At 68.8% G+C, this 56,438-nt stretch carries 55 protein-coding genes and 4 tRNA genes (1 of these 59 running past the window's edge); 16 read left to right on the forward strand and 43 right to left on the reverse strand.

The window, feature by feature from the left end; genetic code table 11:
• From secF to NB3_RS29390, 4 genes are all read right to left on the reverse strand, one after another.
• The coding region (gene secF, locus NB3_RS29375; RefSeq protein WP_067809801.1) for a protein translocase subunit SecF at positions 1-1,099 on the reverse strand (1,099 nt) is incomplete at its 3' end.
• Positions 1,100-1,104: 5 nt separating this feature from the next.
• The gene (gene secD / locus NB3_RS29380; RefSeq protein ID WP_067809803.1) at positions 1,105-2,778 is read right to left on the reverse strand and encodes a protein translocase subunit SecD; all 1,674 of its coding nucleotides are present in this window, start codon (positions 2,776-2,778) and stop codon (positions 1,105-1,107) included.
• 119 nt (positions 2,779-2,897) lie between these two features.
• On the reverse strand, positions 2,898-3,257 hold the full coding sequence (yajC, locus tag NB3_RS29385; protein ID WP_067809804.1) for a preprotein translocase subunit YajC: 360 nt from the start codon (positions 3,255-3,257) through the stop codon (positions 2,898-2,900).
• 168 nt (positions 3,258-3,425) lie between these two features.
• Positions 3,426-4,916 (reverse strand): flavin-containing monooxygenase, encoded by a 1,491-nt coding sequence (locus tag NB3_RS29390; protein ID WP_067809807.1) that lies wholly within the window; start codon positions 4,914-4,916, stop codon positions 3,426-3,428.
• A gap of 36 nt (positions 4,917-4,952) precedes the next feature.
• On the opposite strand from NB3_RS29390, the gene NB3_RS29395 reads away from it, so the two are divergent.
• Positions 4,953-5,618, forward strand: a complete 666-nt coding sequence (locus NB3_RS29395) for a TetR/AcrR family transcriptional regulator (RefSeq protein ID WP_067809809.1) — start codon at positions 4,953-4,955, stop codon at positions 5,616-5,618.
• A gap of 151 nt (positions 5,619-5,769) precedes the next feature.
• Positions 5,770-6,333, forward strand: a complete 564-nt coding sequence (locus tag NB3_RS36635; protein WP_067809811.1) for a DivIVA domain-containing protein — start codon at positions 5,770-5,772, stop codon at positions 6,331-6,333.
• A gap of 29 nt (positions 6,334-6,362) precedes the next feature.
• Here the strand turns inward: NB3_RS36635 and ruvB are convergent, their stop codons facing one another.
• From ruvB to NB3_RS29420, 4 genes are all read right to left on the reverse strand, one after another.
• Entirely contained in the window at positions 6,363-7,445 is a 1,083-nt protein-coding gene (gene ruvB, locus NB3_RS29405) for a Holliday junction branch migration DNA helicase RuvB (protein WP_067809813.1), read from the reverse strand.
• Between the two features lie 6 nt (positions 7,446-7,451).
• Positions 7,452-8,057 carry a Holliday junction branch migration protein RuvA gene (gene ruvA, locus NB3_RS29410; protein ID WP_067809815.1) on the reverse strand — a complete coding sequence of 202 codons (606 nt, stop codon included), beginning with the start codon at positions 8,055-8,057 and terminating at the stop codon, positions 7,452-7,454.
• On the reverse strand, positions 8,054-8,623 hold the full coding sequence (gene ruvC / locus NB3_RS29415) for a crossover junction endodeoxyribonuclease RuvC (RefSeq protein WP_067809816.1): 570 nt from the start codon (positions 8,621-8,623) through the stop codon (positions 8,054-8,056). The genes ruvA and ruvC overlap by 4 nt, the downstream gene beginning before the upstream one ends.
• Before the next feature lie 225 nt (positions 8,624-8,848).
• On the reverse strand, positions 8,849-9,364 hold the full coding sequence (locus tag NB3_RS29420) for an O-acetyl-ADP-ribose deacetylase (RefSeq protein WP_067809819.1): 516 nt from the start codon (positions 9,362-9,364) through the stop codon (positions 8,849-8,851).
• Positions 9,365-9,465: 101 nt separating this feature from the next.
• Here NB3_RS29420 and NB3_RS29425 point away from each other — a divergent pair, with 101 nt between their 5' ends.
• Complete coding sequence (locus NB3_RS29425; RefSeq protein ID WP_371855948.1) at positions 9,466-10,902, forward strand: alpha/beta hydrolase; 1,437 nt, start codon at positions 9,466-9,468, stop codon at positions 10,900-10,902.
• A gap of 24 nt (positions 10,903-10,926) precedes the next feature.
• On the opposite strand, the gene NB3_RS29430 is transcribed toward NB3_RS29425, so the two are convergent.
• Positions 10,927-11,898: a GlxA family transcriptional regulator gene (locus tag NB3_RS29430; RefSeq protein WP_067809820.1), complete on the reverse strand. Its 972-nt coding sequence runs from the start codon at positions 11,896-11,898 to the stop codon at positions 10,927-10,929.
• A gap of 97 nt (positions 11,899-11,995) precedes the next feature.
• Between NB3_RS29430 and NB3_RS29435 the strand changes: the two genes are divergently transcribed.
• Entirely contained in the window at positions 11,996-12,931 is a 936-nt protein-coding gene (locus NB3_RS29435) for an NADP-dependent oxidoreductase (RefSeq protein ID WP_218020663.1), read from the forward strand.
• Positions 12,932-12,973: 42 nt separating this feature from the next.
• Positions 12,974-13,180 carry a DUF5988 family protein gene (locus NB3_RS29440; RefSeq protein WP_067809822.1) on the forward strand — a complete coding sequence of 69 codons (207 nt, stop codon included), beginning with the start codon at positions 12,974-12,976 and terminating at the stop codon, positions 13,178-13,180.
• Positions 13,181-13,325: 145 nt separating this feature from the next.
• Here the strand turns inward: NB3_RS29440 and NB3_RS29445 are convergent, their stop codons facing one another.
• The 3 genes from NB3_RS29445 to NB3_RS29455 form a co-directional block, all read right to left on the reverse strand.
• Entirely contained in the window at positions 13,326-14,078 is a 753-nt protein-coding gene (locus tag NB3_RS29445) for a YebC/PmpR family DNA-binding transcriptional regulator (protein ID WP_067809823.1), read from the reverse strand.
• 118 nt (positions 14,079-14,196) lie between these two features.
• Positions 14,197-14,853 (reverse strand): pyridoxal 5'-phosphate synthase glutaminase subunit PdxT, encoded by a 657-nt coding sequence (pdxT, locus tag NB3_RS29450; protein WP_067809825.1) that lies wholly within the window; start codon positions 14,851-14,853, stop codon positions 14,197-14,199.
• Between the two features lie 55 nt (positions 14,854-14,908).
• Entirely contained in the window at positions 14,909-15,730 is an 822-nt protein-coding gene (locus NB3_RS29455) for an acyl-CoA thioesterase (protein WP_067809826.1), read from the reverse strand.
• A gap of 106 nt (positions 15,731-15,836) precedes the next feature.
• Here NB3_RS29455 and NB3_RS29460 point away from each other — a divergent pair, with 106 nt between their 5' ends.
• Entirely contained in the window at positions 15,837-16,463 is a 627-nt protein-coding gene (locus tag NB3_RS29460) for a nucleoside/nucleotide kinase family protein (protein WP_067809828.1), read from the forward strand.
• Between the two features lie 129 nt (positions 16,464-16,592).
• Here the strand turns inward: NB3_RS29460 and NB3_RS29465 are convergent, their stop codons facing one another.
• From NB3_RS29465 to NB3_RS29560, 20 genes are all read right to left on the reverse strand, one after another.
• Positions 16,593-17,327 (reverse strand): SDR family oxidoreductase, encoded by a 735-nt coding sequence (locus tag NB3_RS29465; RefSeq protein WP_067809830.1) that lies wholly within the window; start codon positions 17,325-17,327, stop codon positions 16,593-16,595.
• Between the two features lie 141 nt (positions 17,328-17,468).
• Positions 17,469-17,966, reverse strand: coding sequence for a WKL family lipoprotein (locus NB3_RS29470; protein ID WP_067809832.1), 498 nt, complete (start codon positions 17,964-17,966; stop codon positions 17,469-17,471).
• A gap of 162 nt (positions 17,967-18,128) precedes the next feature.
• Positions 18,129-19,013 (reverse strand): LysR family transcriptional regulator, encoded by an 885-nt coding sequence (locus tag NB3_RS29475; RefSeq protein ID WP_067809833.1) that lies wholly within the window; start codon positions 19,011-19,013, stop codon positions 18,129-18,131.
• Positions 19,014-19,037: 24 nt separating this feature from the next.
• Positions 19,038-19,940, reverse strand: a complete 903-nt coding sequence (pdxS, locus tag NB3_RS29480; protein WP_067809835.1) for a pyridoxal 5'-phosphate synthase lyase subunit PdxS — start codon at positions 19,938-19,940, stop codon at positions 19,038-19,040.
• Between the two features lie 435 nt (positions 19,941-20,375).
• The gene (locus tag NB3_RS29485) at positions 20,376-21,419 is read right to left on the reverse strand and encodes an NUDIX hydrolase (RefSeq protein WP_067809905.1); all 1,044 of its coding nucleotides are present in this window, start codon (positions 21,417-21,419) and stop codon (positions 20,376-20,378) included.
• A complete protein-coding gene (locus NB3_RS29490) occupies positions 21,419-22,543 on the reverse strand; it encodes a glycosyltransferase family 4 protein (RefSeq protein ID WP_067809836.1) in 1,125 nt (374 codons plus the stop codon). The genes NB3_RS29485 and NB3_RS29490 overlap by 1 nt, the downstream gene beginning before the upstream one ends.
• Complete coding sequence (locus NB3_RS29495) at positions 22,540-23,508, reverse strand: phosphatidylinositol mannoside acyltransferase (RefSeq protein WP_067809838.1); 969 nt, start codon at positions 23,506-23,508, stop codon at positions 22,540-22,542. Before NB3_RS29495 ends, NB3_RS29490 begins: the two co-directional genes overlap by 4 nt.
• 88 nt (positions 23,509-23,596) lie before the next feature.
• On the reverse strand, positions 23,597-24,292 hold the full coding sequence (gene pgsA / locus NB3_RS29500; protein WP_067809840.1) for a phosphatidylinositol phosphate synthase: 696 nt from the start codon (positions 24,290-24,292) through the stop codon (positions 23,597-23,599).
• A 23-nt stretch (positions 24,293-24,315) separates the two neighbouring features.
• Entirely contained in the window at positions 24,316-24,915 is a 600-nt protein-coding gene (locus NB3_RS29505) for an ATP adenylyltransferase (protein ID WP_067809841.1), read from the reverse strand.
• The gene (gene thrS, locus NB3_RS29510) at positions 24,912-26,975 is read right to left on the reverse strand and encodes a threonine--tRNA ligase (RefSeq protein ID WP_067809842.1); all 2,064 of its coding nucleotides are present in this window, start codon (positions 26,973-26,975) and stop codon (positions 24,912-24,914) included. The genes NB3_RS29505 and thrS overlap by 4 nt, the downstream gene beginning before the upstream one ends.
• Before the next feature lie 187 nt (positions 26,976-27,162).
• A complete protein-coding gene (locus NB3_RS29515) occupies positions 27,163-27,777 on the reverse strand; it encodes a (2Fe-2S)-binding protein (RefSeq protein ID WP_244892136.1) in 615 nt (204 codons plus the stop codon).
• 2 nt (positions 27,778-27,779) lie between these two features.
• Positions 27,780-28,205 carry a TIGR02611 family protein gene (locus tag NB3_RS29520; RefSeq protein ID WP_067809844.1) on the reverse strand — a complete coding sequence of 142 codons (426 nt, stop codon included), beginning with the start codon at positions 28,203-28,205 and terminating at the stop codon, positions 27,780-27,782.
• Between the two features lie 107 nt (positions 28,206-28,312).
• Entirely contained in the window at positions 28,313-30,562 is a 2,250-nt protein-coding gene (locus NB3_RS29525) for a SulP family inorganic anion transporter (protein WP_067809846.1), read from the reverse strand.
• Positions 30,563-30,806: 244 nt separating this feature from the next.
• Positions 30,807-33,035, reverse strand: coding sequence for a SulP family inorganic anion transporter (locus NB3_RS29530; RefSeq protein WP_067809848.1), 2,229 nt, complete (start codon positions 33,033-33,035; stop codon positions 30,807-30,809).
• Between the two features lie 268 nt (positions 33,036-33,303).
• Positions 33,304-34,473 carry a type III polyketide synthase gene (locus NB3_RS29535; RefSeq protein WP_067809849.1) on the reverse strand — a complete coding sequence of 390 codons (1,170 nt, stop codon included), beginning with the start codon at positions 34,471-34,473 and terminating at the stop codon, positions 33,304-33,306.
• A 328-nt stretch (positions 34,474-34,801) separates the two neighbouring features.
• Positions 34,802-35,923, reverse strand: a complete 1,122-nt coding sequence (locus tag NB3_RS29540; protein ID WP_084823781.1) for a site-specific integrase — start codon at positions 35,921-35,923, stop codon at positions 34,802-34,804.
• Positions 35,923-36,141 (reverse strand): helix-turn-helix domain-containing protein, encoded by a 219-nt coding sequence (locus tag NB3_RS29545; protein ID WP_218020661.1) that lies wholly within the window; start codon positions 36,139-36,141, stop codon positions 35,923-35,925. Before NB3_RS29545 ends, NB3_RS29540 begins: the two co-directional genes overlap by 1 nt.
• A gap of 15 nt (positions 36,142-36,156) precedes the next feature.
• On the reverse strand, positions 36,157-37,893 hold the full coding sequence (locus NB3_RS29550; protein ID WP_218020662.1) for a replication initiator: 1,737 nt from the start codon (positions 37,891-37,893) through the stop codon (positions 36,157-36,159).
• A complete protein-coding gene (locus NB3_RS29555; protein ID WP_067809853.1) occupies positions 37,890-38,309 on the reverse strand; it encodes a helix-turn-helix transcriptional regulator in 420 nt (139 codons plus the stop codon). The genes NB3_RS29550 and NB3_RS29555 overlap by 4 nt, the downstream gene beginning before the upstream one ends.
• Positions 38,309-38,701: a hypothetical protein gene (locus tag NB3_RS29560; RefSeq protein WP_067809855.1), complete on the reverse strand. Its 393-nt coding sequence runs from the start codon at positions 38,699-38,701 to the stop codon at positions 38,309-38,311. The genes NB3_RS29555 and NB3_RS29560 overlap by 1 nt, the downstream gene beginning before the upstream one ends.
• 117 nt (positions 38,702-38,818) lie before the next feature.
• On the opposite strand from NB3_RS29560, the gene NB3_RS29565 reads away from it, so the two are divergent.
• The 3 genes from NB3_RS29565 to NB3_RS29580 all read left to right on the forward strand — a co-directional run bounded on the left by NB3_RS29565 (position 38,819) and on the right by NB3_RS29580 (position 40,942).
• Positions 38,819-39,172, forward strand: a complete 354-nt coding sequence (locus tag NB3_RS29565; protein WP_067809857.1) for a GntR family transcriptional regulator — start codon at positions 38,819-38,821, stop codon at positions 39,170-39,172.
• Between the two features lie 176 nt (positions 39,173-39,348).
• Entirely contained in the window at positions 39,349-40,464 is a 1,116-nt protein-coding gene (locus NB3_RS35840) for a hypothetical protein (protein WP_174553259.1), read from the forward strand.
• Positions 40,454-40,942, forward strand: a complete 489-nt coding sequence (locus tag NB3_RS29580) for a gamma-glutamylcyclotransferase family protein (protein WP_157112077.1) — start codon at positions 40,454-40,456, stop codon at positions 40,940-40,942. The genes NB3_RS35840 and NB3_RS29580 overlap by 11 nt, the downstream gene beginning before the upstream one ends.
• Positions 40,943-41,454: 512 nt before the next feature.
• Here the strand turns inward: NB3_RS29580 and NB3_RS29585 are convergent.
• From NB3_RS29585 to NB3_RS29600, 4 genes are all read right to left on the reverse strand, one after another.
• On the reverse strand, positions 41,455-41,673 hold the full coding sequence (locus NB3_RS29585; protein WP_157112078.1) for a hypothetical protein: 219 nt from the start codon (positions 41,671-41,673) through the stop codon (positions 41,455-41,457).
• A 312-nt stretch (positions 41,674-41,985) separates the two neighbouring features.
• The gene (locus NB3_RS29590) at positions 41,986-42,408 is read right to left on the reverse strand and encodes a hypothetical protein (protein ID WP_157112079.1); all 423 of its coding nucleotides are present in this window, start codon (positions 42,406-42,408) and stop codon (positions 41,986-41,988) included.
• Positions 42,401-42,904 carry a hypothetical protein gene (locus NB3_RS29595; protein WP_067809866.1) on the reverse strand — a complete coding sequence of 168 codons (504 nt, stop codon included), beginning with the start codon at positions 42,902-42,904 and terminating at the stop codon, positions 42,401-42,403. The genes NB3_RS29590 and NB3_RS29595 overlap by 8 nt, the downstream gene beginning before the upstream one ends.
• 169 nt (positions 42,905-43,073) lie before the next feature.
• Positions 43,074-43,145: transfer RNA gene (locus NB3_RS29600), tRNA-Val, on the reverse strand.
• A 398-nt stretch (positions 43,146-43,543) separates the two neighbouring features.
• Here NB3_RS29600 and NB3_RS29605 point away from each other — a divergent pair.
• The 4 genes from NB3_RS29605 to NB3_RS29620 all read left to right on the forward strand — a co-directional run bounded on the left by NB3_RS29605 (position 43,544) and on the right by NB3_RS29620 (position 45,180).
• A tRNA-Gly gene (locus NB3_RS29605) sits at positions 43,544-43,616 on the forward strand.
• Positions 43,617-43,659: 43 nt separating this feature from the next.
• Positions 43,660-43,730: transfer RNA gene (locus tag NB3_RS29610), tRNA-Cys, on the forward strand.
• 1 nt (position 43,731) lies between these two features.
• Positions 43,732-43,806, forward strand: a tRNA-Val gene (locus NB3_RS29615).
• A 144-nt stretch (positions 43,807-43,950) separates the two neighbouring features.
• The gene (locus NB3_RS29620) at positions 43,951-45,180 is read left to right on the forward strand and encodes a sigma factor-like helix-turn-helix DNA-binding protein (protein WP_084823783.1); all 1,230 of its coding nucleotides are present in this window, start codon (positions 43,951-43,953) and stop codon (positions 45,178-45,180) included.
• On the opposite strand, the gene NB3_RS29625 is transcribed toward NB3_RS29620, so the two are convergent.
• Positions 45,146-46,090 (reverse strand): hypothetical protein, encoded by a 945-nt coding sequence (locus NB3_RS29625; protein WP_244892137.1) that lies wholly within the window; start codon positions 46,088-46,090, stop codon positions 45,146-45,148. The genes NB3_RS29620 and NB3_RS29625 overlap by 35 nt on opposite strands.
• Positions 46,091-46,621: 531 nt before the next feature.
• On the opposite strand from NB3_RS29625, the gene NB3_RS29630 reads away from it, so the two are divergent.
• Positions 46,622-47,644, forward strand: a complete 1,023-nt coding sequence (locus tag NB3_RS29630; RefSeq protein ID WP_067809868.1) for a hypothetical protein — start codon at positions 46,622-46,624, stop codon at positions 47,642-47,644.
• Here NB3_RS29630 and NB3_RS29635 read toward each other — a convergent pair.
• The 3 genes from NB3_RS29635 to NB3_RS29645 form a co-directional block, all read right to left on the reverse strand.
• A complete protein-coding gene (locus NB3_RS29635; protein ID WP_084823792.1) occupies positions 47,611-48,573 on the reverse strand; it encodes a LysR family transcriptional regulator in 963 nt (320 codons plus the stop codon). The two genes, NB3_RS29630 and NB3_RS29635, sit on opposite strands and share 34 nt — an antisense overlap.
• 517 nt (positions 48,574-49,090) lie before the next feature.
• Complete coding sequence (locus NB3_RS29640; protein ID WP_084823784.1) at positions 49,091-50,650, reverse strand: flavin-containing monooxygenase; 1,560 nt, start codon at positions 50,648-50,650, stop codon at positions 49,091-49,093.
• Positions 50,651-50,708: 58 nt separating this feature from the next.
• A complete protein-coding gene (locus NB3_RS29645) occupies positions 50,709-51,941 on the reverse strand; it encodes a cytochrome P450 family protein (protein WP_067809872.1) in 1,233 nt (410 codons plus the stop codon).
• A 168-nt stretch (positions 51,942-52,109) separates the two neighbouring features.
• Here NB3_RS29645 and NB3_RS29650 point away from each other — a divergent pair, with 168 nt between their 5' ends.
• Together NB3_RS29650 and NB3_RS29655 are read left to right on the forward strand one after the other, a co-directional pair.
• Positions 52,110-53,333 carry an MFS transporter gene (locus NB3_RS29650; RefSeq protein ID WP_067809873.1) on the forward strand — a complete coding sequence of 408 codons (1,224 nt, stop codon included), beginning with the start codon at positions 52,110-52,112 and terminating at the stop codon, positions 53,331-53,333.
• A gap of 135 nt (positions 53,334-53,468) precedes the next feature.
• A complete protein-coding gene (locus NB3_RS29655; protein WP_067809875.1) occupies positions 53,469-53,993 on the forward strand; it encodes a GNAT family N-acetyltransferase in 525 nt (174 codons plus the stop codon).
• Here the strand turns inward: NB3_RS29655 and NB3_RS29660 are convergent.
• The 3 genes from NB3_RS29660 to zapE form a co-directional block, all read right to left on the reverse strand.
• Positions 53,990-54,742, reverse strand: coding sequence for an alpha/beta fold hydrolase (locus NB3_RS29660; protein WP_067809915.1), 753 nt, complete (start codon positions 54,740-54,742; stop codon positions 53,990-53,992). The genes NB3_RS29655 and NB3_RS29660 overlap by 4 nt on opposite strands.
• Before the next feature lie 66 nt (positions 54,743-54,808).
• Entirely contained in the window at positions 54,809-55,591 is a 783-nt protein-coding gene (locus NB3_RS29665; RefSeq protein ID WP_067809877.1) for a tyrosine-protein phosphatase, read from the reverse strand.
• 62 nt (positions 55,592-55,653) lie between these two features.
• Positions 55,654-56,438 carry the 3' portion of a cell division protein ZapE gene (gene zapE / locus NB3_RS29670; RefSeq protein ID WP_067809879.1) on the reverse strand. 232 nt of this gene lie beyond the right edge of the window, so 785 of the gene's 1,017 nt are visible here — the last part of the coding sequence; its start codon lies beyond the right edge, outside the window; the stop codon is at positions 55,654-55,656.

Consider the following 56,438-nt stretch of genomic DNA (forward strand, 5'->3'; position numbering starts at 1 on the left):
CGGCGCGGGCGCCCGCCGCGCCTGCCCGCTTGGCCATGACCTTCTTCGTGTGCGCCGCGACGGGCCCCCAGCGTTCCTTGATCGAGACCAGCAGCGGAGTCGCGAAGAAGATCGAGGAGTACGTGCCGACCAGCAGACCCACCAGCTGCACCAGCGCCAAGTCCTTGAGGGTGCCGACGCCCAGCATCCACACCGCGATCACCATCAGCCCGACGATCGGCAGGATGCCGATCAAGGCGGTGTTGATCGAGCGCATGAGCGTCTGGTTCACCGCGAGGTTGGCCTGTTCGCCGTAGGTTCGCCGAGTCAGGTGCAGGATACCGTGGGTGTTCTCCTCGACCTTGTCGAACACGACGACCGAGTCGTAGAGCGAGAAGCCGAGGATGGTCAGGATGCCGATCACGGTCGCCGGAGTGACCTCGAACCCGACCAGCGAGTACACGCCCGCGGTGACGGTGACGTCGAAGGCCAGCGCCGCCAGCGCCGCGATCGCCATGTGCGTCTCGAAGCGGACCGCGATGTAGACCGCGACCAGCACGAGGAACACCGCGAGCGCGATGACCGCCTTGCGCGTGATCTGGCTGCCCCAGGTCTCGCTGACGTCGGAGGTGCTGATCGCGGCACGGCTCGGGTTGCCGGACTTGTCCTTCGGCTGGAACTGGGTGAACAGCGCGCTGTTGAGCGCCTCCACCTGCCTCTGGTCCAGCGCCTCGGATCGGATCAGCATGGTGGCCGAGCCGCCGGTGCCGACGGTCTGCACCGAGACCGGATCGGTGCCGATCGCGCCGCGGTAGACGTCCTCCACCGCGCTGGTGGTCGCGTTCCCCGCCGGGAACTGGATGCGCGAACCGCCCTCGAAATCGATGCCGAAGTTGAAGCCGCGGAAGATGATGCTGCCCAGCGAGACGAGCACGATCGCGGCGGTGATGAGATACCACATCCTGCGCTTGCCGATCACATCGATCGCGCCGGTGCCGGTGTAGAGGCGGTTGAAGAAACCGTGCTTGGGCGTCTGCGGCTCGCCCACCGCGGCGAACACGTCGGTGATCTCGGTGGCGCTCGTCTTGTCGAGCGAGGGGGTGGTGTGGCTGTTGGTCATGGTCCTCACGCCTTCCCGAGTGCGGCTTCGGCCGCCTTGCGCTCGCGGGCGATCTGCTGGATAGCGCCGAGGCCGTTCACCGAGGGCTTGGACCAGAACGCCGAGCGGGAGGCGAGCAGCACCAGCGGCGAGGTGACCAGGAACACCACGACCACGTCGAGGATCGTGGTGAGACCGAGGGTGAACGCGAAGCCCTTCACCTGGCCGACCGCCAGGATGTAGAGCACGGCCGCGGCGATGAAGCTGACGGCGTTGCCGGACAGGATGGTCCTGCGGGCGCGTTGCCAGCCGCGCGGAGCTGCCGAGCGGAAGCTGCGTCCCTCACGCATCTCGTCCTTGATGCGTTCGAAGAACACGACGAACGAGTCGGCGGTCATACCGATACCGATGATCAGACCCGCGATACCGGCGAGGTCGAGGGTGAATCCGATCCAGCGTCCGAGCAGCACCATGATGCCGTACACCGCGAATCCCGACGCCACCAGCGACAAGCCGGTGACGAAACCGAGCATCCGGTAGTAGGTGAGGCAGTACAGCAGCACCACCAGCAAGCCGACCGCTCCGGCGAGCAGGCCCGCCTTCAGCGAGGACAGGCCGAGCGTCGCGGACACGGTCTCGGCTTCCGAGGTCTGGAACGACAGCGGCAGCGAGCCGTACTTCAGCGTGTTCGCCAGTTCCTTCGCCGAGGTCGCGGTGAAGTTGCCGGAGATCTGGGTGCGGCCGCCCTGCTGCGGGCCCTGCTGCACGACGGGGGCGCTGACCACCTTCGAGTCGAGCACGAACGCGACGCGCTTGTAGACGTACTCGCCGGTCAGCGACGCCCATGCGTCGCTGCCGCCGGACTTGAAGTCCAAGTAGACCTCGTGCCTGGCCTGCTGCTGGTTCAGGCCCGAGCTGGCGTCCTTGATCTCCTGGCCGTCGATGCGGCTCTTGTCCAGCAGGAAGACCTCGTTGCCGTCGGTCGAGCAGGTCACCAGCGGCAGGGCCGGGTCGTCGTTGCCGGCGAGCGGATCGGCCTTGGTGCAGTCCAAGGCGGCCAGCGCGGCCTGCTGCACGGACGGGTCGGTGCTCTGTCGCACCGCTTTGGCCGCCTGGATCTCCTTGCTCGCCTCTTCTGTCGGCTCCAGGCCGGGAGCGGCGGGCGGCTGCGTCGGCTGCTGCGCGGGGAACACGCGCTGCTGCGGAGCGGGCTGGGTCGTCTCCGGGGCGGCGGGCTGCGTCGTCTCCGGCGCGGGCGGCTGCGCGGCGGGCGCGGGCTCGGTGCCCGGCGCCGTTTGCGGAGTCGCGCCGCGTCCCGCCGCCGGCACGGCCTGCAGCACCGGGCGGATGTAGAGCTTGGCGGTGGTCGCCAGCGCGCGCGCCTGCTGCCCGTCGTCGCCGGGCACGGTGATCACGATGTTGTCGCCGTCGATGACGACCTCGGAGCCACCGACGCCGAGGCCGTTGACCCGGTTCTCGATGATGTCCTGCGCCTTCTTCAGGCTGTCCTGGCTGGGCTTGCTGCCGTCGGGCGTGCGCGCCGACAGCGTGACACGGGTGCCGCCTTGCAGGTCGATACCGAGCTTGGGCGTCGGGGACTTGTCACCGGTGAAGAACACCAGCGCATAGATCACGGCCAGCAGCGCGGCATAGACACCGAGCAGCCGCAGCGGGTGCGCCGATCCCTGGGAAGGTGGCACAGTACGTCATCTCCTAGGCGGGAAGTCGAGGATGGAACATGCGGACGTGCACCAGCGACGCCGGGTGCGCGGACGGACGGCCGCGGCGACATCCGGCGAGCCGGGGCACAACCGCGCGATCAGTCCTTGGTCAGGCGGGTCTCGGTCTGCTCGGCGGATTCCTCGACGGCGTCGGTGGTGTCCGAGCCGGGGGTCTCCGAGCCGGTCTCCTCGGTGCTCACCTGGTCGTCGGCGCGCACCTCACGGATGGCCTGGCGCAGCCACGTGGTGACCACGTCCTCGGCAATCTCGAGGTCGACCGTGGTGTCGTCGAGTTCGACCACGGTGCCGTACAGACCCGACGTGGTGACGACCTGATCGCCGACCTTCAGGCTGTCCTGCATCTGGGCGACCTTCTCGGCTTCCCGCTTCTGACGGCGGACACCGAGGAACATCGGCACGAGCAGGGCTACCAGTAGCAGCGGAAACAGCAGTTCCATCGTCGAAGTCAGTCCCTAGTTTCGTGGGTGGGATGGGCAAGTACCCCCACAGTCTGCCAGTTCGCCGCGCGGACGCCACACCCGCACGCCGCTGGACAGCCGCAACTCCCGGATCGCACACCGGCTCGCCCGCCGGACACGCTCCGGCGGGCGAGCCGCGCGAGGGCCTCAGGCGGTCTTGCCGTAGACGTAGTCCTCCAGCGGGAAGCTCACCGCTTCGCGATGCGCGTTCAGGGTGCTGGTCGGCCGCAGCAGAGCGGCCTCGCCGTGCTGGTTGAAGTAGTAGCTGCGCGCGGTGGCGCAGTCGCCGCCGTAGAACACCGAGGAGCCCAGCTTGTCGGTGACCCGGTCCAGGAACTCGGCGTTGGCCTGCTCGGTGACCTCGAAGGTGGTCTCGCCCCTGCGGCGCAACTCGCCGAACAGTCTGCCCATGTGCTTCATCTGGGCTTCGATGGTGGTGAAGTAGGACAGACCGCTGTAGGAATACGGGCTGTTGAGGCTGAGGAAGTTGGGGAACTTCGGCACCGTGATGCCCTCATAGGCTTGGAACCGGTTGTCTCGCCAGAACTTTCCGAGATCCACCCCGTCCCGGCCGATGATCTCGATGGCCGGGAAGTTCACGTCCCACAGATTGAAGCCGGTGGCCAGGATCAGGGTATCGATCTCGGTCTTGTGCCCGTCGGCGGTGACGATGCCGTCCGGCTCGATGTGATCGATCGAGTTCGTCTCGAGGCGCACGTGCGGCTGGTTGAACGTGGTGAAGTAGTGGTTGGAGAAGGTCGGCCGCTTGCACCCGAAGTCGTAGTGCGGTGTCAGCTGCCTGCGCGTCTGCTTGTCGCGCACCGAGGCCCGCAGGTGCGCCTTGGCCAGCGCGCCCGCGCCTTTGTTCAGCAGCCGGGCCTGCTTGAAGTGCAGCACCCCGACCACCATCAGCGCCTCGAGTAGGCTGGTGTTGACCAGTCGCGCGGCCTTCTGCGTGGCGGGAACCCGTTCGAACAGCTTGCGCACCGGCGCGGGAATCGCGGTGTCGATCTTCGGGACCACCCAGATGGGGGTGCGCTGGAACACCGTGAGCGCCGCCGCCTTCTTGGCCACCTCGGGCACCAGCTGCACGGCGGTGGCGCCGGTGCCGATGATCGCGGCCTTGCGGCCGGTGAGGTCGAAGTCGTCCTCCCACGCGGTGGTGTGGATGATCTTGCCCGCGAACGAGTCGATGCCGGGGAACGGCGGGGTGTAGGGCTGAGACAGGAATCCGGTCGCCGTGAGCAGGTACCGGCCGGTGACGGTTTCGCCGCCCGCGATCGAGACCACCCAGTGTTGCCGCTCGTCGTCCCAGCGCGCGCCGTCGACGACGGTGCCGAAGCGCATGCGGCGGCGCAGTCCGTATTTGTCGGCGACGTGCGCGGCGTACTTCTTCAGCTCCTCGCCCGGCGCGAACAGCCGTGACCAGTGCGGATTCGGTTCGAACGAGTAGGAGTAGGTGACCGAGGCGATGTCGACCGCCAGACCGGGATAGTGGTTGACGTGCCAGGTGCCGCCGAGATCGTCCTCCCGTTCCAGGATGACGTAATTGCTCAGGCCGAGCCGATCGAGCTGAATACCAGCTCCCATACCCCCGAACCCCGCACCGACCACGACCGCGTCGTATTGAGGCGCCACACCGAACCTCCTGCTAGCTGAACCACATATCACGGAATGACACATCATTCCGTTTGTGATGACTGTATCATCGGGCAGGTGACGAAGCCATCCACGCGTGCCGAGCGACGCAAAGCCGAACTGCGCCAGGAGATCATCGACACCGCGTTCGTCTGTTTCGCGGAGAAGGGCTATCACGCCACCGCCATCGCCGACATCGCGGGACAGCTCGGCATCGGTCACGGCACCTTCTACCGCTACTTCAGCAACAAGCGCGACATCATCGACCACGTCATCGATGATCTGGCCGCGCGCATCATCGCCGCCCTCGGCACCGAGAACGCCCCGGACGCCGCCGCCTCCCTCGACGAATACCGCGCCCAGATCGACCGCATCGGCGTGGCCCTCACCGAGATCCTGCTCGCCGATCGCCGGGTGGCCCAGCTGCTGCTGTTCCATGCCACCGGCATCGACGACGAGCTCACCCAGCGGCTGTACGGACTGCTCGACACCGCCGACGCGCTCACCGCGGGCTATCTCGACCACGGCGTCGAGCAGGGCTACCTGCGCGCCGACCTGGACACGCTGAACACCGCGCGCGCGGTGACCGGCATGCTGATCGGGGGCATCGTCTACTCGTTGCGCGAACCCGACGAGGCCGCCATCGCCGGGCTCAACCAGGCCATCCGCCGCCTGCTCGTGGACGGCGTGCGCAAGGACTGAGCGACTCGGCAATCCCCCTGACACCGCCACCGGCGCTAGGGTGAGGCGCACTGATCCGACGCTTTCGCCAGGGGGACGGCCCTTGTTCGCAAAAGGCCATGCAATCGCGAAGTTCTCCTTCCGAGCGGCCCGGGACGCCGAGCCTGACAGAATGTCGCTCGTGACTCCGGAGGACGTGCGCAGCACCCGCTTCGCGACCCCGACGCTCGGGCATCGCGGCTACCACGCGGACGAGGTGGACGCCTTCCTGGAACTCGTCGCCGCGACGCTGGCCGGGCACGGCGAAGTCGCCGCCGACGATCTGCGGCAGGTCCGTTTCGACGCGCCGCGGCTCGGCCAGCGCGGCTACCGCGCCGACCAGGTAGACGAGTATCTCGATCAGCTGCGCGCCGAACTGGAGTTCCGGCAACGCGGCATCCGCCCGGTGCCCGCCGCGAACGGCAACGGCCGGGCCATGCTCACGTTCGACGACGTGCGGCGCATGCGATTCAGCCAGGCCCCGGTGGGCAGGCGCGGATACAACGAGGAAGAGGTCGGCGCGTTCCTCGATCTGGTCGCCGCGACCCTCGCGCACGGCGGGCCGGGCAGTCTCACCCTCGAGGACGTCGAGGCCGTTCGATTCACCGAGGCTCGCCGCGGCACTCGCGGGTATCAGCGCGACGAAGTCGACGCCTTCCGCGACTTGGTCGCCGCCGCCCTGCGCCATCGCCGCTGACCGCCGTCGCGATCACTCCGGCGCGCGGCTCATTCAAAGAGGTCGAGCGTGGGATGCGGCTCGCGACCGCGCACTTCGATGGAGCCGAACACCAGGTCGGGCGGCGGGACGAGACCGAGGTGCTCCCACGCCGCGGCGGTGGCGACCCGGCCGCGGGGCGTGCGCGCGACCATGCCCGCACGGACCAGGAACGGTTCACAGACCTCTTCCACGGTCGCGGCCTCCTCCCCGACCGCCACGGCCAAGGTGGACACACCGACCGGGCCACCGCCGAAACTACGGACCAGCGCGCCGAGGACCGCGCGGTCGAGCCGGTCGAGGCCGAGCACGTCCACGTCGTAGACCTCGAGCGCGGCCTGGGCGATGGGGCGGGTGATCCGGCCGTCGGCACGGACCTCCGCGTAGTCGCGGACGCGGCGCAACAGGCGATTGGCGATCCGGGGCGTACCGCGCGAGCGGCCCGCGATCTCGGCCGCCGCGTCCTCCTCGATGACGACGCCGAGGATGTGCGCCGAGCGTTGCAGGATGCGCAGCAGCTCGCCGGGTTCGTAGAAGTCCATGTGCCCGGTGAAACCGAAACGGTCGCGGAGCGGGCCGGTCAGCGCTCCCGACCGCGTAGTGGCTCCGACCAGCGTGAACGGGGCGATATCCAAGGGAATGGACGTAGCCCCCGGCCCCTTGCCGACCACCACGTCCACCCGGAAGTCCTCCATCGCCAGGTAGAGCATCTCCTCGGCGGGCCGCGCCATCCGGTGGATCTCGTCGATGAACAGCACGTCGCCCTCGACCAGGTTGCTGAGCATGGCGGCGAGGTCGCCGGCTCGCTCCAGCGCGGGACCCGACGTGATCCGCAGGGCGGTGCCGAGTTCGGCCGCGATGATCATCGCCATGCTGGTCTTGCCGAGACCGGGCGGGCCGGACAGCAGGACGTGATCCGGTGTGCCGCCGCGCTGTTTGGCGCCGCGCAACACCAGCGCGAGCTGTTCGCGCACGCGGGGCTGACCGATGAAATCGTCCAGCGACTTCGGGCGCAGACTCGCCTCGATCTCGCCGTCGGACTTCAGATAGTTTGCGTCGACCTGCGATTCGGCGAATTCTCCTGGCTGATCCATGACGCCTTACCGGTTCTTGCCGAGCAGGCCGAGCGCGGCACGGAGGGCGGAGGAGGTGTCGGCGGCGGGCTGCTCGGCCAGCACCGCGTCGATCGCCTGTTCGGCTTGTCTCGCGGCGAAGCCAAGGCCGACGAGCGCTTCGGTGACCTGCTCGCGCACGGGCGTGGCCACCGCCGCGGACGCGGATCCGGGCGGACCGGACGGGACGGGAACGAGATTCACCTTGTCGCGCAGTTCCACCACCATGCGCTCGGCGCCGCGCTTGCCGATGCCGGGGACCCGGGTCAGCGCCGCCACGTTGCTCTCGGCCAGCGCTTTGCGCAGCGCCTCCGGCTCGAGCACGGCCAGCACCGCCATGGCCAGGCGGGGTCCGACACCCGATACGGTCTGCAACAGGCCGAACAGGTCGCGGGCCTCGGTGTCGGCGAAACCGTAGAGGGTCATCGAGTCCTCGCGGACGATCATCGCGGTGTAGAGCCGGGTTTCCTCGCCCCGGGTGAGCCCGGCCAGGGTGGACGGGGTGGCGTTGAGCCGGTAGCCGACGCCTGCCGCCTCGATCACCGCGTGGTCGAGGGCGATTTCCAGCACTTCACCGCGTACCGACGCGATCACCCGTGCACCGCCTTCCGTTGTTCGGCCAGCCGTTCCCTGTATCGGCGCTGCGCCGCGGCCGCCTTGGCCTCCGCCGCCGCCATCCGCTCCAGCAGCGGCGCCCGCCAACAATGGCAGATCGCCAGCGCCAGCGCATCCGCCGCGTCGGCCGGTTTCGGCGCCGACGCCAGGCCGAGGATCCGGCTGACCATCGCGGTCACCTGCTTCTTGTCCGCGGCGCCGTTGCCGGTGACCGCGGCTTTCACCTCGCTGGGTGTGTGGAACGCGACCGGAATCCCCCGGCGCGCCGCGGCCAGCGCGATCACGCCGCCCGCCTGCGCGGTGCCCATGGCGGTACGGACATTGTGCTGGGCGAAGACACGTTCGATGGCGACGGCCCCCGGCTGGTGGGCGTCCATCCAGCGTTCCGCGGCGTCGGCGACCGCGAGCAAGCGCTGCGCCAGCTCCATATCGCCGGGCGTGCGGACCACGTCGACGGCGACGGCGGTGACCTTCCGCCCCGATCCCCCGTCGACGATGCTGAGGCCGCATCGGGTGAGTCCGGGGTCGACGCCCATCACCCGCACGGCAACCCCTCTCGCAGACACGAACAACTGTTCGAGAGTCTAGCGGAGGCTTCCTCTTTCGCCGTCCAGCGACACAGCCGGAGGCTATGCGCCGACCACCTCCGCTCGGTGCGCGGCGTCAGGCAGCCCCAGCAACTCCGGACAGTTCGCGCGCGCCGCCCAGTGCCGCGCGGGATCGGCCACCAGGCGTCGCGCCGAAAGAATCAGCAGGCCGCTGACATTGGTTCAGATCCCGGAGACCTGCCGCGCGAACGCAATGTGCGCCCGCTCGTCGAAAAGGACGAATCGCGCCTCCGAGACCGCCGTCTCGGTCGCACGAACCGTCTCGACGGCGATCCGCGCCCCGTCGTCCATCGGCCAGCCGAAGATTCCGGTCGAGATCGCCGGGAACGCGACCGTTCGCGCCCCCAATTCGTCCGCGAGACGCAAGGATTCGCGATAACAGGAGGCCAGCAACGCCGAGCGGTCCTCCGTGTCCGACCACACCGGCCCGACGGTGTGGATCACCCATCGCGCGGGAAGCCTGCCCGCCGTGGTCGCCACCGCCGCTCCGGTGGGCAGTCCCCTGCCGTAGTGCGACGCCCGCAATCGCCTGCAATCCGCCAGGATCTCCGGGCCACCGCGCCGGTGGATCGCTCCGTCGACTCCCCCGCCGCCGAGCAGCGACGAGTTGGCCGCGTTGACCACCGCGTCCACCTGCTGTTCGGTGATGTCACCGCGCACCAGCACCAGTTCGACCATGATCGCATTCTGCCCCGCACACCACGACGCACCGACGGCACCCAGGAGGGCCGAAGCCGATTCACAGCCTGTCTCGAGGAACGGCCCGCACAATGCCGGACGTGCCGATACTCGCCGCGCCGACGTCTCCGGCTCCACCACAGGTTTCCCCGGCGAGTCCGGCGGCGGACCAGCAGCACGCCTTCCATCACGGGATCTCCCTGCTGCACGGCTGGCTGCCGGTGACCGTCGCACTCCTGGCCGCGCTGATCGTGCTGGTCGCCGTCGCTCGGCGGGGCAGACGGTGGTGGCTGATCCGGCTGCCGCTGTGCGTGGCGGTCGGCGTCGCGGCGGCGCTGGCAGCCGAGTGGTACGTGGCCGACGAAGGATTGGCCTCCGACCCGGCGCCCGTCACGCTGTGGGCGTGGGTCGGCGTGACCGCCGCGGCGGTGGCGGTCGCGCTCGCCGGCTGGCCGGGCGCGCGGTGGTGGCGGCGCGGGGCCGCGGTCCTCGCCATCCCGCTCACCCTGGTAAGCACCGGAATCGTGCTGAACCAGTGGGTCGGCTACTACCCCACCGTGCAGGCCGCGTGGGGCGCGGTCACCGCTGGCCCGCTGCCGCACCAAACCGACCTCTCGGCGTTGCCCGGCTTCAGGAACACCACCGTCACCGACGGCAAACTGGTGCCGGTGCGCATTCCCGACGCAGGCAGCGGATTCCCGCATCGCACCGAATACGTCTACCTGCCACCCGCCTGGTTCGCCGGGCCGACCCCGCCCGCTCTGCCGGTGGTGATGATGATCGGCGGCGAGTTCAACACGCCGGCGGACTGGATCCGCAGCGGCCGGATCATGCCCGCCCTCGACCGCTTCACCGAAGCCGACGGCGGCCGGGCCCCGATCCTCGTCTTCGTGGACGCCAGCGGCAGCTTCAACAACGACACCGAATGCGTCGACGGACCACGCGGCAACGCTGCCGGGCATCTGACCGAAGACGTGCCCGCCTACGTCGAATCGCGGTTCGGCGCCTCGGCCGATCCGGCGAACTGGGCGGTGGTCGGCTGGTCCATGGGCGGCACCTGCGCGGTGGACCTCGCGGTCATGCACCCGGAGCTGGTGCACACCTTCGTCGACATCGCCGGTGATCTCGGGCCGTCGTCCGGCACGAAGGAGCAGACCATCGCCCGCCTCTTCGGCGGTGACGCCGCCGCATGGGCCGCGTTCGACCCGCTGACCGTCATGGCCGCGCACGGGCCGTACACCGGCGTCGCCGGACTGTTCGACGATTTGGTCCCCGCACAGCCCTCCGGCCGTGCGACGACGCACCCGCCCGTTCCCGACGACGACCGCGCCGGCCTCGGCGGCCGCGACGGGGTGCCCGATTCCGGTGAGGTCGGCGCCGCAGGCAAGCTCTGCGCCGCGGGACGCGCGGCCGGCATCGACTGCACCGTGTACACCACCGAGGGCGGCCACACCTGGCAGTTCGCTTCGGCCGCGTTCACCTCGTCCTTACCATGGCTCGCAGGCCGCGTCGGCCTGCTCGTCGCGGCCGCGGGCTGACTCCGGCCCGGCGATCGCACGCGTTCAGTTCACCGTCGGATCGGCTCGCGCGCGGAACGTGCGCCGATAGGCCTGCGGTGACACGCCGATCGCCTCGGCCAGATGTTGACGCAACGAGGTCCCGGTGGCGAAGCCGACCTCGCCCGCGATGCGGTCGACGGTCAGGTCGGTGGTTTCCAGCAGATGCCTGGCGCGGAAGACGCGCTGCTGGATCAGCCAGCGTCCGGGGCTCATGCCGACTTCGTCGCGGAAGCGCCTGGCGAAGGTGCGCTTGCTCATCCGGGCCCGGACGGCCAGTTCGTCGACGGTCAGCGGATGGTGCAGGTTCTCCAGTGCCCATTGCCTGGCCGCGGCGGTTCCGGCCGAGGTCTCCGGCGGCACCGGTTGCTCGATGTACTGCGCTTGGCCGCCATCACGCCACGGCGGGACGACACAGCGGCGCGCGACCGCGTTCGCGACGGCACTGCCGTGATCGCGCCGCACCAGGTGCAGGCACACATCGAGTCCCGCCGCCGCACCCGCCGAGGTGAGGACGTCGCCGTCGTCCACATAGAGCACGTCCGGGTCGAGACGCACCCGAGGAAAGGCGCGCCGGAACAAACCGGCCTGATTCCAATGCGTGGTGGCAGGTCGCCCGTCGAGCAAGCCCGCGGCCGCGGCGATGAAGGCGCCGGTGCAGATCGCGACGATCCGGGCCCGCCGCGGAATCCGCGCCAAGGCGTCGAGCACCGGCTGCGGCAGCGTGCCGGTGACCGCCGTCGTGGTGTCGCAGGCGGGCAGCACCACGGTGTCGGCGTCGCACAAGGCGCGGCTGTCGTGGGCCACCGCGATGTCGAAATCGGCGGCGCTGCGCACCGGACGACCATCCACCGTGCAGGTGATTACCTCGTATCGGCCCGCCGCACTGCCGAATACGCGATTCGGGATACCGAGCTCGAAGGGATACACCCCCTCCAGCGCCAGCACGACCACCCGATGGGGCACGGTCGGATTCATGGCGCGATCATATCGAAGAATGGCAATCGTGCCATTTTCTTCAGGGCCGAGTCCCGGCAGGCTGGCAGCCGTGACCGACATCGACAGCACCGCGACCATGCGCGCGATCAGCCAGCAGACCCTCGGCGGACCCGAGGTGCTCACCGAAGTGAAACTGCCGCAACCGGTGGCGGGCCCCGGCCAGATCCTCGTCCGGGTCCGCGCCGCCGGGCTCAACCCCACCGACTGGCGCCACCGAGCCACCGCGGGACTGTTCCTCCCCGAACCGCCCTTCGTCCTCGGCTGGGACGTCTCCGGCGAGGTCGCGGCCACCGGCATCGGCGTCACCCTCTTCCGCCCCGGCGACGAGGTGTTCGGCATGCTCCCGTATCCGTACGGCCACGGCGCCTGCGCCGAATACGTCGTCGGCCCCGCGCGCGCCTTCGCCCCCAAACCGGCCACACTCGACCACACCCAGGCGGCGGCGATCCCGCTCGCCGCGCTCACCGCGTGGCAGGCGCTGGTCGACACCGCCGGGCTCGGCGCGGGACAGCGCGTCCTGATCCACGCGGCGGCGGGCGGCGTCGGCCACTTCGCGGTCCAGATCGCCAAAGCGCGGGGGGCGTACGTCATCGGCACCGCCAGCGCGCCGAACCACGCTTTCCTGCGCGGGATCGGCGCCGACGAGGTGATCGACTATCGCGACACCGACGTCGCCGAGGCGGTGCGCGACGTGGACGTGGTGCTGGACTCGATCGACGACGACAACAGCATCCGGTCACTGCGCACCCTGCGCCCCGGCGGGCTGCTGGTCACGCTACGGGCCTTCGGCGCGGTCGACTTGGCCGGCGAGGCGGAGGCGCTCGGCGTGCGCGCGATCCGGATGCTGGTGGAACACGATCACTCCGGCATGCTCGCCCTCGCCGATCTGGTCGAATCCGGCGCGCTGCGCCCGACGATCGCCCGGTCGTTCCCGCTGTCGGCGGCCGCCGAGGCGCACGCGCTGGGCGACACCGGGCGAACCGTCGGCAAATTGGTACTCACCGTGCCATGAAATGTGCCACGATCAGGGCGTTCGCGCTTCTACCATCCGAGGATGAGCAAAGGCGCAAAAGCAGTCCTCGAAGGCGGGCCGCAAGATCTGCCCGCGCGCATCGTCCCGATCACCCCGCCGGGGGTGGAATTGAAGGTGCCGTTCCGCGGTGGATACGAGCACTTCAAGGTCACCCAGCGGGAACAGGACACGCCCGAAGGGCGGCTGCGGGTATACGAATGGTGCGATCGCACCATGATCGCGGAGTGAATCCGGCCCCACCTTCCCGGCGGCGGTGAAGCGCCGACCGGACGGTGGCGGCGCGATCGCCGAGCTACTCGGGGCGGCCCGTGCATTGACCGGCCGCCCCGATTCCGCGCACCACCACCCCGCGGGGCCGAGCGCGATTGATCGCTCAGTCCTCGAGCTCGGCGAGCACGTCGTCCGGGATGTCGACGTTGGTGTAGACGTTCTGCACGTCGTCGCTGTCCTCGAGCGCGTCGACGAGCTTGATCACCTTGCGGGCGCCGTCGACGTCCACCGCGACCGACACCGACGGCTGGAAGCCGGACTCGGCGGAGTCGTAGTCGATGCCCGCGCTCTGCAGCGCGGTGCGCACCGCGATCAGATCGCCCGGCTCGCTGATGATCTCGAACGACTCACCGAGATCGTTGACCTCCTCGGCGCCGGCGTCGAGCACGGCGAGCAACACGTCGTCCTCGGACAGGCCGTTCTTCTCCAGGGTGACGATGCCCTTGCGATGGAACAGGTAGGCCACCGAGCCCGGGTCGGCCATGTTGCCGCCGTTGCGCGTCATCGCGACCCTGACCTCGCCCGCGGCCCGGTTACGATTGTCGGTGAGGCACTCGATCAGCACCGCGACACCGTTGGGGCCGTAACCCTCGTACATGATCGTCTGCCAGTCGGCGCCGCCGGCTTCCTCGCCGCCGCCGCGCTTGCGGGCGCGTTCGATGTTGTCGTTGGGTACCGACGACTTCTTCGCCTTCTGGATGGCGTCGTACAAGGTCGGGTTGCCATCCGGGTCACCGCCACCGGTCCGGGCCGCCACCTCGATGTTCTTGATCAACTTCGCGAACAGCTTGCCGCGCTTCGCGTCGATCGCAGCCTTCTTGTGCTTGGTGGTGGCCCATTTGGAGTGGCCGCTCATTCCCTACTTCCTTCAGGTCGGTGGCACGTCTGGTCGTGTGTACGGTACCGGCACGGCCGGGCGGACAACTTCCCCAGCCTACTCGGGCCGTCACCGCGGCCGTGCAGAGCGGCCCCGACTACGCGGCGGCCGAGCGGACCATCTCCACGAACATGTCGTGCACCCGCAGATCACCGGTGACCTCGGGATGGAACGACGTCGCCAGCACGTTCCCCTGCCGCACCGCGACGATCCGGCCCGCGGCGGGACCGTCCGGCACGGTGGCCAGCACGTCGACGCCCTCGCCTGCCCGCTCGACCCACGGCGCGCGAATGAACACCGCGCGCACCGGGCCGCCGGTCAGCCCGGCGAACGGCAGGTCGGTTTCGAAGGAGTCGACCTGGCGGCCGAACGCGTTGCGCCGCACCGTCATATCGATGCCGGACAGATGCTCGGCGTCCGGGCGGGTGTCGAGCACCTCCGAGGCGAGCAGGATCATGCCCGCACAGGAACCGAACGCGGGCATGCCGTCGCGCAGCCGCGCGCGCAGCGGCTCCAGCAATTCGAAGACCTGCAGCAGCTTGCTGATCGCGGTCGACTCGCCGCCGGGCAGCACGAGCGCGTCCACGGTCGCCAGCTCCGCCTCGCGCCGGACCAGCACCGGCTCGGCGCCGCAGCGCGCGAGCGCGGCGACGTGCTCCCGGACGTCGCCTTGCAACGCGAGCACGCCGATCGTGGGACGGGACTGCTTCTGTCCGGCGTCCGCGGCGGGTGCGGCGACCGAGGTAGCGTTCACGCCGGAAAGTTTACGAGCCCTGCCGATGTGGGCCCGCTCACGGTCGCCCGCCGGATCAGTCTTCCCGCAGTGTACGAATGAGGCCTTCTTGCACCACGGCCGCGACGAGCGTGCCGTCGCGGGTGAAGATCTTGCCGCCGGTCAGTCCACGGCCGAAAGCGGCCGACGGCGAAGACTGGTCGTAGAGCAGCCATTCGTCGGCGCGGAAGGGACGCAGAAACCACATCGCGTGGTCGAGCGAGGCGTTCTGGGTCGGCTCGTCGGGATGGATGACCTTCGAGGAACCGAGCAGCGTCATATCGCTCATGTAGGCGAGGGTGCACACGTGCACCAGGGGGTCGTCGGGCAGCAGGTGCCGGTAGCGGAACCACACCTGCTGCTGGGAGACCACGCCGTCGCGGCGGGAGACGTTCTCCTGCGGGACCATGCGGATGTCCCAGTGCTCCCACTCCCGCATCGCCCACAGGCGTTCGGGGGACATCGTGGTGCTGGCGTCGGGCAGGTCGTCGGGCATCGGGACGTCGGGCATGACGTCCTGGTGCTCGGGGCCCTCGTCGCCGACGTGGAACGACGCCGACATGGTGAAGATCGCGGCGCCGTCCTGGATGCCGGTCACCCGCCTGGTGCAGAACGATCGCCCGTCCCGGATGCGTTCTACCTGGTAGACCGTCGGCTCCTGCGGATTGCCCGGACGCAGGAAGTACCCGTGCAGCGAGTGCACCTGGAATCGCGGTTCCACCGTCCGGACCGCGGACACGAGCGCCTGGCCGGCAACCTGGCCGCCGAACGTGCGCTGCAGCTGGGTCTTGGTGGACGCGCCACGGAAGATGTCCCGCTCCAGCCGCTCTATCTCCAGCGCCTCTTCGATTGTCGCCATGCGCTGAGATTATCCCGGCCGCTCCCCGCGGCGCCGCTCGGCCGCCGGTGAACACCCCGCAACGCCCATGCCGCACCGGCAGGCCCGCTTTTGCTGAGATGGACGGGTGCCGCGCTTCCAGCCCATCACGCCCGACGCTCTCGTCGAGCGGGTGATCCAGCCCGTGCTGACCACGACTTCGCACATGGTGATCGCCGTCGACGGGGCGGATGCCGCCCAGCCGGTGGCGTTCGCGGAGCGGATCGCGGAGGCGCTGCGCGACGCGGGCCGCTCGGCCGGCGTGGTCTCCCTGCACGACTATGTGCGGCCCGCCTCGCTGCGCATGGAGTTCGGGCGCACCGACGAGATGTCCTATCGCACCGCGTGGTTCGACTACGCCGCGCTGCGCCGGGAAGTGGTGGACGCGCTGCGCGAGCACGGCCGCTGGCTGCCCGCGCTGTGGGACGAAGCGGCCGACCGCTCCGCGCGCGCCTTGATCCGCACGGCGCCACCCGCGACCACCATCGTGGTGGCGGGTCCCATGCTCGCGGGCCGCCACATCGACGCCGACCTGAGCCTCCGGCTGGACCTCTCCGAGGCCGCGCTCCGCCGCCGCACCCCCACCGACGCGCAGTGGACCATTCCCGCCCTGTTGCGCCACGATGGCGAGAATCCCGCTACACCAACATTCTTCGTGCGTTGGGACCACCCGGACCGCCCGGCGCTCCGGGTCGGCGAGGAGCGGGCGAACTGAGTTCCGCCCGTCCTTGCTGATTTTCCGGCCGCCAGTTGCCGGACGCTCTCGCTTTCTCATGTTTTGATGCGCATGGTCGCGTACCCATATGTGATCGCCGCGGCCCCGCTCCGCGCCGCTGCCCGGCGATCAGACCAGCCGATGCCCGCCGTCCACGTGCAGGACCGTGCCGGTGATGAAGGGATTGCGCATCACGCCCAGCATCGCCTGCGCGATGTCCGAAGGGCGCCCGATGCGGCCGACGGGCAGTCGTGCGGCGAGCTGCTGATGACGTTCGGTTTTGGCGGGCCCCGCGATGGTGTCCCAGATCGGCGTATCGACCCACCCCGGCGAGACCACGTTGACGCGGACCGGGCCGAGTTCGATGGCCAGCGCGTAGGCCAGCGAGGCGAGGGCGCCGTTGACCGCCGCCACCACGGCGCCACCCGGGGCGGGCCGATAAGCCGCGACGCCGGAAGTGAACGTCAGCGAGCCGCCGGGGACCACCTGGGCGTGTTTGGCGAGCAGCAGGGGGCCGATCAGTTTGGCGGAGACGAGGTTTTGAGCGATATCGGCGTCGAACCGGTCCAGCTGCTGATAGGCGCCGGTGACGTCGGCGGCGGTGGTGACGACATGATCGACCGGTTCGGATCCGGCGAACAAGCGCTCGAGGTCGGCTTCGCGGGTGATGTCCGCGACGACCGAGCGCACCGTGCCCGGCCCCTCGGACAAGGTGCGCTCCGCCGCGGCGAGCCGTTCGGCGGAACGGCCCGCGATGGTCACCTGTGCACCTGTTGCGATCAGCGACTCCGCCAGCGCCAGCCCCATGCCGGAGCTGCCGCCCACGATGACGACGCGTTCGGGTGTTGTGCTGCTTGCTGTCATGACTCCACCCGACCATCGCGATGGCCGGGTGTCCATGTCGCACTGCCGAATACGCCTTAGGCTCGGGCTAACACCGCAGGCCGGCTGCCGCTTCGGCCGCACGGCCCGCGGAGCCTTCGCCGGTCACGACCAAGCGACCGTTCAGGCGGCGCAGGCCGGGGATTGCTGGTTCAGGTTGGCCAGCGCCTGGCAGGCCCAGGCCTTCTGGACCTTCCACTTGCCGTCTTCGAGGACGAACGGAACGTCGACCTGGTTCGGCTGCCCGTTGATGGTGAACGTGGCCTGGGCGGTGACAGTGTCACCGAAGGCCGTCACACCCGTGACCACCGCCGTGGCGTTGGCCTGCTGAAACGCCTGGGCCAAGCGGTTGGGCAGGCTCGGATCGGCCTGGATGCCCTGTACGAGGTCGAGCTTCTCCTCGTTCGGCACCGAGGGGTCGAGCGCGCGCTGCAAGTTGGCGTTGAGCTCTTCTTTGGTGGGCGGGGCTGGTACGTTCGCGGTCGCCGACGCGGCGGCGGTGGTGGTGTGGCTGGAACTGTGCGAATCGCTCTTGTCGTCGCTGCCGCATGCGGCCAAGCTCAGGGCGGCCACCAGGGCCAGGCCCGCCGCTGCGATACGTCCGGTCTCGAGAAGCTTCAACTGTTCGTCCTTTGCACTCGGATCGATCCGACTGTGGTGGGGCACGATGTGGCCGGTCGGCCATCGAATGGCGAAGCTACTGAGCGTGATTGTGAGAACCATGAGACGACCTTCTGGCCGCCGTAAGAAGTGAACCTAGCATCGGAAGCGACCCCGGCGGGCTCATTCCGGCGACAGTTCGGCCGTCAGTGCCGCCAGCAGCGCCGCGACGGCCGGTTCGCGTACCGTCGCGCGCCATGCGATCGCATAGGTCACCAGCAAGGGCGCGTCGATTAACGGCCGCCAAACCAGACCGGGCAGTCCGTTCGCGCGCGACGAACTGAGCCCGATCGCGTCGGGACGGGACGGCAATACCGCCAGCATCTGGGCATGCCCCATGGCGCTGTCGCTGAGCCGTACCGCGGCGCCGTGGTCCGCGAGTGTGCGCAACAGCGATTCGTGCAGTCCCGCCGCTGATTCCCGCGCGAACAAGATCAATTCTTGCCCGCTCAGCTCGGTGGGGTCCAGCGGCCCGGCGCCGGCGAGCGGGTGCCGCTGCGACATCACGACGCCGAGCTCCTCGCGGGCCACCGGACGTTGCGCGAAGCGGTTGGGCAGGTCCACCGGGGCGCGGACCAACGCGAGATCGACTTCGTCGTCATCGAGAAAACGCACCTGATCGGCGGTGGTCCCGCCGGTGAGCACCATCCGCGCGCCCGGCAGCGCCTCGGCGAGCAGGCTGCCGATGCGGACGGGCAGCCAGGGCGGGACGCCGTTCAACAGCCCGAGGCGCAACACCGGGGCGCCAGCGGCGGCAGCGCGCCTGGTCTCGCGCATCGCCTCGTCCATCGCGCGCAGCACGTTCCGGCCGGAACGCAGCAGTACCGCGCCCGCGGCCGTCAGCTCCACCTGCGGCTCCCGCACCAGCAGGGGACCGCCGAGCTCCCGTTCCAGCACCTTGATCTGCTGACTGAGCGTCGGCGTCGAGATGAACAATCGCTCCGCGGCCCGGCGGAAGTGCAATTCCTCCGCCAGAACCACGAAGTACCGCAGCTGCCGCAACTCCACGCGGCAGACGCTACCGGCCGGAGATCACCACCCGCGCTCGGCCAGGCGATGCGGCTGGGCGATCTCCTCGACGTTGATGCCCACCATGGCCTCACCCAGACCGCGCGACACCTTCGCCAGCACATCCGGGTCGTCGTAGAAGGTGGTGGCCTTGACGATGGCGGCGGCGCGCTGCGCCGGGTTGCCGGACTTGAAGATGCCCGACCCCACGAACACGCCCTCGGCCCCGAGCTGCATCATCATCGCGGCGTCGGCCGGAGTGGCGATGCCGCCCGCGGTGAACAGCACCACAGGCAACTTGCCGGTCTCGGCGATCTCACGGACCAGCTCGTAGGGCGCCTGCAGCTCCTTGGCCGCGACGAACAGCTCGTCCTCCGGCAGCGACGACAACCGGCGGATCTCCTGGCGGATCTGGCGCATGTGCGTGGTCGCGTTGGACACGTCACCGGTGCCCGCCTCGCCCTTGGACCGGATCATGGCAGCGCCCTCGGTGATCCGGCGCAGCGCCTCGCCGAGGTTGGTCGCGCCGCAGACGAACGGCACCGTGAAGTTCCACTTGTCGATGTGGTTGGCGTAATCGGCGGGCGTGAGCACCTCGGACTCATCGATGTAGTCGACACCGAGGCTCTGCAGGATCTGCGCCTCCACGAAGTGGCCGATGCGGGCCTTCGCCATGACCGGGATGGAGACCGCGTTGATGATGCCGTCGATCATGTCCGGGTCGCTCATCCGGGAGACACCGCCCTGGGCACGAATGTCGGCGGGGACGCGCTCCAGCGCCATCACCGCGACCGCACCGGCGTCCTCGGCGATCTTGGCCTGCTCGGGCGTGACGACGTCCATGATCACCCCACCCTTGAGCATCTCGGCCATGCCGCGCTTCACGCGGGCGGTACCGACGGTCTGGGTGGTCTCGGGGGTGGTCACAGCAAACTCCTCCAGGCATCGCGCCAATCGATCACTCACACTCGAACGCCACGATTCTAAGGGGCCACAAAAGGCCACTTGATAGCCAGTTGGAGTGCACTGGCCTGGTGCGATCTCGGCGATGATGCCCTACGCCGCGAAGGCTCGACCGCCCTGCCGTTCCAGCGCCGCGCCGGGCGCCCGGTCACAGCGGGCCGACCACCAGCAATTGCGCCCAGTACTCCGCGGCCGCGGGACCGATCAGCGGCAACAGGAAATCGAACAGCAGGTACGACATGAACCAACTACCTCCACGACCGAACACCGAACAGCACCGCCGACGGCGGGACCGCGACACCGGAATACATGCGTCCCTGTCCGCAGTACCCTCCGGCGCCCTGGATCATCGCGACGGTAGCACGATCGTGAAGCACATCACACTCGTTCCGTGGCCGGTCAGCGGATGGAGCGGACCTCAGGATCGCCGGTCCCCGATGCCGCCGCTGCCGCTTCGGCCAGCAGCTCGTCCAGGTGATACGGGTAGACGGTCTCGCCGGAACGGTCCAGTGCGACGATGTCGGCCGCGGTACACCATTTGTGTCCGGTGATGGAGCGGCGTTCGATCACCGTCCGGTTCGCCGCGTGCGGTTCGAATTCCCGCGCTCGCAGCGCGAAGAACAGTTCCTCGGAACGGATCAGCTCACCGTCGAACGGGAACACCGCGACCCGCCGCCAGATCGGACCACGCAGGTCGGCCGGGTCCGCGCGGTATCCCGTCTCTTCGTACAGTTCCCTGACCGCCGCCGCCCGCAGGCTCTCCCCCGGCTCGACGCCGCCGCCGACGGTGAACCAGAACGACACCTCGGGCGTCTTCGGATCGTTGCCACGCATCAGCAGGGTCCGGTCGTTCTCGTCGAACAGCACGACCCGTGCGGTGGTGCGGATGGTGTCCACCGCGAGGCCGGTGGACGCGGCGGGGGTCGCGCGCTCGGTGATCTCGAAGTAGGACGGCAAGGGAGCGGTACCCCCGAGATGCAGCAGGCGGACCGGGCGGCGTGTGCGCAACGCCAGCGTGTCGCGCACGGCGTCGTTGTGGAAGCGGCGGGCGATCAGCACCCTGGCCTCGGCGTCGGCCAGCTCGGCGACGAGCTGCGGGCGCAGCGTGCCGATGTCGACCGCCGACAGCGCCGTGGACAACCGGTTCTCCACCGTCTCCCGCTCGGCGCGGCCCGCGCGCTCGGCCCGGTCCGCCAGCGCCGCCAGTTGTGCGGCCTGCTCCGCCATGGCCGGATCGGACACCGGACCCGCGATCGCCATGGCGACCGACCTGGCCACCACCGCGCGCCGCGCCAGCGCCGCGTCGAGCGCCTGCCAGGACTGGTCGGAGCGCACGTGCAGCCGGTCGAGCCGGTTGGCGGTGGAATACGCCCACAAGCCGATCGCGACGACCACCGCGGCGATCAGCGCGAGGACGAGAACCGTGGTCGCGGAGAAGGTGATCATCCGGCCGCCCGCACTCTCGTGTCGCCCACGGTCACCGTCTCGTAGACGCGCAGGATCTGTTCGGCCACCACCGGCCAGTCGTACTCCCCCACGACCTGCGTCGCGGTCCGCACCAGAGCCTCTCTGCGCACGTCGTCGGTGAGCACGGTGTGCAGCGCGGCGGCCAGGGCCGCGGAGTCGCCGACCGGGACCAGCATGCCCGCCGAGCCGTCCCGCAGCACCCGGCGGAAGGCGTCCAGTTCACTGGCCACGACCGCGGTGCCCGCCGCCATCGCCTCGATCAGGATGATGCCGAAGCTCTCGCCGCCCAGGTTGGGCGCGACATACACGTCCGCGCTCCGCATCGCCGAGGCCTTCTCCTCGTCGGACACCTGCCCGAGGAAGCGCAGATGCCCGGCCAGCTCGCCGGCTTCCCGGCGCAACCGGTCCTCCTCGCCACGGCCGACGATCAGGATCTCGACGCCGGGATGCTTGCGCACCAACTCGGGCAGCGCGCCCAGCAGCACCTGCATGCCCTTGCGCGGCTCGTCGTAGCGACCGAGGAACAGCACCGTCCCGCCGGGCCGCGGATAGCCGGGCAGCATCGGGGCGCGGGCGAACGCGGGGACGTCCACGCCGTTGGGAATCTCGACCGCGTCCGAGCCGAGCGCCTCGACCTGCCAGCGGCGCGCGAGCTCCGACACCGCGATACGACCGAGGATCTTCTCGTGATAGGGCCGCAGCACTCCCTGAAATGTACTGAGCACCAGCGATTTCGTCGTGGAGGTGTGGAAGGTCGCCACGATCGCGCCCTCGGCGATCTTCAGCGCGAGCATGGACAGGCTCGGCGCGTTCGGCTCGTGGATGTGCAGCACGTCGAAGTCGTTGCCTTCGATCCACCGGCGAATCCTGGTGTAGGCCATGGGCCCGAACGACAGTCGCGCCACCGACCCGTTGTACGGGATGGCCACGGCGCGCCCCGCCGACACCACGAATTCCGGCAGCGGGGTGCCCTCCGAGGCGGGCGCAAGGACGCTCACCTTGTGCCCGCGTTCGATGAACACCCGCGCCAGTTCGACCACATGGGCCTGCACCCCACCGGGGACATCGAACGAATAGGGGCAGACCATGCCGATCTTCATGGCGATACGTCTCCCTGTTCGGCCTTGATGCTCGCCTGCGCGGCGCCGATTCTGGCACGCCGCTGCGGCGAGAGATCGCTCTCCCACAATGGTTGCAGCATGTGCCAATCCGCGGGGTGCTCGGCGATATTCGCCGCGAAACGGTCGGCGAGTGCTTGGGTGGCCGCGGCCACGCCACCGGAAACGTCCAGCGGCGCCTCGGTTTTCAGTCCCCAGTTCTCGCGGCCGTCGGCGTCGGCCTCGAACCACGCGTGCACCGGCAGCAACGCCGCGCCGGTCTCGATGGCGAGTTTCGCCGCGCCCGCCGGCATCCAGGTGCGCTCACCGAAGAAGTCCACGGGCACACCCTTGCCGGTGAGGTCGCGTTCGCCCATCAGGCACACGATCTTGTTCTGCCGCAGGCGCTCCGCCAACCGGCCGAACGGCGGCTGCTCGCCGCCGGTCAACGGGAACACCTCGAAGCCGAGGCTCTCCCGGTAGGCGACGAACCGCTCGAACAACGATTCCGGCTTCAGCCGCTCGGCGACGGTGGTGAAGCCGCCGTAGTGCTGCACCAGCCAGACGCCCGCCATGTCCCAGTTGCCGGAGTGCGGCAGCACCAAGATCACGCCCCGGCCGTCCGCGAGCGCGGCATCCAGGTGCTCGAGCCCGCCGACGTAATAGTCGATCGCGGTGTGGTCCATCGCGGGCAGCCGGAACGCCTCCCGCCAGTACCGCGCGTACGAGCGCATGCTGGCCGTGATCAGTTCGTCGGGCACGTCGGCGGGGAGGACGCCGAGCACGCGCGCCAGATTGCGCCGCAACTGGTCCGGCGCGCCGCCCGCGTGGAATTCCCGGTTGGCACGGCGGGCGATCCGGTCGGCGCCCCATTCGAACAGCCGCCGTGCCGTCAGCTCCGGCAGCGCGCGCACCACCCGCCAGCCCGCCGCGTACCCGGCGGCGCCGAGTTGTTCCCCGATCGTCATTCCCGCCCCCGAGCCGCTGGTCCGCCGGTGATCGTCGCGAATACCCGGGCGCCACCGTCGATCGGTTCGCGCCCGGCACCGAGTGAGGTCACGACGGAAGTCCCGAGGTGTCGGCGCTGCCGGCGCCGGGTCGCCGCACCTGTCCGGCCGGCATCACGGTGCGCGCCCCGGGCGAGTTGCGCACGGCCAGTACCCGCTGCACCACCGTGACGATGCTGAGCACGGCGAGAATCCACATGGCCACGTGCACGGCGTAGGTGAGCCAGTCGATGCCCCAGTAGCCGCCGATGCCGGTGAATCCGGCTCCGACCAGCACGATGATCAGCCGGTCCGGTCGCTCGATGATGCCGCCGTCCGCGGAAAGGCCGCTGGCCTCGGCGCGCGCCTTGGCATAGGAGATCACCTGCGAGGTCACCAGGACGACGAGCGTCGCGGCGAATAACGGCCTGTGCTGCTCGTGGAACACCGCCCACCAGGCCAGCCCGCCGAAGATGGCGCCGTCGGCCAGCCGGTCACAGGTGGCGTCCAGCACCGCGCCGTATTTCGTGCCGCCGCCGCGCGCCCTCGCCATCGCCCCGTCGAGCATGTCGAACATGACGAACAACCAGATCACCATGGTTCCCCAGAACAGGTGTCCGGTCGGGAACAGCGTGACCGCGGCGAGGATCGAGGCGGTGGTGCCGATCAGCGTCATGCTGTCCGGCGTCAGTCCGGTGGCCACGAGCGCGCGGCCGAGCGGAGCCGTCGCCTTGGCGAACGTCTCGCGGCCGAAGAAACTCAGCACGTCCGATCCGCCCGGTCGCTCATCTACGCCTCCTTCCAGGCCGCCGACAGCAGCGCCCTGGTCTCCCGCAGCAGTTGCGGCATCACCTTCGCCCCGCCGATGACCGTGATGAAGTTCGCGTCGCCACCCCAGCGCGGGACGATGTGCTGGTGCAGGTGGTCGGCCAGCGAGCCGCCGGCCACCCCGCCGAGATTCAGCCCCACGTTGAAGCCGTGCGGCCGGGACACCTTCTTCATCACCCGGATCGCCTGCTGCGTGAACGCCATCAGCTCGGCGCTCTCCGCCTCGGTGAGATCCTCCAGGTTGGCCACCTTGCGGTACGGCACCACCATCATGTGGCCCGGGTTGTACGGGTACAGGTTCAGCACCGCGTACACCAACTCGCCCCTGGCGACGACCAATCCGTCCTCATCCGACATCTTCGGGATGTCGGTGAAGGGGTGGCCCGTCGAATCCTTGGGTCCCGTGGCCGCCTCGGCGATGTAGGACATGCGGTACGGCGTCCACAGGCGCAGCAGCCGATCCGGTTCCCCTGCGCCGGTGTCCACGATGCTGCCCGGATCGGCCGAGGCCGCGGTCCCGTCCAGATCCGCGAGCCCCTCCGGCACCGTCCGCTCGGTCATGCCCCACCCTTGTTCGCTGCTCGGATCTCGAAACCATCGGCCGTCGGCGAAGCGTTCTCCCGACGGGCGATCCACTCCACGACGGTGGCCACCGCGTCGTCGACCGGCACGCCGTTGACCTGGGTGCCGTCGCGGAAGCGGAAGCTCACGGCGGTCGCGTTCACGTCGCGCTCACCGGCCAGCAGCATGAACGGCACCTTCTGGGCGGTGTTGTTGAAGATCTTCTTCTGCATCCGGTCGTCGCTGCGGTCCACCTGCGCGCGGACGCCCTCGTCGCGCAACCGCTCGATCACCCGGTCCAGATGCGGCGCGAACGCCTCCGCGACCGGGATGCCGACGACCTGCACCGGCGACAACCAGGCCGGGAACGCGCCCGCGTAGTGCTCGGTGAGCACACCGAAGAAGCGCTCGATCGAGCCGAACAGCGCGCGGTGGATCATGACCGGGCGCTTCTTGGTCCCGTCGGAGGCGGTGTACTCCAGTTCGAACAGTTCGGGCTCGAAGAAGTCGAGCTGAATGGTCGACATCTGCCAGTTGCGGCCAAGCGCGTCCTTGGCCTGCACCGAGATCTTGGGGCCGTAGAAGGCGGCCCCGCCCGGATCCGGGACCAGCTGCAAGCCGGAGGCCTCCGCCACCCGAGCCAGGGTCGCGGTGGCCTCATCCCAGACCTCGTCCGAGCCGACGTACTTCTTCGGGTCCTTGGTGGACAGCTCGAGGTAGAAGTCGTCCAGGCCGTAGTCCTTCAGCAGGTCGAGCACGAACCGCAGGATGCTGGTCAGCTCCTCGGTCACCTGCTCCTGGGTGCAGTAGATGTGCGAATCGTCCTGGGTCATGCCGCGCACCCTGGTCAGACCGTGCACCACACCGGACTTCTCGTAGCGGTAGACGGAGCCGAATTCGAACAGCCGCAGCGGCAGCTCCCGGTACGACCGGCCACGGGACCGGAAGATCAGGTTGTGCATCGGGCAGTTCATCGGCTTGACGTAGTAGTCCTGGCCGGGCTTGCGGACGGTCCCGTCCTCGTTGAGCTCCGCGTCCAGGTGCATGGGCGGGAACATGCCGTCGGCGTACCAGTCGAGGTGCTTGGAGACCTCGAACAGGTGTCCCTTGGTGATGTGCGGAGTGTTGACGAACTCGTAGCCCGCGTCGACGTGCCGCTGCCGGGAGTAGTCCTCCAGTTCCTTGCGGATGATGCCGCCCTTGGGGTGGAACACCGGAAGACCGGAACCGAGCTCGTCGGGGAAGCTGAACAGGTCCAGCTCCAGGCCGAGCTTGCGGTGGTCGCGCCGCTCCGCTTCGGCGAGCAGGTGCAGGTGCTCGTCGAGCGCCTCCTGCGACTCCCACGCGGTGCCGTAGATGCGCTGCAGGTCCTCGCGGCTCTGATCACCGCGCCAGTAGGCCGCCGAGCTGCGGGTCAGTTTGAACGCCGGGATGAACTTGGTGGTCGGGATGTGCGGGCCGCGGCACAGATCGCCCCAGATCTTCTCGCCGGTGCGCGGATCCAGGTTGTCGTAGATGGTCAGCTCTTTGCCGCCGACTTCCATGACCTCCGGGTCATCGATGCCGGACTTGTCGCTGATCAGCTCCAGTTTGAACGGCTCACCGGCCAGTTCGACCCTGGCCTCGTCGACCTCGACCACCCGGCGGGAGAACCGCTGCGCGCCCTTGACGATCTTCTTCATCCGGGACTCCAGCTTGGCCAGGTCCTCCGGGGTGAACGGCCGCTCGACACGGAAGTCGTAGTAGAACCCGTCCTTGATGTAGGGGCCGATGCCCAGCTTGGCCCCGGGGAATTCCTGCTGCACCGCCTGGGCGAGCACATGCGCGGCGGAGTGCCGGATGACGTTGCGGCCGTCGGGGGTGTTCGCCGCGACCGGCTCCACCTCGACGTCCTCGTCCGGGGTCCAGGACAGGTCCTTGAGCTCGCCGTCCACCCGGACGACGACGACGGTGTCCGGCCCCTTCGTCGGCAGTCCCGCCTCGCGCACCGCGGCGCCCGCCGTCGTCCCGGCCGGCACCCGGACGAGGGCGACTGGGCTGATGGCGGCTGAGGTGGTCACGGCTGCGCTCTCCTTGGCGTTTCGTGTGCGGGCGGGCCCCGCTGGATGGTGGCCGATCGCGATGTTGGTCCGGCGCGACCATGCTACTGTCCCGCCGCTTCGGCCCGTCCCTCCGGGTTTTGCGCCGTAGCGGCCGGGTGGCGTCCGGGTTCCCGGCGTACCCGTCGAGGTACCGCGCGGCGGGGGGTCAGCCTTCGGCGGCCAGGTCGGCGAGCAGGGCGATGCGTTCGGCGGCCGGGCGTTTCGGGCAGCTGGTGCACATCTCGCAGCCGGGAACCTCGAACACCAGGCAGCAAGAGATGCGGCGCACGAAAGTACGTCCGCCGATCTCGACGAAACGCGGAACGGGAAGTTTGCCACCGATCTCGGCGGCCAGCCGCGCGCCCGCGTCCGGCGACCCGGCGTCCAGCGCGCGGTTGCCGATCGCGTCGGCCACGATCGCCCACAACGCGGGGACGCCGGCGCTCGACACCCGGGCCACCGGCGGGATGACGGTCGTCAGCGTCTCGCCCAGCGCCGCCGCGCTTCCGGCGGCCTGGCCGCCGTCCGCCGGGAGGCGTACCCGTTCGATGCCGCCGTCGGGGCGCACTTCGCACTCCAGCCGCTCCAGCACGGCCTCCGGGGCGGCCTCGTCGTGCGCGTACGCCCGCGCGATCTGCTCCACCAGCGCGGACGCGACCATGCACCACCACAGCGTGCCCGCGATACGCAACGACGTGGTCCCCCAGGAATGGCCCATCTCCGCGATCCGCGCGGCCAGCCATTCCGGTTGGGTGAGCATGCGCCCGGGAACGGTGGTCACCGTTACAGGGGGCTGCGCAGCCATTCCCATTCGACTCCGATCCAACTACCCACAAGCCCGAACGTTCCCAATACCCACAGCGTCGCCACCACCAGCGCGGCGGTGCCGACGGCCCCGGCCACCTGCACGACGCGGCCCTGACGGGAGTACCAGTCCATCAATTGCCGGTACCGGTCCCGCAGCCACGCCAATACCGCGCGCGCCCAAGCGAATTCGGTGGCGAGGATACCCAGCCCTGCGAACACGATCGCCCAGCCGGGACCGGGATAGGGGATCGCGAGCACACCTGCCGCGAGCACGGCTATACCGGCCACCGCGACCACGATCCGGTAGCCGAGATACAGCGTAGGTCGTCGCTCGAGCCCGGCACGGAAGGCGCGCCAGCGGGTCGGCCGATCGGTCGAGGTCGTTTCCGGATCTGCGGTCACGTCCCCAGGGTACGAGCGTCCGGCCGGTCGAATCCGCTCCCACGTGCCCGGATGCGATGATCCCGCCCAGGGCGGTCGCCCCGGGCGGGATCATCCATCCCCGTCGATCAGACGAGTTCGCGAGCGGGCCGATGGGCTGCGTCATCGATGTGCGCGATCCCGTTCTCGGTCACCTCGACCACGCGAGCGGAGGCGATGTCGAAGAACAGGCCCGACACCTTGACGCCGCGTTCGGCGACCGCCTTGCGCACCGCAGGGTGCCGGTGCAGCAACTCGAGCTGCACCGCCACGTTCACCATGCTCAGCTGATCCACCTCGCCGAAACCGGCCTCCCGCGCCGCGCCTGCCACCGGATGCCCCGCGCGGAAGCGCTCCAGGCTGGGCCGGGCGTGGGAAAGCCAGGCGTCCACGCCGGGAACCTCGGCTCCGGCGTGTAACGCCTTCATCGCGCCGCAGGAGGAATGTCCGCAGACCACGATCGAGCGGACGTTCAGCTGCTCCAACGCGAACACCAGGGCGGCCTCCACCGAGGCGTCGCCCTCGGCGGGCGCGAGGTTGCCCACGTTGCGCACCGTGAACAGGTCTCCAGGGCCGCTGTTGGTGATGATGTTCGGCACGATCCGCGAGTCCGAGCAGGTCAGGAAGAACGAATCCGGGTCCTGCGTGTCGCGCAGCTCGTCCAGGTGCGGCCGGACGACGTGGGCGTGGCTGCGGTGGTAGGCCGCCACACCCGCCGCGACCGGGTTCTCGTGCCGCTCGTCGCGTCGCCACGGGCCGAGGATCTCGTCCCAAACCGAGCGCGCGAAGCTGCGCGCGGGCGGCTGGGCCCCTGCGTGGGCCATCCTGGCGCCGCCGATCTCCACGAAATCGACGCTGCCGCCGTTGTTCACCTGCTGGCGGGCGAATTCCTCGATCGCCTCGAACGCCGCGTGATCGAGGAAGTCGACGGTCATCTCCACCGTGACGTCGACACCGGCAGGGATCTTCGCGAACTGCGCCGACAGTTTCGGCAACGCGAGGAAGGTGGCCGAGCCGTCGATGGTGACCAACCAGCGCTGGGTGCCAGGAATCTGTTCGGCCTTCACCGCGACGCGGACCACCCGCCACAGCAGCAGGCCGAAGGCGAGGGCCAGGCCGATCAGCACACCCTCGAGCAGGTTCGCGAACACCACGCCGAGCACCGTCACCGCGTAGACCAGCAGGTCGCCGGTGCGCCGCGCCAGTTTGATGTGGGCCAGCTTCACCAGCTGGATGCCGATGACGATGAGCAGACCGGCCAGCGCGGCCTTCGGGATCTGCTCCACCACCGAGACCAGCGCCACCGAGAACACCAGCACCCACACGCCGTGCAGGATCGCGGAGGCGCGGCTGTGCGCGCCCGCCTGCACGTTGGTGGCGCTGCGCACGATCACGCCGGTGACCGGCAGGCCGCCGAGCAGCCCCGACAGCACGTTCGCCGAGCCCTGGCCGATCAGCTCCCGGTCGAAGTCGGTGCGCTTGCGCGAGTGCATCTTGTCCACGGCCACCGCCGACAGCAGGCTCTCCACGCTGGCGATCAGCGCGATGGTGAGGATGGCCAGCACCAGACCCGACCAGTCGCCGCTCGGCAGAGCGGGCAGGCCGATGGCGTCGAACAGCGAGCCGTTGAGCACGATGCGCTCGGCGTTCAGCGGCAACACCAGCGACAACACCGTGCCGACCAGCACCGCGACCAGCGGACCCGGCACGACCCTGACTTTCGCGGGCAGGTACTTCCAGCCGAGCATGATCGCGATCACGACCGTGCCGATCAGCGTGCCGCCGCCCTCCAGCGACAGCAGCTGTCCGGGCAGCTCGATGATGTTGCGCCAGGCCGAGCTGTGCGAGGAGCCGCCGAGCAGCACATGGATCTGCTGCAGGGCGATGGTGATGCCGATGCCGGCGAGCATCGCGTGCACCACCACGGGCGCGACGGCGAGCGCCGCCCTGGCCACGCGGCTGAGGCCGAGCAGGATTTGCAGCACACCGGCCGCGCAGAATATGAAACACGCGGTACGCCAACCGAATTGGTTGATGGTCTCGGCGACAACGACGGTGAGGCCCGCGGCGGGGCCGCTGACCTGCAAAACCGAGCCGCCGAGCGTTCCGACGACGATGCCGCCGATGACGGCGGCGATGAGCCCGGCGGCGACGGGGGCTCCGGAGGCGATCGCGATGCCGAGCGAAAGCGGCAGCGCGACAAGGAAAACCACGATCGAGGCGGGCAGATCGTGACGGAGGATATCGGTGAAGCGGTCGGACAGAGGTCCGGAACTGCGGCCCGGGCCCGGCGGTGCGGGCATGGACGGTGGCGGGGCCAAATCGTGATCGATAGCCATGACTCTCCTTCGCCGACTCGGCTGTTTCGCCGAGGTCGGTTGACGATCAACATGTCCAGCAGGGCACAAGACCGCGAACCGGCATCTCGCGGTGAAGCAGTCCCGACACAGCGATGAGTCGAGATGTAAACGAGTGCAAGTGTATTGGTAAAGACTTAGCAAAGCCTGAGAAGTTCGCCGATTGTGTGTCATTCCCCACTGCGCTGCTGTCGCCGATCATCGTGATCCACCACACAATGCCTGGTCAGACCGGCTCCGCCGCGATACGCCCGCGCTCGTCGCCGAACTCCGCGATACCGTCCACCATGACCTCGATCACTCGCGCCGTGGCGAGGTCGAAGAACAATCCCGAAACCGTCACGCCCCGCTCCTCGATCCCCCGCCGCACGACCGGATGGGCGTGCAAGGTCTCCACCTGCACCGCGACGTTCACCATGGCCAGCTGGTCCACCGGCCCGAAGCCCGCGACGGCCGCAGCGGCGGCGACCGGATGTCCGAGCCGGTAGCGCTCCAGGCTCGGCCGCGCGTGCTCCAGCCAGTCGCCGAGACCGGCCCCGGCCCGCACTTCGCGATGCAGCGCCTCCATCGCACCGCAGCCGGAGTGGCCGCACACCACGACCGCGCGCACGTCCAGCCGCTCCAGCGCGTAGATCAGTGCCGCCTCCACCGAGACGTCCCCGCCGCCCGTCGGCACCAGGTTGCCCACATTGCGCACGGTGAACAGGTCGCCGGGGCCGCTGTTGGTGATGACGTTCGGCACGATCCTGGCGTCCGCGCAGGTGAGGAAGAACGAGTCGGCGGCGTGCCGATGCCGCAGCTTGTCCAGATGCGGGCGCAGCAGGTGGGCGTGGCCGCGGTGGTAGGCGGCGATCCCTGCCGCGATGCGGTTCTCCCTGTCGCTCGTTGGCCGCCACGGTCCGATGACCTGTTCGACGACCTGCCTGAAGTGCCCGCGCTCGGGCGGTCCGGCCAACGTGGCGGTCATCCGTTCGCCGCCCAGCTCGGCGAATTCCACCGTGCCGCCGCTGGTTTCGCGCTCGCGCGCCCACTCGGTGAGGAACTCGTGCGTGGCGTGGTCGAGGAAGTCGACGGCCATCTCGACGGTCACATCGGCGTCGGCCGGGACCTTCGCCAGCTCCGCGGTGAGCTTCGGCAAGGCCAGGAAGGTGCAGGTGCCGTCGATGGCGACCACCCAGCGACGCGAGCCGGGAACCGGCGCCGCGACGATCATCACGCGCACCACCCGCCACAACAGCAGCGCGAATGCCAGTACCAGCCCGATCAGCATGCCCTGCAAGAGATTCAGGAACACCACACCCAGCACCGTCGCCAGGTAGACGTACACTTCACCGGCCCGCCGGGCCAGCCGGATGTGCGCCAGCTTGATCAGCTGCACGCCGACGAAGATGAGCAGCCCGGCCAGCGCGGCGGTCGGGATCTGCCGCACGAGTCCGGCGAGGGCCACCGCGAACAGCAGGATCCACACGCCGTGCAGCACGGTCGCCGCCCGGCTGCGGGCGCCCGCGTTCGCGTTGGTGATGCTGCGCACGATGACGGCCGCGATCGGCAGGCCGCCGAGCAAGCCGGACACGACATTGGCCGAACCCTGCCCGATCAGCTCCCGGTCGAAATCGGTACGGTGCCCCGGCCGCATCTTGTCCACCGCGACGGCTGACAGCAAGCTCTCGATGCTGGCGATGAGGGCGATCGTCACCATGGTCGAGGCGATGGCCGTCAGGCCGCCGGAGGGGATGGCGGGCAGCCCCACGGAGTCCGGCAACGACCCGTCCAGCACGAGGCGCTCGACGTGCGTGGGCAGCACGAGCGCCAGCAGGGTGGCGGTGACCACCGCGACGAGCGGTCCCGGGATCACGCGCACCCGCCGCGGCGCGAAGCGCCACGCGATCAGGATGCCGATGACGACCAGGCCGACGCACAGGTCGCCGGTACGCACCGACAGCAGCTGCCGCGGCAGCTCGGCCAGCGCGGCGAACGACGAACTCAGCGAGTTGCCGCCGAGCAGCACGTGCACCTGTTGCAGCGCGATCACCACGCCGATGCCGGCCAGCATGCCGTGCACGACCACCGGTGCGATGGCAAGCGCGGCGCGCGCGACGCGACTGAGCCCGAAGAGGATCTGCAGCACTCCGGCGCCGATGGTGATGAAGCACGTTGCGGCCCAGCCGAACTGGTGCACGCTCGCGGCGACGACCACGGTGAGGCTCGCGGTGGGCCCGCTGACCTGAATCGAGGAACCACCGAGTAGCCCGGCCACCACGCCGCCGACGGCGGCGGCGATCAGGCCTGCGGCGACGGGAGCGCCGGAGGCCACCGCGACGCCGAGCGAGAGGGGAAGCGCGACCAGGAAGACCACGATGGAAGCGGGCAGATCGGCACGTCCGATACTGGTCAGAGGACCGGTGATCCGTGCATGCGGCGACGTCCGGGGTGCGAGATCGGTGTCGGTGGACATATTTTCTCCTTCGCCGGGTGGACCCGGTTCATCGGTCAAACATGTTCTTGGCATCGAAAGCGAGCAGCGGGCGAAGCGTTGGCCTTCATCCGGTCGACAGAAGCGACCCGTGAAACGGCGGTCGAGACGGTGAACGGAAACGATAGTAAAGAGTTCACAAAGCGTGTGAAAAGGTTTCCGATCCGGCTGACCGCAACCGCTACCATAATGTGACTCAGGTCACAGCGCAACAAAGGGATGCCGACGCCCCGACCCAGAGACGGCGTGCTCACCGCCGCACGACGTCGAAGAGCAATCCCTCGATCGCGACGCCTGGCGCGAAGGAGAACGCCACGCCCGTCGAGAGCGGCTCGGTCCCGGAGGTCTCACCGGCTATCCGTTCCAGCACGAAGATCAGTGAGACGCTCGACATGTTCCCGTATTCGCCGAGCACCTCCCAGCTGGCCGATGCGGCTTCCGGTGGGAGGCCCAGCGATCGCGCGGATTCGAGCAAGATCTTCGGGCCGCCCGGGTGGATCGCCCACACGTCGATGTCCGGCTGCCGCAATCCGTTGCGGCGCAGGACATCACGCACGACGGGAGCAACGCCGTCGTAGATGTACCGAGGGACGTTCTCGGACAGCTCGCACGTGATGCCGTCGTGATTGACGCCGACCACGATGCCGTCTTCGGTGTCCTCGAACAGGTGGGTGAAGGTGTCCCGCAGGACGATCGTCCCGGGTTCGGCCGGTTCCTGCCCCCGCTTCGCTCCGATGACGACCGCCCCGCATCCATCTCCGAACAGGCTGTGGGTCACCGCGTCGCCGATACCCCCCACGGGGACGGCATGCACCGAGTTGAGTTCGATGCACAGGACCATCGCCTTCTTGCCGGGGTTGGCCCGGACGAAATCGGAGGCGGCGCGTATTCCGTTCATCGCCGCCGCGCAGCCCATGAAGTTGACGACCAGGCGGGCGACCGACCGAGGCAATCCTAGGTTTTCCACGACGGCGACATCGACGCCGGGCGCGATGACGCCGGTGCTCGTCGCGAAGATCAGAAGCCCGAGGTCGGCCGGGTCGGTTCCGTCGAGCGCGCGCCGCGCCACGTCGACCGCCAGCGGGACGGCATGGCGGTAGAACAGGCGCATGCGCTCCTGGATCGGCGCCGGTGCGCCGCCCGGCGCGTGAATCCGAGGGTCCAGCGGGTCGACCGCGAAGCGCCGGCTACCGATCATCGTCTTGCGGAAGATCCGTCTGACCTGGTCTTTCCGCTCCGGATCGGTGAGTTGCCCCGCCATCCAGTCCGCTGCGACGGACTGATCGAGGACCAAGCCCGGCGTACCGGTGGCAATTGCTTCGATGACGGGTACGGTCGGCGGCGGCACCGACGGGAGCGCGTGCTCCCGCGCGTGCGGAGCCGTGCGGATGCGAGGTGCCTGGTCGAGAGCGATGGACATAGAGCCGTTCTTTCCTCACTCGAGCGATGGAGAATCCGTACTCCCATCGTCGAAGAGCAAACACTCGGCAACCAGATACCCCAGGGGTAGGGATACCCACCCCCGCAAGACCCTGTGACCCGTTCCCATGATGCTCGGGGCCGATAGACCCGACCCGAGCCGGAAACGACCAGGAACACAAAAATCCCCCCAACCAGGTACAATGTCGAGGGGATGAAGTGGTCCCAGCTGGGATCGAACCAGCGACCTTCCGCGTGTGAGTCAGGCACATCGTTGCAGGTCAGAACGGTGGCACGTGCGGTCGTGTCCCCCACGTGCCCCGAATCTGTCAGTGCCTCACGATGATGGTGCGCGGCAGCTCGACCGCATTGCCTCTGGCTGCCAGCTTGCTCAGCTCGGCGGCGACCTCCTTGTCCCGGCCGTCGACAGCGTGCAGGTACCGCAGCGCGGCAGCCGTCGAGGCATGCCCGAGTCGCTTCTTCAGGTCGGCCAGCGTGGCCCCGGTCGCCGCAGCCAAGGTCTGGCCCGTGTGCCGAAGGTCATGGAAGCTGACCTCCACTCCGACCCGATTCCGTGCCCGGACGAACGCCTGGTAGATCGCGTTGCCCCGCATCCGCTGACCGTCCTGGCCGACGAATAGCCAGGTAGGCCCCGACCACTTCTCCAGGTGCTCCACGAGGAACGGCCGAAGGTGCGGTGGGATGGACACCGGCCGCTTGCCCGCGTCGGTCTTCGGGTCCTTGTCGAACGCCTCGCCGGACTCCAGGAGTTCCACTCGATTGCGCCGGACCCAGACCTCATCAGCCACCAGGTCCAGGTCCACGACCGCCAGCCCGATGATCTCGCCGCGCCGCAGACCGCACCACGCCGCGAGCAACACTGCCGCCCTATAACGGGGAGTGATCTTCTCGACCAGTTCGGCGACCTGGGCCGGAGTCGCTACCGTGCGTTCCTTCGCTCGGTCAGAACCGGCGCTCTTGATTGTGCACGGATTTGCCGAAATCGCGCCGTCCCGTTTCGCCTGATTCATCACCGTCCGCAGGAACCGGTAGGACTGGGCGATGGAGGTCTTGCCGCCAGTGCCAGCCAGCGCCTTGGCGTGCCAGCTGCGCACCACCGGAGGCGTGATCGCGATCAGCGGCTTGTCCAGCAGCTCCGTCATGTGCAGGCGCATGTTCCGTCTGCACGTCTCCTCCCACCGCGGACCCACGTCCGGGTTGTCGCGCAGGTAGGCCGCGGCGTAGTCGCCGAACCGCTGACGCCCGATCCGCTCATCGAGCCAGGCGCCCCGGCTGATGTCGGCTTCGACGTTGACCAGCCACCGGTCCGCGTCGGTCTTCGTCCGGAAGGTGTTCGGCGCGTTCTGCCGCTTGCCGTTGGGGCCGATGAACGACGCCTGATACTTGCCGGAAGGCAGCTTGCGGACTTTGCCGAACCGCCGTCGTGCCATCAGGCCACCGCCCTGCCGCCGCTCCAGCAGACTTCGATCGGCTCGACCCTGCCCGCCTGGGCGTACGCCTCCAGGTCCGACACCTTGAACCGCACATGCCCGCCGATCTTGTAGAACACCACCCGACGTTCCGCGACCAGCCGACGAATGAACCGGACGCCGGTACCCAGGTACGCCGCCGCCCCCTCCACGTCCACGTATCTCGACTCGATAGTCACCGTTCGACCTCTCCCCTACGCCGCCGTGTCGTCGACTGAATCATGTTGTGCCGCAGCGGCTTCACTGGGCCTCAGGTCTATGGGTGGGTCCGCGAGCTGGGCGCGGGTGTACTCGGCTTGCCAGGTGATCTTCTGGGCCACCATCTGCATGATCAGGTGCTCCCGAGGCGGCACGTTCGGGTCGCCCGGTTCGGCCGGGGTGATCTGAAGCCGGGAGATCACCTCCCGCGAGATCCCGGCCTCGGCGAGACGTTGCCGAACGAACTCCGCACGATCGGCCTTGTGGTCGGCCAAGTCCTTCCCGGTCCACTTCCGCGACACCAGCACCCGACGCCCCCGCATGCCAAGAGTGTCGCGGCGGTGTGCCTTGCCCTTGCACAGGCCGGGGATGGTCTTGGCGGTGGCGCCCTTGGGGACGATGCCGTAGCGGAACCACACCCCGCACGTGGGTGAGCAGGGTGTCTTGCACAGCTCGGCGTGGAGACGGTCGTAGTGGTCGGCCGCCCGTTGGGTCTTGGCTTCCAGCACGTCGCCCACGGACTTGGTGAGGTACTTCGTCAGGTACCCGATATGCCGCCCGGCTTCCTCGGTGCCGCCGAGGATGCCCTTGCTGTCGACCTGGTCGCCGAAGCGGATCACGTGCGCGGGCTCCAGCTCGTCCACGGTGTCCATCAGGTCCAACGCCTCGGTGAACGTCGGCACCGGCTCGTGAGTGTCGGGGTCGACGAATCGGCCGGCGGTGTAGTCCCAATACGGCATGCGGTCGGTGTAGACCTCGTGGTCGAAGTGCGGCCACCACACCTGGTGATAGGTCGCCGCCGCGATCTGGCGGATCAGCGCGTGCGGATCGGTACCGCGGACTCCGATGTGGATGTGCGGGGCCCCGCGCCGCTGCGGCTCCACCGTCGCGAAGTACTGGATATCCCGTCCCGAGGCGCGACGGTAGTTCTGGATGAACCGGTCGAACAACGCCGAGAAGTGGATCGTGTCGCGTGCGGCGCGGCGGTAGTCGTAGGACTCCGGATCGATCGGGGCCCCGTCGGAGATGGGCTTGCCCTTGTCGTCCACCCCGGCGCCGTCGCGATGGATACGCCCGTAGGAGGGCAGGGTGAGGGTGATGAACATCGAGGGCCGGTACTTGCCCTTGTACACCCGCCCCACTGTGGTCTTGGCGACCTTCTTACGCGGCAGGTCCGGCTGCTCCTGGCGCCGCTTGGTCGACCGCTTCCGGGCAGGCTTCTCCTCCGGCTCCAGACTGGGCAGCTTGCCCTTGATGCCCGTCGCGCGCAACTCTTCGTCCAGGTCGGCCACGACTTCGCGGATACCGTCCATCGCGTCTTCGTCGCCGTCGTCGCGGGCCTTCTCGTACTCCTGCATCAGCCTCGCGCGCGCGGTGAGCAGGTCGGTTTGCTGCTGGGTGGGTGGGTTCTTCTCGATCACGGGTTCCTCCTCGATGTGCCAGCCCTCCCTGGCCTGCTGAATCCGAAGCGCCCGAGCCTTCGCCGCGCACGCGGGGCAGACGCACTCAAGGGTCGACTTGCACGGGGCGCCAACATATTTCGAACCGTGGGTGTCCAGATCGGTGGCGAGCATGGCCAGCGGTCGACGGCACACCCCATGCTGTTCGGCCATGTCGTAGGCCAGCTCCACGACGTTGAGCCGGGCGCGTCGCTCGGCCGCTGTTTCACGGGCCGCAGCCCCATCACCATCGGCGACAGGGCTGGGCAGTTGCGTGACGTTCTCCGCCGTCATGCCGCGTGACTCCTCAGGGTCGCGAACTTCGCCGACTGCACCACTCCGAACAGGCAGCCGCAGCCACCCGGACGAGTCCACGGCGTCCCCGCGCACGCCGGGCAGGTCTCCCACTGCGACGACTCGTGCCGCACCACACAGTCCGACGACTCACAGCCCGAGCGCTCGCACCAGATGCAGATTCCGGCGAAGGACAACCGCGACGGCCGCGCCGACGCCGTCTCATCCGGCCACAGATCGGCGACCGACTTCCCCAGCTGCGCAGCCACCGCATAGCGGGTCACCGGGTGCGGACGCCGCCCCTGGACGACCCACCGCTCGACCGTCTTCGGGTCCACCTGCACCCGTTCGGCCAGCTTCGCCGGAGTCAACCCCGCCAGCAGGATCGCCTCCCGCAAGGTCGTGTTCACCGCCATCACGCCACCGCCCCGAGCTCGATCACGTCGTCCAGCTCCACCGGCGCATGCGGCGTGGTCGCCAGCACCCACTCCACCGGGCTCAACCGCAGCACCACCTCAGCGAAGTCGGTCGCCTGCCACAGCGTCGCGTCGCGCTCCTCGCTGTAGGCCAGACGCAGCAGCCCGCACTCACGCCACCGCGCGCACATCGCGCCGAACTCCGGCGAGCCCACCGGCCCCAGTCCCGCGATCTCCTCGAACGCGATAGACATCCGGTTCGGTCGCGCCAACAGCCAGGCCAGCAACCAACGCTCCTGGATGGACAACGCCTCCGCGCCCAGCAACAGCAACCGTGCCTGAGCCTCGGTCATCACTGTGTCCACTTGCGAGTGCACGAGCTGTGTGTTCATCGAGAAAACCTCCGACCCAAACGAGACCAACTGATACATAGCAGTATGCATCAGTACGTAGCAGCATGGAAGTGTCTGACCTAGATCGGCACATATCGGTTTACGTACACTTGCCCGATGGACTCCGTACGTGCTGGCCTCGCCACATATCGGCGGGTTGTAGAGCAAATCAAGGACGAAATTCGCTCTGGCGCCCGCCAGCCCGGCGACCGCCTGCCGGGGAACCGTCGGCTCGCGGAAGACTTCGGGGTGTCGCTGGGCACTGCGCAAAAGGCTCTCCGAGTGCTCCAAGACGAGGGATGGGTGGTGACCACGCCAGCCGTCGGCGTCTTCGTTGCGGCCGATCGGCCAAGCGATCCGATCCACGATCTCGACGACCTTCGCGCTGAGGTTCAACAGCTGCGCAGGATTACGGATGACCTTGGCGCGCGTCTCGATCGAATCGAGGGCAACACCCAAGGCCGGGGCTGAAAGACCGGCCGTCCCGGTCGGCGTTGTGCGATTCACGACTTCAGGAAACGCCGACACGATGTTGCGGCACTACGCTCCGCGATGTCGCGTCTCATGCGGGACTGTCGCACATGTCGCGGCTGTTGTAGCGTCTGTGTCTCGTCTACTGCTCAGCAGGCCAGGGGAGGGGAGCGCCTATGGCATCGATCCGATTGAAACAACTGCTACGAGAACGACACTGGCAGAAGTACGCGACGTTCTGCCGGGAGTATGACCGTGTGGCATCGGGTGTCGATCCGCAGTTGATCGGTACAGCACCGAGTCGAGGACAACTGCATCGCTGGTTAGCTGGCGAGCTTAAGGGGTTGCCGTACCCGGACCACTGCCGAGTGCTGGAAGCCATGTTCCCGGGATGGACGGCCGAAGCGCTATTCGAAGCGATCACAGATGGTCCCGTTGCCAGCGGACAGGATCATGCCGGAGTCGCTCATCTCGTCCGTGCAGTGGAAGAAGCGTTCAGCGCCCCCGATGCCCATCGCGCAACTTGGAACACGCCGATAGCACGAAACGGTCGCCAGGCTACCGGACTCGACGGCGCGCTCGGGGGAGGAAGTGACATCCCGGACACCATGCAACTGGTTGCCAAGAAGCTGGTAGCGCTGGCTCGTGTTCTTCGCATCGACGCCCAAGAGACAGCACGACTGGCAAGTCTCGCGGGTCAGGTTGTCGAGCTTGAGATGCACGTCAGTATCGACATTCGGAGCGATGGACTCTCGACCGTGTGCTACCGGCATGAGCTATTCAATATGAGCGAGCACCCCGTGACGCGAATAGCGCGAGAAGTCTGGTTCGAGCACACACCCAACGGAATTCAAATCACACCGTCGACCACTGGATCGCGCAAAGTTATCATCCAGCGCATTCACGACACGCCCGGACTTTCCAAGTTCGCCTGCCAGATATCGCCGCCCATCCGCCCGGGTGAGACCGGCACCATCGCATACGAATGTGCTGGTGGACAGTTCGTAAGTGACCACTACTGGCGGCAGGGATTGCCGCGGTATACGCGCCACGTCACGATCACGTTGCGGCACAACGCAGTTGGCCGTCTGTTGTCGTACTCCGCCACAGAGGAACAGGTCAACGGCTCTGAGCAAACGGTGTCAGAAGACCTGATCTGGGACAATGACGGAGATGACGTTCTGGTCACCCTCACTCGTGACTACCTGCGCCCTGGGCAATCTGCCACGGTCCGATGGGACGTCGAGCACATCGAGCGGAAGCGCACCAAGGAGATTCCGAATGTCAATTGAGACCCGGCGAGTGCACGAGACTCGATTCGACATCCTCGGGCCAGCGGGCCTGAATTCGACCGAGACGACACCCCTGTTCGCATACGGAACGCTACAGCTTGCCCCAGTTCTCGACGCCCTCATCGGCCGGGTTCCGAAGTCGGCCGAAGACAAACTCAGCGGATGGCGAGTAGCTCGCCTGCCTCACCGCGTCTACCCCGGCCTCGTACCCGACCCAGCCAGGTCGGCATACGGTCGGGTCCTAAGCGGCATCACGCCCGTGGAATGGATGCTTCTCGATCGGTTCGAGGACGACGACTACGACCTCGTGCCCGTCACCCTCGACAGTGGCCTCCACGCGATGGTCTACGCATGGAAGAAGCCCGTCGACCAGCTCGACTGGATCGCTGACGAGTTCGCAGCATCCGAACTTCCCGCCTACGTCCAGCGATGCACCGCCTGGTTGGAACGCGACCGCTCCCGGGATTCGACGCACTGACTCCCGAGCTGGAAGCCGATGAAGGCCACCGCCCGCGCCTAGCGTCATGCAGGTTGTTGCCGAATTTGGCTATATAGGATCAAGGGCGGCGCTGGCGCGCCGCCTACGCGGCGCACCGCGCCGCGACGCGCAACCGCCGGCCTCCGCAAGCTGCGGCAGGCGGGCGCGTCGGTGCGTTGCCCCGCGTTTGGCGACGTGGCAGAACGCACCTTGTTCCTGTCTGGCCGCTTTTTCAACGTCCTCGCAGTGCTGGGCACGACGACAGCCGTACCCGACTGACCTCCCGCAGTCCTCGACGAATCCGCCAGCACTCTGTCCGGTCAACCGGCTGTGGTCCCGTGGGGCTCGGCACTTGTTCACGAGCAGGTCACCGCGGACAGCCGAGCGGGGGCCCCACACACGGCGAACAGCGGGGAATCCGGTGGCGCTGCCACCAGTGCGACGCCCAGCACCGCCGCAACATCGAGACCATGGCCCGCTACCCGACTGATCCCAGAGGGGGCTTCGGCCCCCTACTTCTTCTCGGGCTGGTCCGCAGCCCGTTTGGTCAGAATCGCCCACGCCAGTACGACCAGGAACACCAGCCAGGGGACTTCCGCGACCCAGCCGATCACCGTCCTCGTTGTCGACGGGTTCGCGACGCCGAAGCCATTAACGGCGATGGCGGTCGCCACCATGAACGGCCATGCCAGCGCCACCGTGAGACCGACGAGCACTGCCGCTCGAATCAACCAGGTTCCCCCATTGAAAAGTGGCTGACGACGGGCCATCGAATCGCCCCCTTTCCCGGCTCAGAACGAAGCTGAGCGTCCTTCGGCCGCTTGGCCCTGCTGTGTGGTGGCCTGCATTGTGTTCCCGCGCCCCTCCAGCGTCAAGAGCGCCTACGGCGTCCCTCCGGGATGGCTCACGCCACTCTTGACCCCGGAGCCTCTACGCGCGAAAGGCAGGCCAATATGGGGCAGGCGGGAAGCCTGCCCCCGGGATACCAGACCACCACCCACCAGGGCCAAGAGCATCCCCGATGCGCGGACTGCGCCTAAGCTTCAGCCCTGCAAGACCTGTACTACGGGATCACCGATCCGTACCAACCGATCGCCCTCGACCCGTTCCTCCGCAGGCGAGCGAATTTCTTCAAACTCTTCACGTCGCGGACCGAACATATCCGACAGCGGATTAGTCCCGCCTACCGTCACCTTCCGATAAGTGATTCCGACCGACATATGGTCGTACACCTCGATGATCCGAACTCGAACCTTTTCAAAAGGGACGCTGCCGATGGTCAGACCCGTATCAGGATCAAGGATCGGCTCACCTTCGGGCGCCATCACCTTGAAACGATCTTCAAGCTCGACCCCGTGCTCGCTACCGCGATTTATCACAAGTCGACGAGAATTCAGAACACGGGCCACCTTGCCGGTAACCGGTTCAACCTCTGCGAACTCTTCGCCACTGGTGCCGTCACTCATGCGGCTCACCTCTCTGTGCCTGTCCCACGCGGGCGAGTTCTTCGTCGACCGCAGCTTCCGCGAACCTCCGCCAGTCATTGACCGCGTCGGATGTCTGATCACGGTGCGCTGCCGCAAGATCAGCAACGATCCTGGCTCGCGTACGTAGTTCGGCCTGACCATGACCATCGGCATCCATTGTCAACTCCTGGATTCGACCGAACGCAGCCATGATCCGGAACGACCTCATCACAGCGGATCGAGCAGTACGCTCAAGTTCTCGTTGACGAAGTTGCTCCGCTTCCTCGCGGTCGGCTCGCTGAAGCTGGCCCAGGATCACCGCGATCACCCATCCCGCAGCAATCGATATCAGGAACAGGACGCTGGAGAGGACGTAGCTTTCAGTCGGCGTCTGCCCCCCAGAGGCCGCAGCTACTATCCCCCAGAAGAAGCAGACCAAGGTACCGGCGACCAACAGCGCGCCGACGACATACAGCCAACCACTGACTTGGTTCACCTGACGGTTCTCCCATGAATATGGTCCAGCTCAGCCATTCCGCTCCGTGCCCCCTACATGCCCTAACACCTGGCGACGCACGGACAGGCACGGCTAACCGCCGCACATCCCCCGATCGCTCAGAGAAAGCGAAAGCCCCCCGACCTGGTGATTTGCCGGGGGGACTACGTGGTCCCAGCTGGGATCGAACCAGCGACCTTCCGCGTGTGAGGCGGACGCTCTCCCGCTGAGCTATGAGACCTGACGGGCTTCCGGAGGCTCGCGAGGCGCCCTCCGGACGAGACGAAACATTAGCACGCGCCACCGGCGGTTCACCAAATCGCCATCCGGACAGGGGCGGTTCAGCGCGGAACCACCGCGCCCGCGGGCAGCCACCCCGCACCCCGGCGGCGGTCCGGTCGGGGCCGGTATGTCGGTCGCTCCGGCGCCGCGTTCGGTCGCCGACCCGACGCACTACGGCGCTCACGGAGAGGGCCGATTGTCCCGGCTCCCCCACCCATCACTCCGGCCACGCGGGTCACAGCGGGCCACCTTCCGGATTTCTGCCGTTCTACCAGCGGATTTGTACCTTTCACCGAGCGTCCGCTAATGTTCTGTCTCGCACCACGGAGGCCGGAAACGAGCCCCGGGAGGCGGAATGCGGATGTAGCGCAGCTGGTAGCGCATCACCTTGCCAAGGTGAGGGTCGCGGGTTCGAATCCCGTCATCCGCTCGAGAGGTAGGGCCAGGCAACATTACGCCGTCCCCCTTTGCGCGGTGGAGTGGCCGAGTGGTGAGGCAACGGCCTGCAAAGCCGTGCACACGGGTTCGATTCCCGTCTCCACCTCGCGCGATTAGCTCAGCGGGAGAGCGCTTCCCTGACACGGAAGAGGTCACTGGTTCAATCCCAGTATCGCGCACCACCGTCTCACGACTCAGGCCCGGTTTTCACCGGGCCTTTGTTGTGTTCCGGGGCGGAGACCGGCGCCCTCCGGACGGCGGCCGGTGTCGGTAGGTGCGGATACGCTGTGGCGCACAGTGCCGAAGCCGAGTCAGGGGGTTGTCGCGTGACGATCAGTGCGGAGGTCACGCCGGGCGCGGCGCCGGATGACGACGATCCCGAGTCGCTCGACCTGCGTGACGACATCTCGTTCGAACTCGAAGAGGTCAACGAGGTGCTGGGTGAGTTGATCGCGCTGCGCGCCGACAAGAAGGCCAAGGACGGCGAGCTGCTGACGGCTCGGCTCGGGGTCGGCGGCGAGAAGCCCGAGACGCTGGCCCGCATCGGCGCCCGCTACGACCTCTCCCGCGACCGGGTGCGGCAACTGCATACCAAAGCGGTCGGCCAGATGATCCGAATGGCGCAGCTGTCCGGGCATCGCGCCGCCGACGTGCTGTCCGCGCGCTATCCACTCGACGCCATGGACCGGCAGCTGACGCGGGCGCTGCTGGTGGAGACGTACGTGACCGACACCGATATCGCCGCGACCGAGCTGTCCTATCTCAAGCTGCGGCTGGCCGGGCACGCGGCCGAGGACGCCAAGCGGATCGCCGGGTTCGTCACCCAGCGCATCGCGGCCTGGCAGAAGAAGACCAACCGCCGCTTGGCGAAACTGCACGACGCCGAGCCGCGCGCGACGAGTCAGCTGAATCCCTGGCTGGGGCAGGTCGATTGGCCACGCGCAGGCGCGGCGGCGGCGATCCCGGCCGCCTCGGCGCGCACCGTTGACAGCGATGACGACGGACGCGGGCGCTTCTACCTGGACAAAGTCGGGCGCGACGTACCGTTCGACTCCGGTTTGGAGGCCAGGCTGCTGTGGATTCTCAACGCCAGCGATCTGGTCGAGACCTTCCTGGAACAACCCGCCGCGGTCGGGTACGAACTCGACGGCGCGCAGCGGGTGCACTATCCGAGCATCGTCGCGCGGCTCACCGACGGCCGCACGGTGCTGATCGATGTCGCGCCGCTGGGCCATGTCGGCTTTCACGTCAACGTCGTGAAGTCCGCCGCCGCTCGGGCGCACGCGCACGCCAACGGCTGGGGCTGGCTGGTCTGGACCGGTAGCCGTATCGGCGTCCCCGATCTACTCGCGCGCCCGGTCGACGCCGCCGCCGAACGGATGCTGCGCGACCTCGTCGAGCGCGGCCCCGTGCAGTGGGCCGCGCTCGGCGAGGTCCGCGCGAAGACCGGCCTGGAACTGCTGGACTTCCTCGCGCTGGTGCTACGCCACGAATGGCGGTGGGACCGGGCGCCGTTCCGGCTCAGCGCACCACCATCGCCGCCGCCAGGAACGTGACGATCAGCAGCATCGCGCAGATGGTGATCAACTGCCAGCGGCCGATGGTCACCTCCAGCTTCGCGATGGTGTTGCGCAGGGCCTTGTCGAGCCGGTCGTGATCGGCGATCGTGCGCTGCGCGGCGGCCAGGGCGTCGGCCCGTTCCTGCGCGGCCTGCTCCGCGCGTTCCAACCGCGTGGTCAGCTTCAGCAGGTGTTTCTGCTCGTCCCGCAGCGCCTTGCGGGTCATCGCCAGCGACGTGCGCTGGTTGACCAGCTCCTGGCGCTGCCGGGCGATGACCGTGGCCTGCGTCTTCGTGTGATACTCCCAGTCGGTCACGGTGGCCCAGCCTCCCGTCCTCTCGTCCCGATAGCCCCAGACGTACTCGCCGCGCACCCAGCCCGCGATGAACTCGCGCAGTTCGACCGGCTCACGCCGCGGCGCCGCCATCGCGTGTTCGGTGTCGAGCACGCCGGTCACCGCGCGGTAATCACAGGCGGCGGGCGCGAAGTCAGCGATGCCGAGGGCGTGCAGGTACGGCACCCAATAGCCGGGCGGGCACAGCCACAACACATCCGTACAGCCCTCGGCGCGTAACCGCTCGGTGTGCTCCTGGGCGAGTCCACGCTCCAGCGGCCCACTGCGCACCTCGATCGCGTAGACCCGGTCGCCTTTGCGCCAGACCACATCCACCGGCAGCGTCCCGATGCGCCCGTCCACTTCGGCCTCGTCGGCTCCGTAGGCGAGCAGCCTGCCGCACAACCAGTATTTGAGCCGCCGTATATCCCACTGCGCGGCGGAACATTCGGGGCACCCACAGGCGTAACCGCGTTTCGATCCGCGGATACGGCCCGAAGCCTCTCCGATACCCAACTCGGCGAGCATCGCTCGGCGCCCGCAGGCGATCTCCGCCCGCTGCTTCGTTCTCACGCGACCACTCCCCTGCACAAACCACCGCAGGCCCGGCGACCTACGCCATAGATCAAGAGTGCGTCAGACTCGGCTACCTCGCCAGCCCCGGTCACCCCGCGCTCGGGTGTGCCACCGAGGTGGCCGGTCCGCGGAATCGGCGTTGTACTCTGCGGCACAAGGACTTTGATCATGCCACGGGACGACGCACGACGCTGTGGGAACGAAGGATTGACAGTTGCCGCCATCCCGCGACGCGCCCGGTGTCCCGGCCCCGCGGCAACCAGCGCGCACTTGGGGAGCCGGAGCGTGGACTCGCGAGGGACGCGATTCCGGCGGATAATGAGCGATCGAACGCGTCGGCCCGTTTCCGGACAAACCGGGTCGCCGCGTAATCCGCCCGCAGGGGGCCGATTCCGGGGGCCTAGGCTGCTTCGATCAGGTCATGGGGTCGGCGCACCGCCGAATCTTCGCGAGCCGCGGATGTGCAACTGGCGGATAGAATCGTCCGGCCGAGTGCGAGCTGGGCCGATACGGGGAAGTGGGTACTGGATGGAGCACGGTCAGCAGACCGGCGAGTCGATCGGCGCGATGTTGGCGAGTATCGCGTCGGCTCTCCGCGAGGTCAGCGAGAAGCTCGACGCGGTGGCGGCCCGGATCGATGGTGCGCAGCCCGTGGTGAGCGAACCGAGCGTCGATGGACGGCTGGCCAAGCTCGAGGCGTGGGCTTTCCGTGCCGGACAGGACATCTCGGGCCTCGACGCCAGGGTGCAGCGCCTGGAAGCCGAGGACGACCCGGCGCGGGAGGATCGGCAAACGACCGCTCAACGCCCACTACCCCGGGCCTCCGCGGGGCGATCGAACGCTCACAGGGCGGAGCTCGGCGTCGAATCAGCAGCGCGCAAGAGCGATTCCGCCGAACCGGACGGTGGCAGGAACGGCGCGCGACCGCAGGGCACACCGCGCGAGCCGGTGCACGCGGCCGCTGAACCGAGTTCGAGCGCCCAGACGAGTTTCACCCCGCCGCGCGAGCCCGCGCTGGACGCGAGCGCCACCCCCGGACAGAGCTTGACCGCGCCTCGCGACCCGGCGTCGAGCTTCACCGCCCCGCCCGCGCGTGAGCCGGCTTTCACCACTCCGGCTCAGCGGGAGCCCGTATCGTCCTTCACCGCGCCGACCCCGCGCGACCCGGGCACGGGGCGACAGGAGGGGTTCACGGCACCGCGCGAACCCACCACCCCGTACGCCTCCGGCGACAACGCCGCGTACGAGAGCATCGTCGCCTCCACCCACACCGGCTCCGAGAACGGGACGGCTCCCGCCGCGGGCGCCGGACCGGCCGGAGCGCACCGCGCCGGGGACGACGACCGCACGCCGGTCGAGAACACGCACGTGGACAAGCTGCAAGCCATGCTGGACGAACTCAAGCGCACGGCGGCTGCTCCGCTGAGCCGCTCCGACGTCTTCGGGACCGCACCGGGCGAGTCGGCCACGAACGGATATCAGTCCGAGCGCACCGAAGCGCAACGCCGACCCGCCGACTACCGGCTGTCCAGCCCGCCCCCGGTGTCCTGAAGCACCTTGGCGGACCGCCGCTTCGGCGGACGCACCGCCGCGAACGCACGCAGCAGGGTCTGCTGGACGAGATCGCGCAGCCAGCGATGACCTCCGTCGGCGGTGTTGCGCGGATGCCACGCCATCCCGATGGCGACCTCCGGCAACGGCAGCGGTATCTCGAACGCGCTCAAGCCGATCGCCGGTAGCGTGGCGGCGCTCAGCAGGGCGGGCGCGGGGCAGACCAGGTCGCTGCCGCGCACCGCGAACAGCGCGCTGGTCAGCGTCGGCACGGTGGCCACCACCCGCCGGGTGCGGCCGTGCAGGGCGAGGCGGTCGTCGATCGGTCCGTGCGAACGGCCGGTGCGCGAAATGCTCAGGTGCGGTGCGGCGGCGTACGCGGCGACGGTGACGCGATCGGTGACCAGCGGATGGTCGGCCGCGGCGACTCCGATCACGCGGTCGCTGAGCACTCGGCGCACGGTGGTCTCCGGATCGGTGTGATCGATCGGGCCGACCTCGAGGTCGACGCGTCCATCCCGCAGTGCGCCGGTGCCTTCGACGTTGTCGGGCAGGAAGCGCAGCGTCACGCCCGGCGCTCTAGCACGCACCGCGGACAGCAAGGGCCCGGCCAGCTCGGTGAGCACCATGTCGCCCGCCTGCACCGCGAACGTCCGGCGCAGCGCCGCCGGATCGAGGTCCGCCCGCGGCGTCAGCAGCGCGCGTCCCTGCTCGACCAGCGTGCTGACCTCGTAACGCAATTCCAGAGCGCGCGGCGTCGGCACCAGGTTGCGACCGGCGCGCACGAGCAGGGGATCGCCGAGCACGTCGCGGAGTTTCGCGAGCGTCCGGCTCATCGCGGGCGGCGAGGTGTGCAGGCGCTCCGCGGCCAGGGTGACGCTGTTGGTGTCCAGCAGTGCGTCGAGGGCCACGAGGAGATTCATGTCCAGCGCTTCCACCCTTGGATTATCGCCAACGCAAACCGCGGCTCCCCGCATTGCGCACGCGACAACCGGGGCGAGTCCGCGCCGAACGTGCGCCGCGGGGTGATCGTCGACTGAACCGTCCGCGTTCGAGTAGGTCCCCCGCCGCGGGGTGTGGTGCCGACGCGGGCGCCCGACCCGCTGGTGAGCAGGGGAAACGGCCGTGGACACGTCGACCGCGGAGCCGCCGGCCGGTCGTTGTCGAGACCATCGGGCATCGCCGGAGACAGGTCGGCCATCGCACGGCCCCGCGCGATTCGCCGAACGTCATCCGCCGATTCGGCAGTCGATGCAAGTGTGCGCGGACAGTCGCCGAGCTGCGCCCGGCCGGGCCGATCTCGCGGTGGCCCGCCGTGGGTTGCCGGTCGATGATGCGGATCTGACGCCGGTATCGGGAGAGATCACCACCCGGCGGGTCCTCGGCGCGCGAGACGCCGGGAGCACGGACTACTTCCGAACCCGCCATCGGAACGCCCAGAAGGCCTCAGTGGCTGACCCGGCCGCTTTCGCCCTCGTACGGAATCAGCTCCGCTTCGATCGGCTCCGGCGGGCGCGCCACCGGCCCTTGCCCTGATTTGCGGCGGCCGGCCAATCCCCGGTAGGACTCCGGCCTGATCCGGCGGAACACCTGTCCCACGCGCGTGTGCAGCGGCAGCCGGAACTTCAGGTCGGCGAGCATCTCGTCGATGTTCTGGATGGAGAACGGGACGACCGACGTGCCGTGCGCATGGTGGCCGTGCGTGCGCTCCTCCATCCAGCGCAGACGGGCGTCGATCTCCTCCTGGAGTTCGTCGGCGGGCGGCGGCACGAGCCCGCCGGTGAGCAGCGCGGCGGTCCAATGCGCGGCGACTTCGGCGTTCAGCGTGCTGATCGCCGAGGAGTTGTACCCGGCGAAGGTCAGATTGGGGACCTCCAACGGCAGGATGTTGCGGTGCAGGCGGAAGTTGCCGTGCTCGTCGGTCAGCCTGCGCTGGATGTACGGCGTGAGGAAGGGCACCCGCTGCTGGAAGCCGGTCGCGCAGATCACGACGTCCGCCTGCAGCACCTGGCCGGTGGACAGCCGGATCCCGGGCGCCGACTTCGGGCCGCCGCCCAGCTCGGAGATCGTCGTGTCGCGGTGCACCGTGATGCGCCCGTTGGCGACCTGCTCGTAGAAGCCTTCGCTCACCAGGCTGACGGTGCTCTCGGCGATCTGCTCGAACCGCCCGGCGGGTACCAGGCCGAGCTCGCGCAGGTTCGAGTGCTTGGTGACCAGTTCCTGGATCAGATCGAAGTTGCTGATCCGCACCGACTCGCCGGGACCGTCCAGGAACCGGTCCATCCAGCGTGGCCGCAGATAGTGGAAGTGGGCTTCGCCGAAGCGGGTCAGCATCAGCCGCTCGTAGTCGATCACCCGCGCCAGCTTGCGCGGCATCTTCCAGAACAGCCGCCTGGCCACCACCGAGGTGGACGCCGCGACCTCGCTCACGGCGGTGGCGATGTCGCAGGCGGACTTGCCGTAGCCAACCACGACGACCGACTTGCCGCGCACCGACTCCAGATCGGTGAACTCCGACGAATGGCACAACTGCCCGCCCGCCGCGCGGAACCAGTCGGCGCCGCGGTACTCCGGCATCGCGGGTTCGCTGAAGACACCGTTGGCGATCACCAGGTGGTCGTACGAGGCCCGATGGATTCCGCTCTCATCGCGAATCTCCAGCAACCAGCCGCTGTCCACCGGGTCGGCGGCCACCACCTCGGTGCGCAACCGCAAGTGCTCGGTCAGCCCGAACTGCTCGGCGTAGGCGGCCAGATAGGCCTGCATGTGCTGCCCGTCGAGGACCCGTGGGTAGTCGGCGGGCATCGGGAAGTCGGAGAAGTGATACGTGTCCTTGGAGTTCTGCGTCTGCAGTCCCGGGTATCGCCGGGTCGCGCTCCACACACCACCGACATCGGGTGCACGGTCGAAAACCTCGACCGGAAAACCCGCCTGTTTCAGCACTTTCGCGCAGGCGAGACCTGCGATACCCGCACCGACGATCCCGATGCGGCTTCCGCTTGTCATGCGCAGGAGATTACGTCGCCAGCGGCGCACAGCAAAGTCGGTCGACCGAATCCGCTCCTCAACGCACTGCGGGCGTACCCGCCGCAACGACGGGAAGCTCGAGCAGACCACGGATCAGGATGCTCTCTCGCCAGCGCAGGTCCGCGTCGTCGAAGGCGGGTCGCAGCAGCGGAAAGCGCCGTACCAGGCGGGTCAGCGCGATCTTGGCCTCCAGCCTGGCCAGGGCCGCCCCCAAGCAGTAATGGATGCCGTGGCCGAAGGCCAGATGGCCGTTCGCGCCGCGGTCCGGGTCGAACGCCGCGGCTGCGGCGAAGTGCCGTTCGTCACGGTTGGCCGACGCCACCGAGACCAGCACCAGCTCCCCTGCCGGGATGACGTCGCCGCCCAGGTGGACCGGCGCGGTGGTGTAGCGCAGCGTCGCCACGTTGACCGGGCCGTTGTAGCGCAACGTCTCCTCCACCAGCGGCGTGACAGCCGCCGGGTCCGCGCGCAGGGCCTGGTAGCGGTCGGGATCGGCCAGCAGTTCCAGCACGGAATTGCCGATCAGGTTCACCGTGGTCTCGTGGCCGGCGACCAGGATCAGGAAGGCCATGGAGATCAGTTCGTCGTGACTGAGCCGGTCCCCGTCCGCGGTGGCGGGCAGCAGTTGCGAGATCAGATCCTCGCCCGGTGGCTCCGCGCGCCGCCGGGCGATCAGTTCGTCGAAGTAGGCGACTATGGCGTCGGTCGCGGCGCGCATGCCCTCCGGGGTGGACATGGGGGTGTCGACCACGGCCGCCGACCACTCCCGGAAGCGGGCGCGGTCCTCGACCGGCACGCCGAGCAGTTCGCAGATCACCGTGATCGGCAGCGGGAACGCGTACTCCGCGAGCAGGTCGACCGGCCCCGCACCAGCCGCGCGATCGATCGCGTCGAGCAGATCGTCCGCGATCGCCACGATCCGCGGGGCGAGGGCGTCCATCCGCGCGGGCGCGAACGCCGGTGTGACGAGTTTGCGCAGCCGCGAGTGCCGCGGCGGGTCGGAGTTCAGCAGATGGTGGCTCAGGCGCTGGTTGACCGCGGTGAGGCCGCTGTCGCCCGCCGCTGACCGGCGTGCGTGTTCGCCCATCGGAGCGTGGGGATCCTTGCGGACGCCGGGATGGCGAAGCACCTCCTTTGCGGCGTCGTAGTCGACGACCAGCCAAGCGCGAACACCGGTGCGCAACCGGATTCGATGCACCGGCCCCTCGGCGCGCAACTGCTGGTAGAAGGCATGCGGCGTGCGAAAGAAATCCGCGGGCAGCTCTCTCATCCGTTCGGTTCCCCCTTGGTTCGCGAGTGTCGTTGCGGCCCTTCGATAGTGACACCGATCACGGATCGCGGCCAGCCGCGCGACCGAACCCGTTCGCGCGATAGGCGTTCGCCCCCGCCGTCGCGGTCCGGCGCGCAATCGTCGTCCGCGTCCGGCTACCCTGCACCGATGAGTTCGATCGCGCCGGTCCTGCGGCGTGCCCGGATCGCCAACTCGTTCGCGTTCGGCGCACAGGGCTTCTTCCTCGCCGTCGTGCTGACCGAACTGCCTCAGCAGAAAGAGCGTTTCGGGCTCTCGGACGGGATGATCGCGGTCTCGGTGGTGCTGATCTCGTTGCTGGCCGGTGGCGGCAGCGTCCTGGCGGAACGGCTGGCGCTGCGCTGGTCCAGCCGCGCCGCGGTGCGGATCGGGCTGTTGCTCGTGGCCGTCACCGGCTCGGCGGCGGCGTTCGCGCCGGACACGCCGCTGCTGATTGCCGCACTCGGCTGCTACGGAATCGCCGTCGGCATCGTCGACGCGAGCACCAACATGCAGGCGGTCTTCATCCAGCACGGGTACGGGACGTTCATCCTGTCGTCGTTCTACGCCGCGTGGAGCGCCGGAACGATAGCCGGGGCACTGTTCGTCTCCGGGTGTGAGGCGCTGGAGGTGACGCTGCGCGAATCGCTGCTCGCGGCCGCGGCGATCGTGTTGCTGCTCGGCTGGGCGCTCGGACGTGGGCTGCTCGGCGTGCGGGACGCGGAGACCGGTCCCGCCGAGACCGCCGCGCCCGGCTCCACCGTCGCGCTGCGCGCATATCTCGGGATCGGGATCGCGATGGCGTTCGTCTTCGCCGTCGACCTCGCGGTGGGCAACTGGTCGGCCCTGTATCTCACCGACGACCTGCTCGCAGGTTCGGCGACCGCGGCGCTCGCCTACGCCGCCTACCAGGGGGCGTCGCTGGCCGCTCGAATGGCCGGTGATTCGCTGGTGCGCCGTTTCGGTCCGCGTCGTGTGGTGCGGGCGGCGGCGGGCACGGGCATCCTCGGCCTGGCGCTGGTGGTGGCCGCGCCGAGTCCGGCGGTCGCGATCGCCGGCTTCCTCGTCGCGGGCGCGGGCCTGCCCGTGATCGCCCCGCTGTGCTTCAGCGCGGCCGGACAACTCGCGACCGGACGGGAACTCGACGCGCTGATCGCGCGTCTGAACCTGTTCAACTACGCGGGGACGCTGCTCGGCGGCGGTGTGGTCGGCGTGGTCGCGGCGAGCACCGGGCACCGCGCGGGCTTCGTGGTCCCGTTGCTCTTCGCCGGAGCCCTGATCGCGCTCTCCGGCGTCTTCCGTTCCCATCGGGTCGCCCCTGCCCCACTCCGTCCACAGACGCAGCCGACGGAGTTCGGCCCCGCCGACGGGTAGGTCACGCCGGGCATCGCCCGTTGCGGTCGGTGGCCGGTTCCGGCACGGCGATCAGCGAAGGGGACCCGCGTCCGCGCGGTGTCCTGGGCATGCGGAGCATGACATTCTCTCGCGCTCGTGTGCTCTGATGGAGCCATGAGCGACCCGCCAGTCATCGTCGACCGGGCCGGGCTGTGGGACGCGGAAGCGCTCAGTGACGTGGCGGCGGCCACTTTTCCGCTCGCGTGCCCGCCCGGGGCGACGCCCGACGACATCGACATCTTCATCGGCGAGGTGCTGTCGGGCGAGCGCTTCGGCGAATATCTGAGCGATCCGGCCCGGATCGTGCTCAAGGCGGTGGTGGACCACGACATCGTCGGTTACGCGATGCTGGTCACGGGCGGCCCGGCGCCTGCGGCCGGGCCGCAGCCGCTGGTGGAGATCAGCAAGATGTACGTGCTGCCCGGCCATCACGGCAGCGGAGTGTCCACCGCACTGATGAACGCCGCGCTGGACCGGGCGCGCGCCGAGGGGTATGCGGGCGTCTGGCTCGGGGTCAACCAGGAGAACGTCCGCGCTCGGCGCTTCTACGCCAAACACGGTTTCACCGAGGTCGGCACCAGGACCTTCACCGTCGGCAGCCAGGTGCATCACGACTACGTGCTGCGGCTGGTCTTCTAGCGCAGGAAGTCGACGAGAGCGGTGTGGAACGCGGGATTCACCACCGCCATCAGGTGATCGCCCGGCACGACGGCGAGCGCGCCGTTGGGCAGGGCGGCGGCGAGTCGCTCCGGTTCGGCGGCGAACGGGTCGTCCTCGCCCGCCAGCACCAGCGCGGGCACGGTGATGTCCGCCAGCGTCTCGATGGGACGATCGTCCAGGCCGGTCGCCACCGCGTGGATGGCTTCCACGTCGGCATGCACCGCGTCGGCGAGCACCCGGAACATCTTCGCCGTCGGCGAAGCGCCCGCACCGTCGCCGGTCATCGCGGCCTGCAGATCGGGCAGGTCGATCACGCGGCGATCGACGCCGCCGCAGTCGAGCACACCCGACCCGATGCCGCCGACGGCCAGCCGCCGCACCCGCTGATCGGCCGCGGCCACCAGCAGCGAGATCACCCCGCCCATCGAGTACCCGACCTGCGCGACTTCCTCGAAGCCCAGCTCGTCGTAGAGGGCGCGCACATCGCGGGCCATGGCCTGCCACGAATACTTCGCCGCGTCGTGCGGCTTGCCGGAACGGCCGTGGCCGCGCGCGTCCAGCGACACCACAGTGTGCCCGGCGGACTGCAGGGCGGCGACCACCCCGGTGCTCATCCAGTTCGCGTTGGTGTCCGCGACCACCCCGTGCTGCAGGACGACCGGGACGCCCTCGCCCTCCCAGACCCGGTAATTGAGTTCCAGGCCGTCCCATGTCTCAAACTTCGCCATGCCGGGATCGTAATGCACGGCGCGGCCCCGGACCGCCGAAGCGGACATTCGGTGCGGACGCCGCGCTCAGCCCAGCAGGCGTGCCCGCAAGGCGGCGATATCGCCGTCGGTGAGCCCGAGGCCGTCCCGGACATAGGCGTCGAAACTTCCGTAGCTCCGGTTCACCTGGTCGAAGGCGGCATCGAGCCAGGAACCCTGGACGCCGTTGAGCGGGTCGTTCTCGCTCGCCTGGCGAAAACGATTGGACAGCAGATAGTCCTCGGTGACCGTGGCTCGATCGACGCCGAGCAGCGTGAGCAGCACGGCGGCCGTCCAGCCGGTGCGGTCCTTGCCCGCGGTGCAGTGGAACAGCACCGCGCCGTCGGCGCCGGCGATGTCGCGCAGCACCGAAGCGAACGCCTCGTTCGCGCCGGGTGCGGTGATGAACGCGCGATAGAGCCCGTCGCCTCCGGTGAGCGTGGTGGCGACGACCTCCGGCGGAGCCTGGCCGATCACATCGGCCCAGTGCGCCGTCGCGCCGGCGGGCACCCGGTCCGGCCCGAGCGCGCGTTCGTAGACCGTGCGCAGGTCGTGCACGGAGCGCACCCGGCGGTCGGTCAGCGCGGCCAGATCCTCCGGCGTCGCGTTGTTCAGCTGTCCGGTCCGATACACCAGACCGGTGCGCACGGTCCTGCCGTCGGTGGTGCGATACCCGCCGATGTCCCTGGCATTCTGCACCCCTTGCAGGTGCAGTGAGGGATCGACGACGACGGCCGCGGGCGGGTCGGCCTGCGCTATGGCGGCTACCGGCCCGAAGGCGACCGCCAAACCGGCCGCCATCGCGACCGGGGCGCGGAAACGAGTGACCATTCGGCTGCTCCTGTCATCGGGACTGCACGGCTCGCCTACTCTCCTAGGCCGGGCCGGCCTCGCTAGGCCGCGACCTCGAAGCGCGACAGCGCGAGCAAGCGGGAGATGGCCCGCAGATACTTCTTGCGGTAGCCGCCCTCGAGCATCTCGGCGGAGAAGATCTCGTCGAGCTTCGCGCCGGACACCGTCACCGGCACGCTCGCGTCGTAGAGCCGGTCGGCCAGCACCACGATGCGCAACGCCACGGCCTGATCGGTGACCGGATGGACGCCGGAGACGAACACCGACGAGACCCCGGCGATGAGCGCGCCGTACTTCGACGGATGCAAGGTGCTGAGGTGCTGCAACAGGGCGTCGAACTCGTCGAGCGTCGAACCCGGTGTGCTCGCCGCTCGTTCGGCCAGCACCTCGGGGGCGGTCGGCTCCGGCGCCGGCGGCAGGTCGCGGTGGCGGTAGTCCGGACCGTCCACGCGCACCGCCTCGAAGATGGCGCCCAGCTTCTTGATCTCGCGCATGAAATCCTGTGCGGCGAAACGCCCTTCGCCGAGCTGTCCCGGCAACGTGTTCGACGTGGCCGCGATGGAGACACCGGCCGCGGACAATTCGGTCAGCAGGCGCGAGACCAGCATGGTGTCGCCGGGATCGTCGAGCTCGAACTCGTCGATGCACAGCACGCTGTTGCCCGACAGCCGCTCCAGGGCGTTGGCGAAGCCGAGCGCGCCGACCAAGTTGGTCAGCTCGCCGAACGTGCCGAACGACTTGGGCGCGGGCGAGCTGTGGAAGATCGAGGCCAGCAAGTGGGTCTTACCGACGCCGAACCCGCCGTCCAGGTACAGGCCCGCCCCGC

The sequence above is a fragment of the Nocardia beijingensis NBRC 16342 genome, assembly GCF_001612785.1.
GTDB classification, from domain to species: domain Bacteria; phylum Actinomycetota; class Actinomycetes; order Mycobacteriales; family Mycobacteriaceae; genus Nocardia; species Nocardia beijingensis.

Bases quoted from the DNA above. Each gene is read 5' to 3' on its own strand.
- NB3_RS29530 (WP_067809848.1), bottom strand. From the start codon at position 33,035: ATGTCCACCGACACCGATCTCGCACCCCGGACGTCGCCGCATGCACGG.
- NB3_RS29440 (WP_067809822.1), top strand. From the start codon at position 12,974: ATGAGCAAAGGCGCAAAAGCAGTCCTCGAAGGCGGGCCGCAAGATCTG.
- NB3_RS29630 (WP_067809868.1), top strand. From the start codon at position 46,622: ATGGAGCACGGTCAGCAGACCGGCGAGTCGATCGGCGCGATGTTGGCG.
- ruvB (WP_067809813.1), bottom strand. From the start codon at position 7,445: ATGGATCAGCCAGGAGAATTCGCCGAATCGCAGGTCGACGCAAACTAT.
- NB3_RS29550 (WP_218020662.1), bottom strand. From the start codon at position 37,893: ATGACGGCGGAGAACGTCACGCAACTGCCCAGCCCTGTCGCCGATGGT.
- NB3_RS29655 (WP_067809875.1), top strand. From the start codon at position 53,469: ATGAGCGACCCGCCAGTCATCGTCGACCGGGCCGGGCTGTGGGACGCG.
- NB3_RS29645 (WP_067809872.1), bottom strand. From the start codon at position 51,941: ATGAGAGAGCTGCCCGCGGATTTCTTTCGCACGCCGCATGCCTTCTAC.
- NB3_RS29445 (WP_067809823.1), bottom strand. From the start codon at position 14,078: ATGAGCGGCCACTCCAAATGGGCCACCACCAAGCACAAGAAGGCTGCG.
- NB3_RS29455 (WP_067809826.1), bottom strand. From the start codon at position 15,730: ATGGCGACAATCGAAGAGGCGCTGGAGATAGAGCGGCTGGAGCGGGAC.
- NB3_RS29465 (WP_067809830.1), bottom strand. From the start codon at position 17,327: ATGACAGCAAGCAGCACAACACCCGAACGCGTCGTCATCGTGGGCGGC.
- NB3_RS35840 (WP_174553259.1), top strand. From the start codon at position 39,349: ATGGCATCGATCCGATTGAAACAACTGCTACGAGAACGACACTGGCAG.
- NB3_RS29495 (WP_067809838.1), bottom strand. From the start codon at position 23,508: ATGACGATCGGGGAACAACTCGGCGCCGCCGGGTACGCGGCGGGCTGG.
- NB3_RS29430 (WP_067809820.1), bottom strand. From the start codon at position 11,898: ATGAATCCGACCGTGCCCCATCGGGTGGTCGTGCTGGCGCTGGAGGGG.
- NB3_RS29420 (WP_067809819.1), bottom strand. From the start codon at position 9,364: ATGGTCGAACTGGTGCTGGTGCGCGGTGACATCACCGAACAGCAGGTG.
- NB3_RS29525 (WP_067809846.1), bottom strand. From the start codon at position 30,562: ATGGCTATCGATCACGATTTGGCCCCGCCACCGTCCATGCCCGCACCG.
- NB3_RS29505 (WP_067809841.1), bottom strand. From the start codon at position 24,915: ATGACCGAGCGGACGGTGCCGGAGGGGCTCGCGGATCTGGACGGGACC.
- NB3_RS29650 (WP_067809873.1), top strand. From the start codon at position 52,110: ATGAGTTCGATCGCGCCGGTCCTGCGGCGTGCCCGGATCGCCAACTCG.
- yajC (WP_067809804.1), bottom strand. From the start codon at position 3,257: ATGGAACTGCTGTTTCCGCTGCTACTGGTAGCCCTGCTCGTGCCGATG.
- NB3_RS29490 (WP_067809836.1), bottom strand. From the start codon at position 22,543: ATGAAGATCGGCATGGTCTGCCCCTATTCGTTCGATGTCCCCGGTGGG.
- NB3_RS29535 (WP_067809849.1), bottom strand. From the start codon at position 34,473: ATGTCCATCGCTCTCGACCAGGCACCTCGCATCCGCACGGCTCCGCAC.
- NB3_RS29540 (WP_084823781.1), bottom strand. From the start codon at position 35,923: ATGGCACGACGGCGGTTCGGCAAAGTCCGCAAGCTGCCTTCCGGCAAG.
- NB3_RS29590 (WP_157112079.1), bottom strand. From the start codon at position 42,408: ATGAGTGACGGCACCAGTGGCGAAGAGTTCGCAGAGGTTGAACCGGTT.
- NB3_RS29435 (WP_218020663.1), top strand. From the start codon at position 11,996: ATGCGCGCGATCAGCCAGCAGACCCTCGGCGGACCCGAGGTGCTCACC.
- NB3_RS29555 (WP_067809853.1), bottom strand. From the start codon at position 38,309: ATGGCGGTGAACACGACCTTGCGGGAGGCGATCCTGCTGGCGGGGTTG.
- NB3_RS29560 (WP_067809855.1), bottom strand. From the start codon at position 38,701: ATGAACACACAGCTCGTGCACTCGCAAGTGGACACAGTGATGACCGAG.
- NB3_RS36635 (WP_067809811.1), top strand. From the start codon at position 5,770: ATGTCGCTCGTGACTCCGGAGGACGTGCGCAGCACCCGCTTCGCGACC.
- NB3_RS29640 (WP_084823784.1), bottom strand. From the start codon at position 50,650: ATGACAAGCGGAAGCCGCATCGGGATCGTCGGTGCGGGTATCGCAGGT.
- NB3_RS29660 (WP_067809915.1), bottom strand. From the start codon at position 54,742: ATGGCGAAGTTTGAGACATGGGACGGCCTGGAACTCAATTACCGGGTC.
- NB3_RS29665 (WP_067809877.1), bottom strand. From the start codon at position 55,591: ATGGTCACTCGTTTCCGCGCCCCGGTCGCGATGGCGGCCGGTTTGGCG.
- NB3_RS29395 (WP_067809809.1), top strand. From the start codon at position 4,953: ATGACACATCATTCCGTTTGTGATGACTGTATCATCGGGCAGGTGACG.
- NB3_RS29565 (WP_067809857.1), top strand. From the start codon at position 38,819: ATGGACTCCGTACGTGCTGGCCTCGCCACATATCGGCGGGTTGTAGAG.
- NB3_RS29580 (WP_157112077.1), top strand. From the start codon at position 40,454: ATGTCAATTGAGACCCGGCGAGTGCACGAGACTCGATTCGACATCCTC.